This is a genomic window from Hyphobacterium marinum, assembly GCF_036330325.1.
GTDB lineage: Bacteria > Pseudomonadota > Alphaproteobacteria > Caulobacterales > Maricaulaceae > Hyphobacterium > Hyphobacterium marinum.
On sequence record NZ_JAZDRO010000007.1, the window covers coordinates 1 to 56,180 of the forward strand.

Genomic DNA, 56,180 nt, shown 5'->3' on the forward strand with positions numbered 1-56,180 from the left:
CCCCTCACCTCGATCCTCTCCCCCAAGGGGGAGAGGAAGTGCGCACGCTCCTGACTAGGCGGCAAGCGCATCAGCATTCTGTTCACGTCCGCGCGCTAGTTTTCCCGGGAGCCATCGCTTCCGGGAGCGCGCCATGCGTCTTCAGATCTTGATCTCGATTTTCGCCGGACTGGTCTTCAGCGCGGCCGCGCATGCGCAAAACCCGGTCATAGTCGTCGATGCCGGGCATGGCGGCGAGGATGACGGGTATTATTCCTGGACCGGGCACCCCGAAGCCGAGCTGGTGCTGCGGATCGCGCAGCGTATCGAGGAACGGCTAACCGCTAGCGGCGGTCTTGATGTCCGCATGACGCGATCGGGCGAGGGCGGGCCGAGTGACGAGACGCGCCTGGCCATCGCCAATGCCGCCGGTGCCGATCTGATGCTGTCGATCCACGCCGATGTCGCGAGTGAACGGGCGTCTGCGCGCGGGCTGATCATCTACCGGGCGTCAGATCTCGCCCGGCGTCAGGTCCTGGCGCGGACAATTGCGCTGGGGTTTGCCGCGAACGAGGCCGAAGCGGGCGCGGCGCTGGCCGACCGGCTGGGCCGCGAAGAGGCTTTCATCGGCACACTGCGCGCCAGCCTGCCCGCTGATCTGCCGCTGGTCGTGGACGAGGGACGGGGCGCGCTGTTCGACGTGTTGATGGACGCGAATACGCCCGCGCTCTTCGTCGAGTTTCCGTTTCTGAGCAATTCGGGGGAGGCGGTATCACCGCCGCTGGATGACAGCCAGATTGCCGTCGTCAACGCCTTTGCGGACGCAGTGATCGCCCACCACGCGGTGCCAACACCCGGCTAGTCAAACGGGTTGTCCGGCTCAAGCCGGAAGCTCTGTCGTGAGACGACTTCCCAGCCATTCTCGGTCAGCTCCTCGGTCACGCTCTCATAGCCGTCTTCGGTGATATTCGAGTAGCGGCCGCGGAAGCGCCGGGTGACACCGTCATTGCCGGTATAGGTTTCGTCGCCAAAGACGATGCCGTCCTCGGCCGCCTCTCCGGTACCGTCCGACACGCCGTTGATGGAATTGAAATAGCGAAAGTGAAGCTGTCCGCTCGCGTCGGTGTGGAAGAGCGTCTCGCCGGTATAGTCGGTCGGACCGGGGACAATGTGCCGGTCGCGGACGTGCACGCCGAAAACCGTAGAAAAGCAATGGATATCGAGGGATTCACTGCCCTCGAAGACGGCAGTCCAGCACTGGCCGATCAAGGGGCCAAAGGCTTCAATCGTACTGCCGCGCGGATAGTCGCCGCCTGCTCCCGGATCAAAGTCCGATACCGGTCCGGCGCGTGTGAACGAGCGCGGTTCTTCAGTGTTCCAGCCACCATAGTCCTCGCCAAGAAACTGCTCGCGCACGAAGACGGCCTCATCCCCGCTGACCGCGCCCCAGTGGATGCGAAGCTGCAGCCCGCCGTCCCAGTCATTGTAGCTGTAGAGAACCGGCGCACCGTCGATAATGGCCCCGTCGCTGTCCACCACACCGCCCGTGTTGTTGAGATAGCGCGAGATGATGCGCTCCTCGGCGGCGTTCCAGTGCAGGATTTCTTCGCCATAATGCATGCCGTGCGGGCCCGCGACCGAATGGAGGATGCGCACAGACCCGGTCTCCAGCTCGTCGAAACAATAGGTTTCCGGTTCCGGTAGCTCATTGAGCGGGGCCGACCAGCAGGATCCCAGATAGGGCGCGAATGCGTCGGTCAGGGGTGAGTCCGCTTCGGCGGCCACCGCTGTGAGGCCTGCGGCCAGTGCTGCGCCTGCGATTGTCGCCTTCATGCCGCGTCTCCCGAATCGCCCAACTCGCTCATCAGGTGCCGGACCGCCGTGCTTGCATCGGTCTCAATCAGGACCTCTCCGGAGAAGCCGGGCGGGGTGAAGCCCTCCTGTTCGGTGCGCTGAAGCAGGCTGAAAACCGGATCCCAGAAACCGCCGACATTCAGGAACGCCACGGGTTTTTTCTGCAGACCGAGCCGGTTGCGCGAGAGCACGTCGAAGATTTCCTCCAGCGTGCCGACGCCTCCGGGCAGAATCAGAAACGCATCCGATTCGTTGATCAGGATGTTTTTCCGCGTCGACATCGTGGTGACGATACGGGTCTCGGCTTTTTCAAGAAGGCCTTCGTGCTTGATCATGAATTCCGGAATCACGCCGAGGACGGGCCCGTCGAGATCGAGCGCGGATTGGGCGGCGATCCCCATCAGGCCGACATCCCCGCCGCCATAGACAAGGCGGGCACCGGCGCGGGCGATGGCTTCACCCGCGGCCTTGGCCCCGTCGGCATAGGTCTGGCTTGCCCCCTTCGCCGAACCGCAAAAGACGCCGATTGACCAAAGTTTCGCCATGTCCTGGATGCCTTCTCATGTTGACGTGAGTGTCAGGTTATTGCGTGAATCGGCGCGGCGCGAGTTTTGCGAGCGGCTTTTTGCGCAGTCTGCGTTGCGCCAGATCGGGAGGTCCCCCATGACCGCCATGCGGTCCCTTATCATTGCCGGCATTCTTGCCGCTGCGGCCATCATTGCCGCAATCATCTACATCACCACGAGAACCGGTGGTGACGATGCGGCCGTGGACCCGGCAAGCACGGCGCAAAATGCGCCCGGGCCTCTCATTGATGACGCGGTCACGACCACTGCCCCGCCCAGTTTTGACATTGTCCGGGTCGATCCGCGCGGCACCGCGGTCATTGCGGGCCGTGGCGCACCCGGAGCCGTCGTGGCTGTCCTGGGTGACAATGAGGAAATTGCACGCGCGGACGTCGATGATCGCGGCGAGTGGGTAATCATTCTCGATGAGCCGCTTCCGGCCGGCTCTCTGGAACTCGGCCTGCTGATGACGATGCCGGACGGTCGCGAGGTTCGCTCCGAACAGGTTGTCATTGTCTCCATCCCTGAAAGCCGGGATGAGACGCCGCTGGTGGTGCTTGGCCGTCCCGGCGAGGCGAGCCGCGTGCTGCAGGGGCCAGTCGACGGTATCGAGATGGGACCACTGGCGCTGGAAACCGTCGATTATGACGAGGCCGGCGGCGTGATTTTTTCGGGTCGGGCAGACCCCGACATGCGCGTTCGCGTGATTGCCAATGGCTCGACGATCGGCGAAACGACGGTCGGTTCGGACGGGCGCTGGACCGTGCGGGCGGGCGATACGCTGGCACCGGGGCTTTACGACCTGCAAATCGACATGCTCGGCCCGGACGGGCGGGTCCTGGCTGTCATCGCCTTGCCCTTCGAGCGGGCGGCACCGGGCGCAGTCAATCTCGGGCCGGACAGCGTGGTGGTTCAACCGGGCAACAGCCTGTGGCGGATTGCGCGCCGCCTCTACGGATCGGGCGTGCAATACACGGTGATCTATCAGGCCAATCGCGACCAGATCCGCGACCCCGACATGATTTATCCCGGCCAGGTCTTCACCACGCCCTCGCAGGGTGATGACTATCCGGCCGAGGACTTGACTGACGACGGCTAGGCACTGGCGTGTCGCGTCAGCCCACCCTATGTGAGGGCGGATGAGCGACACCCCTGCCGATCCGAACACCGACACCCCGCCATCGGTGGGGCTCGCCTCTGCTTTCGGGCGGCTGATCGCGCTGCTTGCATCCCCCGACATGCGCAAATGGCGGCCGCGCATGGTGCTGGCGCTGGTCCTGACCATTGCGGCCAAGGGATTCGCCGTTGCCGCACCGGTCTTCTTCGGTGAGGGCGTGAATGCCATTACCGAACGCACGGCAGACGTCGCGGTGTGGAGCTTCATCGCCGCCTTCCTGATCTATGCCGGCGCGCGTTTCATGAGTGTCGGTGCCCCGCAATTGCGCGACGCCATGTTCGCACCAGTCAGCCAGGACGTGCAGCGCCTGATCGCGGTCCGCGCCTTCGGCCATGTCCAGCGCCTGTCGCTGAATTTCCACCAGACCAAGCGCACCGGCGCGCTCAACCGGATCATCGATCGCGGCGCGCGGGCGGTCGACTTCCTGTTGCGCTTTCTGGTTTTCAATATCGGGCCGACCGTGTTCGAACTGTTACTCGCCGCGGGCGTGATGGGCGTCGCCTATGGCTGGGAATTCCCCGTCATCGCGGTGGTCACGGTCGCGGCGTATGCACTGGCGACGTTCTCGGTCACCGAATGGCGGGTGAAGCTGCGCCGGGTGATGAACGAAGCCGACAACGAGGCCAATGCCCGCGCGGTTGATGCGCTGATCAATTTCGAGACGGTGAAAGCCTTCGCCGCCGAAGCGCGCGAAACCGACCGCTATGACGGCGCGCTGCGGCGCTATGCCGATGCGGCGGCGCGCTCGCAATCCTCGCTGGCGCTCCTCAACGGGCTGCAGGCGCTCGTGATGAATGCCGGCTTGTTGGCGATGGCGCTCGTCGCGGGTCTCAAAGCCTGGAACGGGACTCTGCAAGCGGGTGATGTGGCGGCAGTGACGCTGATCCTGATGAATATCTATCAGCCGCTGAATATTCTCGGCTGGGCCTATCGCGAGATCAAGCAGGCGACGGTCGATCTTGAACGCGTGTTCCAGACCCTTGCCCTGAAACCTGACGTCGCCGACGCCGCAGATGCGATGGATGCCGCTATCCCGCACGGCGCGATCCGGTTCGAGGACGTGCGCTTTGCCCATGAAGGCCGAGAGCGCTCGGTTGACGGAGTCAGTTTTGATATCCCGGCTGGCAGTTTCGTCGGCGTGTGCGGCCCGTCGGGCGCCGGCAAATCGACCCTGCTGAAACTGCTCTTCCGCTTCTATGATCCGTCAGGCGGGCGTATCGAAATCGACGGGCAGGATCTGCGCCATGTCCGGCAGGACAGTCTGCGCGCCAATCTGGGCCTGGTGCCCCAGGACGTGGTCCTCTTCAATGACACGCTGCGCGCCAACATCCTCTACAGCGCGCCACACGCGGACGACGCGGCAGTCATGGAGGCCGCTGACCGGGCGCGGCTGGGCGACTTCATCCGCAAGCTGCCGAACGGTCTCGATACGCAGGTCGGAGAACGTGGCCTGAAACTCTCCGGCGGCGAGAAACAGCGCGTCGGTGTCGCCCGCGCGATCCTGAAAGATCCGAAAATCCTGGTGCTCGACGAAGCAACGTCCGCGCTCGACTCCGAGACCGAACGCGAGGTTCAGGCTGCGCTGAAGGAAGCCGCGAAGGGGCGCACGACCGTCGCGGTCGCGCACCGCCTGTCCACGATTGCCGGTGCCGATACCATTCTCGTCCTCGAGGACGGGCATATCGCCGAGACCGGCACGCATGACGAACTCATCGCGCGCGGCGGTCTCTATGCCACGATGTGGAAACGCCAGGCCGAGGCGGGGGAGGTGTCTGCATCGCGAATGCCGCAGGACCGGCGTCCTCTCAACACCAGAGCAGAGAGCTAGCATTCCAATGTTGCCATCCCGGATGCGTAGCGGTCCGGGACCTGAAACCAGGAGCCTGACGTTCGAGGTCCCGGCTCAGCGCCGCTGACGCGGCTTGGCCGGGATGACACACTGAATAACCAACGGGTATCGTGGCGCGCGTCTCCTACCCCCACATCAATCCTCGAAGAAGCCGACCGTGGTGACTTCTTCGGAAATGATGGTCGCGGCGACCTCGCCGCCGGCTGTTACGACGCGGTAGTCGCCCGGAGCGAGCACGACCGGGTCACCACCTGTGAGGCCCGACGCGACGGTCTCACCGTCCTCATCGACCACCTCAAAACGGGTGGCAACCGCACGGGTCATGGCCTCGGCAAGTCCGTCCGCATCGGCGGCACTGAAATACTCGCCGCCACCTGCCGCCGCCCAGCTTTCAAACGTGCGGGCAAGGTCAGCATCATCAATGGCAAAGCCAACGATATTGACGCGGATATCCCAGCCGAGTTCGCGCAGGGCCTGGATCTGGACCTCCGCATCACCATCGCAGGTCTCCTCGCCATCGGTCAGAACCACGAGGACGCGCTGGCCCGGAACATCGGCGAGATCGCTGCGGACATGGCCGATCGACGCTCCAATGGGTGTGCGGGCAAGGTTCATCGCATTGACACCGGCTATCGTTGACGTCACCGCGCCCGCGTCGAGCGGACCGAGCGGAATCTCCAGGTCGGTCCGGCAGGAATCGGCTTCGCGGTGCCCGAAGACGCGCAGCGCAAAGCCGGTGCCTTCCGGAATGGTGTCGGTGACGAGTTCGGTCAGGGTCGCCTTGGCGATCTCGATCCGGCGGTCTCCACCGATACGTTGCAGCATGGACCCAGATGCATCGAGAATGATCTCGACCGCATCCCCTTCACCCAGCGCAGCGCGGCCTTGTGTGACGATGAGTTCGCCCGGCGGGTTGGGTGCCGGAATGACTGTCAGGGCTTCGCGGTCCATCTCCTGCCCGCCGCGCGTGCGGTAAACTAGGTCGTAGCCGCCCAGGACTTCGGGCGCGACCAATTCGACGGCCGGCTCGTTCGGATCGACATAGCTGTAGTCGTATTCATTCCCGTCCACGTCAGCGATGAAAATCATGTCGCCGGCATTGCCGGCCCCCTCCCACGCGACTGTGAAAGGCGACCGCGCCCAAGCCTCGCCCGGACCGTCGATGTCGACGCTGGCTTCGACGATGGTGATGGGCGAACGCCCAATGACCCGGTTGTTCGAGACATAGACGACATCGAAATCGCCAAGCGTCTCGCCCACCCGAAGTGTGACAGCATTGTCCGTGGCGTTCGTGACATAGGTGTAGCTGCCGATCCCCCGGCGGACGTCACCATCGCGGTCTGCAAAAGTGATCAGGTCACCATTGTTGTCCGGTCCGTCGAAGGTCACGGGAATGCGCCCTCCGGCATGGATCTGCGCGGGTGCCTCGACGGAAGCGGAAATGGTCCCGACAGAAATCGGATGGCGGGCGAGAATGGTTTCGCCCGAACGGTAGATCAGGTCGTACTCGCCCGCATCAGCTGGTGCGCGCAGGCTGCGCGAGCCTTCAGTATTGTCCTGCACGTAACCGTAGGACGTACCGCGGATATAGGCACCGTTGCGTTCCGCCCAGGTGATCGAATCGCTGCGGCTGGCCGGACCCGTCCAGCTGACCTCGAAGGTTTCGCCTGCGCCGACCGAATCGGGGCCCGACACGGTCGCTTCGGCCATGATGACCGTTAGCGGTCGCGACGCGTGAACAGCACCCTCAAAGACATAGACCAGCACGTAGTCGCCGGGGGCTTCTGGCACCTCGATCCGTTCCGGATTGTTGCGGACATAAGCGTAGGCGGCACGCCGCGCGCCTTCCTCGGTCGGACGGATTTCCAGCATTCCGCCTGTGTCCTGCGGTGCGGTCCAGTTCACCTCGATGGCCTGGCGGATATGCGCCTGGGATGGTGCATCGAGTGTGTAGTCCTGTGCTGACGCCAGAGGCGCCAGGCCGAGCGTGATGATAAGTGCAATGAACCGCATTGTCCGTCCCCGTATGTGAGCTTACCGAAAGGTTAACGCGGCGGGCTTCTGGCGGGAAGTAGAAAGGGGCCGGGAAAGAATACCCGCCTTCCTCCCCCATAACCGAGTGGAAGGCACAGATTCTGAAATCCCGGACGGCGCAGCCGAACCGGGACCTCGAAATGAATAAGGAGGCCCCGGCTCTGCGCCGCAAAAACGGCTTGGCCGGGGTTTCACCGCGTCTCGTGTATCTTCTCCATCACAGCTAGGTTGGCCCGTGATTCAGGACAGGGACGCAGCGATGGACGAACCGAAAACCAGCCGGAACGAGGAGGGCGCGTTCGAGCCCTTCGCCTGCAGTGACGTGCCCTGGACAGAGTTTTCGAAGGGATCGAAATTCGGACTGCGCTACAAGCATTTGTCGAGCTTTGGCGGGGGTAGCAAGGTCGGTGTGGCGCTCGAGGAAATCGAACCCGGCAAACAGGGCGCGCCATTTCATTATCACCTGCGGGAGGAAGAGCACCTCTTCATCCTGTCCGGAGAGCTGACGCTTCGGCTCGGATCGAAACGGTACCGGATGAAGGCGGGGGACTTTGTCTGCTTCCCCGCGGGGCAGCAGGTCGGCCATGCCATCATCAACGAGAGCGAAAAGACCTGCCGCTATCTCATCATCGGCGAGAATGACCCGGACGAGGTCTGCGTCTATCCCGACAGCGGACGGGTCAGTGTCCGGCGCCTGGGCGAAGGCTACCGGAAGTCGGAAACGATGGACTACTGGGAGGGCGAGGACATCGGATGATTGCCGAGATTGCCCGCTGGGTCGTTATCGCTTTCGGTCTCTGGATTGCGGCTGTCGGCGTGCTGATGGCGTCCGCGCCCCACACAGCCCGGTCCGGCCTGGCGCGTATGGGTAGTACGCCCATCATCAATGTGACCGAACTCGGTTTGCGGCTGGTTGCCGGGCTCGCCATCTGGCTCGCGGCTGATCTGTCGCGCTGGCCGGACGGCTTCCGCGTCGCCGGCAGTTTTGTCGTGATCACGTCTGTCTTGCTGCTGGCGATTCCGCGCCGCTGGCATCATGGCTATGCCCTCTGGTGGGCCAACCGGCTAAAGCCGCTCTGGGTCCGGTTGCTGGCCCCGGCCGCCCTGATTGCAGGCGCAGTCGTGGTGTGGTCTGTCGCCTAGGCGATCGTGTTTACAGGTCTGCGGGGAAGGGGATGGCTCCTCGGGACGGGCTCGAACCGCCGACCCGGTGATTAACAGTCACCTGCTCTACCAACTGAGCTACCGAGGAACATCGCGTCGAAGCGAGGAGGGCTTGTATCAGACGTTTCTCCGAACAGGCAAGCGCCGGGCTGCGACACATTGCACATCAGCCCAAAGAAAAATCGGGAGCCCTTGAAAAGGGCCCCCGAAAAGGCATTGGGTGGATGGTGGGGTGTCTCCACGAGGAAGACATCTGTAAACTGCGCGTTAAGGGTAAATATTGCGTTAATGGCATGGGCGGACTCGCTAAAAGGATTCACCAGCCTTGACGGAAGGTTAGCAAAAGGGGCTTCGAAACATGCGCGAATACACGACGTTTTCCGCGTTCTGGCCGCATTACCTGCGGGAACACGCCAAGCCCTCGACACGGGCCTGGCACTATGTCGGGTCCGCGCTAGCGATCGGTGTCCTGATCACGGCACTGGTCACGCGCAACTGGTGGCTTCTGCTCGCCGTCCCGGTGTCGGGCTATTTCTTCGCCTGGGTCAGTCATGCCTTCGTCGAGCGCAACAAGCCGGCGACCTTCACCTATCCGCTCTGGTCTCTGATCAGCGACTACAGGATGTTCGGCCTGTTTCTTACCGGGCGGCTTGATCCTGAGCTCGACGCGGCCGGTGTTGCGACCGGCCGCCAGAAACCGGCGCAGTAAGGCGTTAGAGGCCAGTCTGACTGTCTGGAAGGTGGAGGTCCCGCCCGGAATCGAACCGGGGTGCAAGGATTTGCAGTCCTCTGCGTAACCACTCCGCCACGGGACCATCCGATGCGGGAAGGCGATATCTAGCGAAGCCTTGGCGGCTCGGCAATGCGTGCGCGCATTTGACCGTCACCCATGCTTGCCGCGCGCGAAACTCGCGCGATATAAGCGGCACGAAAGCAGGCTGGCCGGAAGGATAATCCCCGTGAGTGAATTCGACAGCGAACGCCGCATCATGGTCGATGGCCAGATCCGCACCGCCGACGTGACCGACCGTCGGCTGCAATCCGCGCTTCTGGCTGTTCCGCGCGAACGGTTCATGCCCAAGGCCAAAGCGCCGCAGGCCTATGCCGACACGGAAGTCGAGGTCGGGACGGGGCGGTGGATGATGCGCCCGCGCGATTTCGCCAAGCTGGCCCAGGCCGCTGCGATCCGCTCGACGGATATCGTCCTCGATCTGGCGATCGGGCGGGGATATTCCTCGGCTGTTCTCAGCCGGGTTGCAGAAACCGTCGTTGGTGTCGAATCGGACGAGAGCCTGCTCGAGCGCGCCGAGCGCAATCTGGCTGCGACCGGTTCGGACAACGCCGTGGTCATCAAGGGCGATCTGAAAGTGGGCGCGCCGGATCAGGGTCCGTTTGACGTGATCTTCGTCAATGGTGCGGTCGACGAGCCGGCGCGGGCCTGGTTTGACCAGCTGGCCGATGGTGGCCGCCTCGCGGTGGTCGTGCGCAAGGGGCCGGTCGGCAAGGCGACCATCTTCACACGATCTGGCGCGAGTGTCGGTGAGCGGGTCGTGTTCGACGCGACGCCGCACAGGCTTCCGGAATTCGTTCGCGAGCCGGGCTTCGTATTCTAGGACGGCTTGCGCAGTCCGACGCGACGGAATTGCGGGCACCCGCCCGTATGGGACATGAGGCCGGCAACCGGAAAACTGACCAATTCGGCGCGAAAGTGAACGCTGTTCACTTTTTCGGTTTTAGCTTACGGTGCCGTAAAGTCTCCCCCATAGTGGAGACAGAAAATTGCTATAGGATGCGTCGCGAGATTACGGACAGGTGGATGGCATGATCAAAACTCTCGGTTGCGCTCTGGCGCTGGCAGTCACGGCAGCGGGCGCGTCATGGTCGCAGACGCTCGAAGATTCGCTGGCGCTGACCTACACCTCCAATCCAACGCTACAGGCCGAGCGGGCGCGGGTTCGTGCGGTCGCAGAAGGTGTCGCCCAGGCGCGTGCCGGTTATCTGCCGTCCGTTTCGGCGAGTGCCGGCATTTCCCGGTCCCGGACGGAAAGCTCTGGCGGTTTCTTCAACCAGGCCAACACGGTGACGCCGAAGAATTATTCCATCAACGCCAGCCAGGCGATCTGGCGCGGCGGGCGGATCACCGGTGCCATTGACCAGGCCGAAGCGAACTTCCTGGCCGCCGAGGAAAACCTCCGTGCTGTTGAACAGTCGGTCCTTCTCGATGCAGCGACTGCCTTTCTGAATGTCCAGCGCGATACCGAGATCGCCGAAATCCGCCGCAATAACGTGGAAGTCCTCGGTGCCCAGTTGCAGGCCGCTGAGGACCGGTTCGAAGTTGGCGAGATCACCCGTACGGACGTGGCCCAGGCCGAAGCCCGCCAGTCTGCGGCGCGCGCGCAATTCGCTGCGGCTCTGGCCCAGCTGGCATCCAGCCGGGCGGCCTATACCCGCATTGTCGGCCAGGCCCCGGGCACACTTGCCGAAGCTCCGCCGCTACCAACCCTGCCGGACTCGCTGCAGGAGGCCGTCGACATTGCTGCGGACTACAGCCCGGTCCTGCGCGGAGCCGCCTTTTCCGAAGAAGCTGCACGGGCCGGGATCCAGGTCGCGCGCGGAGCACTGCTCCCGGACGTGTCACTTTCCGGCAGTGCCGGAACGCGGCGCGATTCGTCCTTTTCGGGTGATCAGTCGGACAGCTATTCCATCGGGGCGCAGGTCTCGATCCCGATCTTCACCGGCGGTCTGAACCGGTCGCGTTTGCGGGCGGCGAACCACATCGCTGACCAGGCGCGCCTGCAGGTGTCGGCTGCTCGCCGTCAGGTGGAAGAAAACACCACCAATGCCTTCAACAACCATATCGCGGCCCAGTCGGTTATCGAGTCGAGTTCGCAGGCCGTTCGCGCCAACGAGATTGCGCTGGATGGCGTGCAGCAGGAAGCCTTCGTCGGGCTTCGCACGACGCTGGACGTGCTCAATGCCGAGCAGGAATTGCTCGATTCGCGCCTGACGCTCGTGACCGCGGAACGCGACGCCTATGTCGCCGGTCTGGTGCTGCTCCAGTCCATGGGTCTGCTGACGGCCGAGACACTCGCTCTCGATGTCGAAATCTATGATGCCGACCTGCGCCAGCCCGAGTGGGGTAATATCGACTTAACGCCCTGGAACTAGCATTTTAGAGAATAAGCGAATCGCACACTGGACAGGCGAGACTTGCGCCGGTTTATTCGCGTATCAGGGGAAGCGACCACTCGGAAGGACGCGCGCGCTCATGGCTCAGGAAGCAACCGACAACGAACCGACGATGGAGGAGATTCTCGCCTCCATCAAACGGATCATCAACGAGGACGAAGAGCCGGAAGCCAGCGAGGCCGCCGCCGAACCCGAGCCGGAACCCGCTCCCGAGCCCGAGGCCGAAAGCGATGTCCTCGAACTGACCGAGAAGGTCGAAGAAGACGGTATCGGCACCGATCCGCTCGCGATCGAGGACGATCTGATGATTGTCGACCGCGAGGAAGAGGCCGCCGCACCCGAGCCGGAACCCGAGCCCGAGCCGGAACCGGTCGCCGAGGAACCGGAGCCCGAGCCCGAGCCCGAGCCAGAACCCGAACCGGTTGCCGAAGCCCCGCCGCCGCGCCGCGAGCCGGTGCGCGAGGAAATTGTCGTCGAGGATGACGAGGATTCGCTGCTCGACCAGACTGCCGCGAGCGCAGCAGCCGGGGCCTTTGGTGCGCTCAGCAACAATCTGCGCATTGCCGGGACGGACGGTCAGACGCTCGAAGCGATCGTGCGCGAGCTGATGCGCCCGATGCTGAAGGAATGGCTCGACGCCAACCTGCCGCGCATTGTCGAGGAAAAGGTCGAAGCCGAAATCGAGCGCGTCGCCCGGCGCCGCTGATCGCCAACAACTGTCAGAAGATGAAAGACGGGCGTTGGCGGAACCGCCAGCGCCCGTTACCTATGCGCTATTATGCTGGACAAGACATTCACCCCGAAAGATGCCGAGCCGCGCCTCTACGCGGCCTGGGAGGATTCCGGTCACTTCAAGCCGAAGGATGACCCGGATGCGGAAACCTATTCCATCGTCATTCCGCCGCCCAACGTCACCGGCAGCCTGCATATCGGCCACGCGCTGAACAACACGCTCCAGGATGTGCTGATCCGCTATCACCGCATGCAGGGCAAGGCCGTGCTGTGGCAGCCGGGGACCGACCATGCCGGCATCGCGACCCAGATGGTGGTCGAACGCCAGCTGGCCGCTGAAGGCAATATCTCGCGCCGCGACATGGGCCGCGACGCTTTCGTCGAACGCGTCTGGGAGTGGAAGGAAAAATCCGGCGGGACGATCCTCAATCAGCTGCGCCGCCTCGGGGCCTCCTGCGACTGGAGCCGGGAACGCTTCACCATGGACGAGGGCCTCTCCAAGGCCGTCATCAAGGTGTTCGTGGAACTCCATCAGCAGGGCCTCATCTACCGCGACAAGCGGCTGGTGAACTGGGACCCGCATTTCCAGACGGCTATCTCGGATCTCGAAGTGGAAAACCGCGAGATCGACGGTCATTACTGGCGCTTCCGCTATCCGTTGGCCGACGGCTCGACCTATCGCTTCCCCATCGCCCATGATGAGGACGGCAATCCGACCGAGTGGGAGGAGCGCGACTATATTGTTGTCGCGACGACGCGGCCCGAAACCATGCTGGGCGATACCGCCGTGGCGGTGCATCCGGATGATGCGCGCTATGCCGGCTTCGTTGGCAAGAGCGTGCGCCTGCCCATCGCCGACGTCGAAATCCCGATCATCGCTGACGAGCATGCCGACCCGGAAACGGGGTCAGGCGCGGTGAAGATCACCCCGGCGCACGACTTCAACGACTTCATGGTCGGCGAGCGCCACAACCTGCCGCGCGTCAACCTGTTCGACCGTCAGGCGAGCCTGCTGACCGAAGACGATGGCATGGGCGGGCTGGACCGCATCCCGCCGGAATTGCGCGGGATGGACCGGTTCGAGGCGCGCAAGACAATCGTCGCGATGATGGACGACCTGGGCCTGCTCGACGGCATCGATGACAAGAAGGTGATGCAGCCCTTTGGCGACCGCTCCGGCGTCGTGGTCGAGCCCTACATGACCGACCAGTGGTTCGTTAAGGCCGATGTGCTGGCCAGGGACGCGCTCGCTGCCGTCGAGGACGGGCGCACCACCTTCCACCCCAAAAGCTGGGAAAAGACCTATTTTGAATGGATGCGCAACATCCAGCCCTGGTGCATTTCCCGCCAGCTCTGGTGGGGGCACCGGATTCCTGCGTGGTATGGTCCAAGTATAGTCTTGCTGGAAAATCGAGGCGATCACCACCTAATCGAGCTGGACTATAACGAACCGATCCCATTCGTCGCACAAACCTTTGAAGAAGCAAGGAAAGTTGCGTTTCGGCATTACGAGAAGACTGACGGGATTCCGAATGTCATCAAGTCGTCAGGTGAACACATCTACGATGGCAGTTTTGACCTGGTCGCCGACAGGCAAGCGGCGATGTCCGACGACACTCTGGAAATTGCACTCTGGCAGGACGAAGACGTCCTCGACACCTGGTTCTCCTCCGCGCTGTGGCCGTTTTCCACGCTCGGCTGGCCGGAAGAGACCGAGGAGCTGAAACGCTTCTACCCGACGAGCGTTCTGGTCACCGCGTTCGACATCATCTTCTTCTGGGTCGCCCGGATGATGATGCAGGGCCTTCATTTCATGGAGGAAGTGCCGTTCCCGGACATCTACATCCACGCCCTCGTGCGCGACGAGCACGGCGCGAAGATGTCGAAATCCAAGGGCAACGTCATCGACCCGCTCGAACTGATCGACGAGTACGGGGCCGACGCGGTGCGATTCACGCTTGCCGCGCTCGCCGCGCAGGGCCGCGACATCCGCATGTCGAAGGACCGCGTCGAGGGCTACCGGAATTTCGGCACCAAGCTGTGGAATGCCGCGCGCTTCTGTCAGATGAATGACTGCCGCCCGCATCCGGATTTCGATCCGAAAACCGTCAAGGCGACCGTCAATCGCTGGATTTTGAGCGAGGCGGAAGCCGCGGCCAAGGCCGTCTCGGCCGGACTCGACACCTACCGCTTCAACGAGGCGGCAGGCGCGGCTTATCGCTTCGTCTGGAACGTGTTCTGCGACTGGCATCTCGAATTCGCCAAGCCGCTCCTCTCCGGTAAGGACGAGGCGGCCAAGGCCGAAACGCGTGCGACGACGGCCTATGTGCTCGACATCGCGATGAAGCTGCTGCATCCCTTCATGCCCTTCGTGACCGAGGAACTCTGGTCGCAAACGGCGGGCGAGGGCGGACGCGACACACAGCTGATCGTCGCCGACTGGCCGCGTCTCGACGGTCTGGTCGATGCGGGCGCGCAGGCGGAAATGAACTGGCTCGTCGATCTCACCACCGACATCCGCCGCCTGCGCTCGGAGTCCAACATTCCGGCGGGTGCGAAGCTGAACGCCGTCATCGTCGGGGCGTCGGCCGAGACGAAGGCGCGGCTCGACCGCAATGGCGATCTCCTCAAACGCCTGGCGCGTCTCGATGCCGTGACGCTCGGCGATACGATCCCGGACGGCTCACTCCAGACTGTGATCGGCGAGGCGACCATCGCCCTGCCGCTCGAAGGCGTCATCGACACCGGCGCGGAGAAGGACAGGCTCGCGAAGGAAATCGCCAAGGTCGAGGGCGAGATTGCCCGGCTCGACAAGAAGCTCGGCAATGAGCGCTTCGTCGCCAATGCACCGGCCGAGGTCGTCGAGGGCGAGCGCGCCAAGCGCGCCGACTATGCCGCGCAAAAGGACAAGCTCTCCGAAGCGCTGGCCCGTTTGGGGTAGGGGAATCCCCATAACCCCAAGAACTGGCAAGGGTGAATCCTGCGCGGTACTTGTTCGCGTGTAGGGCGAGTGCTATCGTTTGGGACCTGTGCGGAACCAATGACGAGGTCGTTCATGCGCCGGGTCGTATTACCAATCTTTTGTGTGGGTTCGCTTCTGGTTTTGCCAACAGGAGCATCGGCTGCTGCGCAAAGCGTGGAAACCGTGACATTCCGGGTGCCGGTGGAAGTTACCGATATTCGTTATCTGTCCAGCGTGAATGTGCGCTGTGCAATACAGGATGGGACACGAACCGAGCCGCTCGATCTCGAAGACTGGTCGAACTCGCATATGATTTCCAATCTGGTGCGGTGGCGGCTCTGGTCGCCGGATTTTGGGCGGTGCGTTTCTGACCCAACCAGCGAAGAAGCGACGCGGCGCTGTATGACAGAGGGTGAAGGCGGCGGTTATTCGTGGAGCGGTGTCATTGAAGTACCGATCCATGATTTCCAGGGCGGACGCATCCGGGTCGCCGAGGCCGAGAACTACAGTTGCAAGGCCGTGGTTCATTACGACACCGAGCCGGATGTTGCTGGTGAAGCAGGACTGGAAGACGGATTGTGCGCAGGATTTTTTGAGAACCCGTTCTCGATTGATGCCCGCGAGCGCTATCAGGTCTTTACCGGTGGCGACATTGCCGAAGCCGAGCTTTGTTCGGAAGGGCGATTTGATCCCTCCGCCGGGGTTATCACGGTAGAGCGCCAGTTTATTCGCGATGGCGAATACGACGGTGAACCGGGCGCGGGCAGTTCCGGCAGTGGGGCTTCGACACCGGCGACGATTAATCCCGCTCTCGCCGAGCGGCTGCCCGACAACGCGACCCTTTCAAGTCGCGTCGGCCAGGTAGCCCGGACACAAGTCACGGCACCGCTGCTGACCCAGTCGGCAGGGGCAAGTGGTGACCGCACCTGCCATGATGCGGTTCAGGGGCGTATTGCCTGGAACCAGTCAGGCAATACGCAATGGGCAGACGCGAATGTGAATGCGCTTTGCGAAGGCGCGGAAAGCAGTGATCAGCCCGCGGCCTGTTTTGATCGCGTGATGCATCAGGGTGTGGAACGCGCTGGTGGCGGCCAGTGGAGATGGCAGGAGGTCCGCGATCTTTGCAGGGGAAGCCGGAACGCTGGCGATCGTATTGCCTGTTATGAAAGCAGGGTTGCATCCGGCGCGTCGCTGAGCGATGCGATATCATCCTGCAACTGACAATGCAGCGATTACAATTGCGGGCCGGATGAGACCGGCTAGCCTTCGGGCATGACTGATTCCCTCTCCCCCGAAATGGAAACCATCTGGCGCGAGGAACTCTCGCCCTTCCTCGCCGAACGGGAGGAGACGCGGAAAGCCGCTATCAAACAGCTCGTTCTCGGCACGGCAATCGGATTTGGTATTGGCGTGGTTGCGGCCATCTGGCTGACCAGTATCGGGGCGTGGAATTTCGGTATTTTCGCGCTGATCCTGCTGACGGCTATCGGTGGCGGCATCGGTTCGGCCAAGCTCAACGGGCTGCGCAAGGAAGTGAAGCTCGGTCTCCTCAACCGGCTCGCCGAAGCGCTGGGCATCCAGTACGCAATCAAGCCGGCCGCACCGGCGCGTTTTGACGTGTTCTGCGAGCATGGCCTTCTGCCGTCCCACAACCGGCGCAGTTTCGAAGACCATTTCTGGGGCGAGCTGCACGGTGCGCCGTTCGAACTCTACGAGGCCAAGCTGGTCCAGCGCCGCAAGTCGGGCAAGAACACCACCTATGTCACAGTCTTCCAGGGCGCGCTGATCCGGATCGAGTTTCCGCGCACGGTCGAGGGCGTCACTGTTGTCACCCGCGATGCGGGCTGGTTCAACGGGCTCGCGGCGCTCGGGCAGAAACGCCATGGCGGCAAGAAGATGGAGCGCGTGCGCCTCGTTGATCCGACATTCGAGAAAATTTTCGAGGTCTATTCGACCGACCAGGTGATGAGCCGCTACCTCCTGACGCCCTCCTTCATGGAGCGGCTTCTGTCACTGGAGACCGCGATGAAGGGCAAGAAGGTCCGCGCCGCCTTCGACGAACGCCATGGTGGCGGCGAGTTGCTGATCGCGATCGAGACCGGAAATCTGTTTGAACCCGGCACGATGTTCAAACCGCTGGACGATGATGGCCGGGTGCGCAACCTGATCGACGAGATCGACACTGTCACCGGCATTGTCGACCGGCTGGTCAAACCTGCCGAAGTCGGCGAGGCGTCGGCGGTCGCGGAGTAGAGGAGCTATTCACCGACGTTTTCGTCTCTCCCCCTCACCCTGACGGCTAACGCCGCCTTCCCTCTCCTTCTAGGGAAAGGGAGGGGACCCGGCCTGAAGCGATAGCGAAGGCTGGGGAGGGTGAGGGGAGACTACCCCTCAAACGTCCCCACCACAGGCACGTGGTCGGAGGCTTTTGGTTTGCCGCGCGTGGCCTTGTGAATCTCGATGGATTTGAGAATGTCAGCGGCCTGCGGCGAGCAAAGCAAATGGTCGATGCGGATGCCGTGATCCTTCTGCCAGGCCCCGGCCTGATAGTCCCAGAATGTGTACTGGTGCGCGCGCCCGTCGAGCTGTTCAAAGGCGCTGGTAAAGCCGAGCCACAAGAGCGACCGAAAGGCCTCTCTTGATTGCGGCAGGGTCAGCGCATCGCCTTCCCAGGCGGCCGGATCGTGAACGTCGGCATCGCGCGGAATGACGTTGTAGTCGCCGGCCATTACGAGGCGTTCTTCATAGGTCAGGAGCTCTGTCGCATGGGTTCGCAGGCGCTCCATCCAGGCGAGCTTGTAATCGTATTTCGGACCCGGTGCGGGGTTGCCGTTGGGCAGGTAGATCGAGGCGACCCGCACCGGCGCGTCCGGAGCGGAGACCACGCATTCGATATAGCGGGCCTGATCGTCCTCTGCATCGCCGGGCAGGCCGCGCACGGTTTCCTCGATGGGAAATTTCGAGAGCAGGGCAACGCCGTTGTAGGATTTCTGACCGTGGGTCTCGACATTGTAGCCCAGGCTTTCAATGTCCTCGCGCGGGAAGTTCTCGTCGATGCACTTGATTTCCTGCAGGCAGACAATGTCCGGCGACGCCTCGCGCAGCCAGTCGGTGACATTGGCCAGGCGCGCCTTGACCGAATTGACGTTCCAGGTGGCGATAGTGAAGGACATGGGCGCGCTCGCTCGGCGGTGACGAATACCAGCCAAGGTATCGCGCCGTTTGCCCGACCTGCCAACCGCGCAGACCGCACTCAGGTCAGAACGAGGGCATCACTGCGGCGGCGAATGTCCGATGTTTCCAGCCGGAAGGGGATGAGGGGGCGTTTGGTCGCCGGCGCAATCCTCGGCCCGACCAGGAAGCGGACACCGGCGTCCAGCGCCTGGCTGATGGCGGGCCAGGAGGGAGGCCGGCTGAGATAGGCCGACGCCCCCATGCGGACAGCCTGTTTGGAAAACTGCCCCAACGCGGCCGTTTGACGGGCGTCGAAGCGGAAATCACGCGCCGCTGGCGGGCTATCCCAGCCAAACAGGGCAATGCCCAGGCCTTCGAAGGCGGTCAGGTCGGTGTGGCCGAAGGGCAATTTGGCCAGCAGATAACCGGCATGCGGGCGCAAGGATTGAAAGGCATCCTGGATGGCGCATTGCGGCGTTCCGGTCTCGATGCCGTCCACACGGACAAAGGTGAAATCCCGCAGGGGCGGCGGAACCTCGCCCAAGGCGGCGAAGTAGCGTTGGCGTGTATCGCGCGTACTCAGCGTCTTGAGATGAACCTGCACGCAAATGGCAATGCGGCGACCGGCATCCGCGGCGTCGCGCATGGCGCGGGATGCGGCATCGCAGACGGCAAGGTCGAACGCGGCGTGGTCGCGCGGCTCGTCGTGACCGTGTAGCGCTGCCCGGCCATAGAGGAGATCTCCGGTGGCGTGCTCGTGGGTTTTCAGCGTGCAGAACTGGGTTGTGACAGCCTGTTTGCGGGAATCCCAGACCGGAACGAACACCGCTTCACTGTCACTGCGGAAATCGATCCGTTGCAGTTTCATCGCCTTGGGCCGGGCTGGCTTTTGCGGGGTAGCCGGGCCGGCGGCCTGGCGGGTCGCCTCACTGTTGGCAACACCTTCGGCCTGGAGCAGGGTGGCAAGATTGTCGAGATCAAGCCGCCGGGAGAGCGACTTGATCTGGAGTTTCTTGAGAATCTCGTCGCCCAGGAAGAACAGGTTGAGCGCGTCGGAAATTTCTTTTGTCTTGCGTTCCGATGCTGCGGGGTCGTCATCGGCAAAGAGCAGCATGAAGCCATCCTCGCACCGGATCAGGACATCATCGGGATCGATCCGCTTTTCGATGAAATGAGTGGATGCGTCGAAAACCTTGTGGCGAAGCTTGTCCCAGCGTTCGCCGGCACCGGTTTTAACCAGGTCGAGATTGATCAGCTGAAGCTGGCCGATATCGATATCGTGCCGCCCGGCGAGGACGCCTTTGAGCTGATTGATGATCGCGAATGGCATGGTTGCACCCTTTCAACCTGCCCCGCGTCTCGACACCTCCCGTATTCGCGCGGGTTGCCACAGTAACGCCAAAGGCCGCCTAGGGGTGCCGGAATCTCGATTTATGGTTTCCCGAATCCTTCGAATTTTGCGAATTCATCGACGTCCGCGCGCTCGCTGCGCCACTGATTGATGGGCGCGTCCGTATCGGCAAAGCCGAGCGCCATGCCGCAATAGACGATGCGGTCTTCGGGCAGTTTCAGCGCGACGCGCAGCGTCTCGCTGAACCGCGTCCAGGCTTCCTGCATGCAGGTGGCGAGACCGCGGTCCTGCGCCGCCAGCGATACCGCCAGCATGAACATGCCGAGATGGGCCCACTGGTTCGGGTTCATCTTGCGGTCGAGTGAGAAAATGAGTCCCATCGGCGCACCAAAGAAATCGAGATTGCGCATCAGGTGGGCGAGGCGCGCCGGCTTGTTCTCACGCGGAATGCCGATGGCGGCATACATCTGCTCGCCGAGGTCAAAGCGCCGGGAGCGGTAAGGCTCCCACAGTTTTTCCGGATAAACCGGGAAAGGATGTTCATCGCCAAACGGATCAGCGGCGATCTTTGCCTGCACGGCGTCGATGACAGCCCTGCGGGCCTTGCCCGTCACGACATTGACCAACCAGGGCTGGAGATTGCCGCCCGACGGCGCGCGGGCCGCATCGGCGAGGATGGCGCGGATCGTTTCCTCGCTGACGGGTGTATCGAGAAAGGCGCGGGCCGAGTAGCGCGCACGCAGCGCGTCGCGCACTTCCATCAAATCGTGAAGCTGACGCCACAGCCGCAGGCGGCGACCGCATTGGGATTGTCGATCTTGAAGGCTGCACCCAGAAGCTCGTCGACATAGTCGATCTTCGAGCCATCAAGGAAGGGCACCGAATCCGGGTCGATGGCGACGCGCGCGCCGTCTCGCTCCAGGATCAGATCGTCCTCGGCCGTTTGGCTTTCGAGATCGAATTTGTAGGAAAAGCCCGAACAGCCGCCGCCAATGACCGATACGCGCAAGAGTCTGGCTTCGGTCTGGGCCGCGATGATCGCCTTGATCTGGCGTGCGGCGTCTTCGGTGAGGGCGATGGTCGGTTCGCTCATGGGCAGTATCGGTTCCGTATCGTGGCGACAGGGGATATATGGACGCCCATGGCCGTCACGAAAAGACCCCCCGCATGAGTATCGGCGCGACCGACCGCAACCGTGCGCCCTATGCCAACCACCCGTCGCGTTCGCGCGGGCGATTCTATCCTCAGGCCGAAAGCGCGACCCGCAATGCGTTCCAGCGCGACCGCGACCGCATCATCCACGCAACCGCCTTCCGGCGTTTGAAGGAGAAGACGCAGGTTTTCGTCGCCCATGAAGGCGACCACTACCGCACGCGGCTGACCCATTCGCTTGAGGTTTCACAAATCGCCCGGACCATCGCCCGCGTCCTTGATGTCGACGAGGACCTCGCCGAGGCGCTGGCGCTGGCGCACGATCTCGGTCATCCGCCCTTCGGTCACGCCGGTGAGCGTGCGCTGGCGGAATGCATGACTCTGTTCGGAGGGTTCGATCACAACGCCCATACGCTGCGCGTCATTACCGATATCGAGCGCCGCTACGCGGCCTTCCCGGGACTCAATCTGACCTGGGAGACGCTGGAAGGCGTGGTCAAGCACAACGGTCCGCTGATCAATGCGGCGACCAGCGAAGACGATCTGCCCTGGGCGATCCGGGCCTATGAGGACTGGCGCTCGCTGGACCTCAACACCTTTGCCGGGGTGGAGGCGCAAATCGCCGCGCTGGCCGACGATATTGCCTACAACAATCACGATATCGACGACGGGCTGCGCGCCGGCCTGCTCGATATCGATGCACTCGCCGAATTGCCGGTGGTGGGGCCGATCATCCGTGACTGCCGCGCGCGCTTCCCCGAGGCGAGTGAGGCCATCGTGACGCTTGAGGCTGTCCGTGACCTGATCGGCGTGATGGTCGAGGACGTGCTGGCCGAGACGCGCAAGCGGCTTGATGCGGCACGTCCTGAGAGTGCCGAGGCTGTGCGGCAGGCCGGCCTTGAGATGGTGGCCTTCTCAGCTGACATGGTCGGGGCGCTAGCGGCCCTGCGCAGCCATCTCTTCGAGAACATGTACCGGCACTACAAGGTCAACCGGATGATGGCCCAGGCCGAGCGGGTCATTCGGGAACTGTTTGCACTTTTCCTGGAAGATCCAAAACTGCTGCCGACCAGCTACCGGCTGCGGGCCGGTGAGCCGGGATCGCAGGAACTGGCCCGGCTGGTCTGCGACTACATTGCGGGGATGACAGACCGGTACGCTCTGGAGGAACATCGCCGCCTGTTTACCGTACAGGGCTATTTCTAAGCAGCCCGTTTTCGGTGCCAAGGAATGCTATCGTTAAAGGAACGCGCCGCGATTCGCGGCCAGCGACGGGACTGACACCACGCCATGACGGAACGCGACACCGAACGCCGCCGCGGAGCCTATGTTCCGCCCGCCGACGAGGACGACACGTTCGACGCCCGCGACGACTCCCGGCGCGGCCCGCTGCTGCTGACGGCGGCCGCCGCCGTCTTCGTGTTGTTCGTCGGTGTCGTGTGGAGCGCCTATCGGCAAGGCATCCGGGAAGGCGGACGCGAAGCCGCCCCGCGCATCCTGGCCGATGCCGAACCCTATCGCGAACGCCCGGCCGATCCGGGCGGCGAGGAAACGCCCGATCTCGACATCAGCGCCTATGACCTTCTCGAAGGCGAGGGCGACGATACCGGCGATGCGACGCCGCGCCCGGGCCCGGAAGAGCCGATGGACGGCGCGACCCGTCCCGGCCTGCAGGTCGAGACCATGTCGCCCGATGAAGTCGATGATCCGATCGACGATTCGGCCGGTGCCGAGGTGGATGATACGCCGGTCCGGCTCGATCCGCCGGTTGACGACACCCCAATACGGACGCCCGAGGTCCAATCCCGGCCCGAAACAACGACTCCAGATACGTCCACGCCTACGCCCCAACCGGTCGAGACGGATGACCCGCCACCGGTCCGGACCGCGTCCATCGCAGCGGTGGAAGGCGGAGACTGGGTTGTCCAGATCGGCTCCTTCCGCAGCGAGGGTGAGGCCGAAGAGGCGTGGGTCAATTTCATTTCCCGCCATTCCGGTGTCGCCAGCGGGGTCAGCCCGGACATCCAGTCCGCCGAGATCGAGGGGCGCGGAACCTATCACCGCCTGCGCATTGCGGCCTTTGGCTCGCGCGATGACGCCTCGGCCTATTGTTCCAGCCTGCAGGATCGCGGGCAGGACTGTTTCGTCGCGCGCCGATGAGTGTCAGCGCGGCGATCTACGGCCTCTCCGGTCCGGAGCTGGACGCGAACGAGAAGGCCTTCTTCCGTGACGCCGCGCCCTGGGGCTTTATCCTCTTCGCGCGCAATGTCGAAAGCCCCAAACAGCTCGCTCGCCTGTGTGTTGCTCTGCGCGATGCGGTCGGACGTGACGCGCCGGTCTTCATCGACCAGGAAGGCGGACGCGTTCAGCGCCTGAAACCCCCGACCTGGCGGCAGGCCCCGCCAGCCGGTGAATTCGGCGCGCTCTACGCCAGGGATAGAGAGGCGGGGCTTGAAGCGGTCCGGCTCAATCACCGCCTTATCGCTCACGAACTCCGTGCCAGCGGGATCGATGCCGACTGCGCACCCTGTCTAGATCTCCAGATCGACGGGGCGGATGCGATCATCGGTGACCGCTCTTACGGGACTGACCCGGACGTGATCGCCGCGCTGGGCCGCGCTGCGATGGACGGCTTGCATGCAGGCGGCGTCGCCTCGGTCATCAAGCACATTCCCGGCCATGGCCGCGCCGACGCGGACAGTCATCTCGCGCTGCCGCGCGTCGACACGCCGCGCGAGACGCTGGAAGCGACCGATTTTGCGCCCTTCCGGGCCCTCAACGACGCGCCGATGGCGATGACGGCCCATGTCGTCTATGCCGACATCGACCCCGATGATCCGGCGACGCTGTCATCGGAAATGATCGCTTCGGTTATTCGCGGGTCGATCGGTTATGATGGCCTGGTGATGACCGACGATCTCTCGATGAAGGCGCTCTCCGGCACGTTGTCGAGCCGGGCCGAACGCGCACTCGGAGCGGGCTGCGACATGGTCCTGCACTGCAATGGTGTGCGCCGGGAAATGATCGAACTGGCCGACATTATCCCAACCCTGTCGGGTGACCCGCTACGCCGGGCCGATGCTGCGGCTGCGGTGCGGCGAACGCCGGAGACTTTTGATGCCAAGGCGGGGCTGGCTCGTCTCGAAGAGCTGATGAGTGCGGTGTCGTGACCGAGGAGTTCGAGGAGGACCTGCCGTTCAAGGCCGCCGAAGATGCCGACGACGAGGCGCTGATTGTCGATGTCGACGGCTATGAAGGCCCGCTTCACCTGCTTCTGGCGCTGGCCCGCAAGAAGAAGGTGGACCTGGCGAAAATCTCGATCCTCGAGCTCGCCGAGCAGTATCTAACCTTCGTTGCCGAGGCGCGGCGCAAGCGGCTCGACCTGGCGGCGGAATATCTCGTCATGGCGAGCTGGCTCGCCTATCTGAAATCCCGCCTCCTGCTGCCCAAGCCGGTCAAGGACGACGAGCCGGAACCCGAAGCGCTCGCCGCGTCTCTGGCGTTTCGCCTGCGCCGCCTTGAAGCCATGCGGCTGGCGGCCGAAGGCCTGTTCCAGCGCGATCTCTTGAAACGCGACCTGTTCGTTCGCGGTGCGCCAGAAGGCGTGCGCACGCTGCGGGCGGCGAAATACGAGGCCGATCTGCACGATCTTCTGCGTGCCTATGCCACACGGCGGCAATCGCGGATGCGCCACGATTACAAGCCGAACCTGCCCAAGGTTTACGGGCTGGAGACAGCGCGCGAGCGGCTGGAAACACTGCTGCCGGAAATACGCGATTGGCGCAATCTGGAAGACATTCTGCCCGAGGCCCGCGAGCTGGGTTCCGATCCGCCTCCGCGCCGGTCGGTGCTGGCAAGCTCGACGCTTGCCGCCCTGGAAGTGACCAAGGAGGGTCGCGCCGAACTGCGCCAGGACAAGGCCTTTGCGCCGATCAAGGTGCGTGGCCGCGACGAGAAGAAACCACAATGACTGACACGCCCGATCCGATCACTGAAGCCATCGCGAAGTTGCGCGCCCGCGCCGAACACCAGGGCGCGACCGAGACCGGCAGTGACGAGGCGGGGCCGCGGCTTGCCGTCGATGCCGAGCGCCAGCGTTTGCGCCGGCTGGAAGCGCTGCTGTTTGCAGCCTCCGAACCGCTCGACGTTGAAACCCTGCAATCACGCCTGCCCGCCGAGACGGATATCGAGGCGCTGCTGGCGACCCTGGCCGGGGAGTATGAAAACCGGGGCGTCCGGCTCTCGGAGGTCGGTGGCCGCTGGCGGTTCGAGACCGCTCCGGACCTGGCCGGCCTGCTGGCAGAAATCCGGGAAGAACCGCGCCGGTTGTCCGATGCGGCGCTGGAGACGCTTGCCATCATCGCCTACCACCAGCCCGTGACGCGCGCCGAGATCGAGGAAATCCGGGGCGTTGCGGTGTCCAAGGGCACGCTCGACCTGCTGTTCGAGTTACGCTGGATCCGCCCGCGCGGCCGTCGCCGTACGCCGGGCCGGCCGGTCACCTATGGCACGACGGAAGCTTTCCTTGATTATTTCGGCCTCGCCTCGATCGGCGATTTGCCGGGCGTCTCGGACCTGAAAGCCGCGGGCCTGCTCGATTCGCGCTTGCCGCCGGGCTTTTCCATCCCCGACCCGGCCCGGCCGGGCGGCGAGGAGGAAGACCCGCTCGACCCGGAAGCGGATGGCCACCTTTTCCATGTCGATTATCTCGATGGGGACGAAGGTGAGGAGAACTAAATCCGCCCCGCGCGTGAGTGTCGCGTTGGACGCGCGCGCCGGGATGGATTAAGCGTCAGGCAAGGGAAAAGCGGAGACCAAAATGGCACCGGGCATCTGGCAGATTCTTCTCGTCCTCGTGATCGTGCTGATCCTGTTTGGCGGGCGCGGCAAGATTTCCGCCATCATGGGCGATTTCGCGCGCGGCATTACCAGCTTCCGCAAGGGCCTGAAGGACAACGAGGAAAACGAGGGCGAGGGGGATAGCGGCAGTGCATCTTCCAGTGGCGAGATCCCGTCCTCTGACAGCGCGTCCACCGGATCTGCGGCGCGTGAGGAAGAAACCCGCAGGAGCTAGTTGAAACCATGAATATCGGTTTCGGCGGCGGCGAACTCTTCGTACTCGCCATCCTGGCGATCATCATCGTGGGTCCCAAGGACCTTCCGAAAATGATGCGTACGGTCGGCCGCCTGGTCGGCCAGGCGCGCAACATGGCCAAGGACTTCCAGCGCAGTTTCGACGAGATGGGCCGCGAGTCCGAACTCGAAGACCTACGCAAGGAAATCAATGCCCTGAAGGAGGCCAACCCGGTTGCGGACGTGCGCAAGGAATTGCGCGACATGGAACGCGATCTGCGGTCTCCCGCCGAGGTGAAGGCCGACAAGATCAAGGCCGCGGCCGATCTCGCGGCAGACGAGGCGTCTGCCAATTCCATCGCTCCGCCGCGCCCGGAAGCCGAACAGCCGGACAAAAAGATCAAGACCGGGGCCCCGGAAGATGAGTGAGACGTCCAAGCCCCATTCAAAGCCTTTGGCGAAACCGATTTCGAAGCCGGAGGCCGAGGGCGACGAGGTCGAGGCCTCGCGCGCGCCGCTGCTCGATCACCTGAAGGAATTGCGGCGCCGGCTAATCTGGGCGGTCGCGTCGATCCTCGTCGGCTTCATCATCTGCTTCATATTCGCCGAGCAGATCTACAATTTCCTGCTGGTTCCGTTCGAGAACGCCGCTGCGCGGGTCCGGACCGGCGATCTGCAGCTGGAGCTGATCTACACCGCGCCGCTCGAATTTTTCTTCGTGAAGGTCAAGCTGGCCCTTTTCGGCGGGATTATCCTTGCCTTCCCGATGATCGTTTTTCAGCTCTACGCCTTTGTGGCTCCGGGGCTTTACCGAAATGAGCGGGGCGCGTTCGCGCCATTCCTGGTCGCTGCACCGGTCCTGTTCGCGGCGGGGGCGTCCTTTGTCTACTACTTCGTCCTGCCTTTCGTGATGCGCTTCGCGCTGAACCAGGAGCAGACCGGCGGGGACGGGGTGGCGACCATCCAGCTGCTGACCCGTGTGTCCGATTATCTCAATCTTGTCACGACGATGATCCTCGCCTTCGGGATCAGCTTCCAGCTGCCTGTCCTTCTGATGCTTCTCGCCAAGGCCGGCATCGTGAGGGCGAAACAGCTCATCGGGTTCTGGAAATATGCGCTCGTGGGCATTTTTGCCTTCGCGGCCTTCGTCACACCGCCCGACCCGATCAGCCAGATCATTCTCGGTTCGGCGCTGATGGGTCTTTATGGCCTCTCGATCTGGGGCGTGATGCTGGTCCAGCGCAAACCCGAAGAAGAGAGCGAAGATACGGGCAAGGCCTGACCCCGTTGTCATGCGCGCTGCGCGCCGCTATCACCCGGCCAACACATCACGACAGGCCAGACCCATGCATGACATCCGCGCCATCCGCGACAACCCGGCCGCATTCGACGCCGGGCTGAAGACGCGTTTCCTTCCGGCCCAGGCCGACGATCTGATCGACCTCGATGCGAAGCGCCGCGATGCGCTCTCCCGCCAGCAGGAGGCCGAGACGGGCCGCAATGCGTTGTCAAAGCAGATTGGCGCGGCGAAGGCCAAGGGCGACGAGGCGGAATTCGAACGCCTGCGCGCCGAGGTCGACCGGCTGAAAACCGTCCTCGAAGAGTCGGGCGAAGAAGCGCGCCACTTCACCGAGGCGCTGAACCAGCATCTTGCCGGCATCCCGAACCTGCCCGAAGACGGTGTGCCCCTGGGTGAAGACGAAGCGGCCAATGAAGAAGTCCGCCGCTGGGGCGAGCCGCGCGATCTGGGCTTTACGGCCAGGGACCATGTCGATCTGGGTGAAGGGCTGGGGCAGCTCGATTTCGAACGCGCCGCCGCCATGTCGGGTGCGCGCTTTGCAGTTCTGCAGGGCGGTCTAGCGCGCCTTGAACGCGCGCTCGCGCAATTCATGCTCGACCTGCACACGGGTGAGCACGGCTATACCGAGGTCAGCCCGCCCTATCTGGTGCGCAGCGACGCCCTCTTCGGGACCGGCCAGTTGCCGAAATTCGCCGAGGACCAGTTCCGGACCACGGATGATCGCTGGCTGATCCCGACGGCCGAAGTGCCGCTGACCAATCTGGTACGCGAGGCGATCCAGAGCGAAGCGGAGTTGCCGCTGCGCATGACGGCCTTCACGCCCTGTTTTCGGGCTGAAGCCGGCTCGGCGGGCCGCGATACGCGCGGTCTCATCCGCATGCACCAGTTCCACAAGGTGGAGATGGTCTCGATCGTGCGGCCCGAGGACTCGGCTGAAGAGCTCGACCGGATGACGGGCTGCGCCGAGGAAGTCCTCAAACGTCTTGAACTGCCGTACCGCACCATGCTGCTGTCGACAGGCGATATGGGCTTCTCGGCCAAGCGCACCTACGATCTCGAAGTCTGGCTGCCGAGCCAGGACACGTATCGCGAGATTTCGTCCTGTTCGAACTGCGGAGACTTCCAGGCCCGCCGCATGAATGCGCGCTTCCGCCGCGAGGGTGAGAAGAAACCCGAATTCCTGCACACGCTGAACGGATCAGGCGTTGCGGTCGGTCGGGCCATGCTGGCCGTCATGGAAAACCACCAGAATGCCGACGGCTCGATCAGCATCCCCGACGCGCTGCGCCCCTATATGGGCGGGCAGGAGCGGCTGGCGAAATGAGCTTTCCTGACAATCCCCGCATCCTCCTGACCAATGACGATGGAGTGCGCGCGCGCGGCTTGAAGTCGCTGCAGCGGATTGCCGCCGCCCTGTCCGATGATGTGTGGACCTGTGTGCCGGCCGAAGAACAGTCCGGGGCCGGGCGGTCGCTGACGCTTCATGATCCGCTGCGCGTACGGCAGACCGGCGAGCGCGAATTTGCCGTCACCGGCACGCCGACCGACGCGGTGCTGATGGGCATTCAGGACCTCATTCCTGGCAAAAAGCCCGATCTCGTCCTGTCCGGTGTGAACCGCGGCGCGAACATCGCCGAGGACGTCACTTTCTCGGGCACAGTCGCGGGCGCGATGCAGGGCATGCAGCTCGGCATTCCCTCCATTGCGCTCAGTCAGGCCTATTCCTGGCAGGCCGGTGCGACGTTGAAATGGGAAACCGCCGAGACGTTCGGCGCGCCCATCGTGCGCAAGCTGATGAAGGCGGGTTGGCCGGAGGATGTGCTGATCAACATCAACTTCCCTGACCGCCCACCGGAAGAGGTGCGTGAGGTGGAAGTCACGCGTCAGGGCCGGCGCAACCAGGATATCGTCCATGCCGAGAAGCGGACCGATCCGCGCGGCGTCGATTATTACTGGATCGGCTTTCGAGGCCTGCCGCAAAGCCCCGAAGCCGGTGATGATTTGCACGCGGTCATGGAAGGGCGGATATCGGTCACGCCGCTGCATGTCGATCTGACCCACATGGAAACCCACCACGAATTGCGCGGCCTTCTGGGCGGCGCGCCGCCCCGGGAATAGCCGCCATGGCCGGTCCCGATCCCCGCATGATCCAGCTCGTCATGGCGCTGCGCGGCGGCGGGATCAGCGATGCAAAGACGTTGGGTGCGATCGAGCGTACGCCGCGCGACCTGTTCGTGCCGCAGGGCTTTGCCGAACATGCCTATGACGACCGGGCGCTGCCCATCGACTGCGGGCAGACGATCAGCCAGCCCCATGTTGTCGGTCACATGACCCAGGCCCTGAAGCTCGATGACCGCTGTAAAGTGCTCGAGATCGGCACCGGGTCGGGTTACCAGGCCGCGATCCTCGCCCGGCTGGCGCGCCGCGTTTACACGGTGGAACGCTACCGCACGCTGGCGCGCGAGGCCGAGGCGCGCTTTGCGGCGCTGAAGCTGACCAACATTGTCACCCGCGTCGGGGACGGCTCGCTCGGCTGGCCGGAACAGGCGCCGTTCGACCGGATCATCGTCACCGCCGCCGCACCGGAACGGCCCGACGGACTGTTGGACCAGTTGAAAGCCGGTGGTCTCGCCGTCGTCCCGGTGGACCGTGAAGGCGGCGGGCAGACGCTCTATCGCTACGAGAAGACTGCGAATGGCGTGACCGAGACCGCGCTCTTCGATGTGCGCTTCGTGCCGCTGGTCAAGGGGCAGGCCCGCTCGCTTTAATTTCGCCAAGGCCGAAGATGGCTAACCGACGGTTAAGCCTTGTTGAGGTTTCCTGTGTCGCTGTAAGTCGGGCAATGGCCTGGAGGACCGGCCATGCGCGAAATGGCGCGCATCTCCATTCTGGTGTTAGCAGCCGTGCTGCTGAGCGCGTGCGCCAACCGCGCGCCGAGTTCGCTTGCGCGTATTGATCACCGCGATCTGACGCGCGCGCCGCAGCAATCCTATCAGCCGACCTGTGCGCCGGGATCGGAATACCGCGTCCAGCCCGGCGACACGGCATCCGAAATCGCGGAAGCCTGTGATGTTTCGCTGCGCGACCTCGCGGCGGCGAACGGCCTCAGCGCCCCCTATACGCTACGCGCCGGCCAGGTGCTGCGCATGCCGCGCCCGCCGGTTCATGTCGTTCAGCGCGGAGAGAATCTCTACCGGATAGGACTTCGCTACGGGCTCGATTTCCGCGAGCTCGCAGCCCACAACGGGCTTCGCGCGCCCTATGAGATCGAGATCGGACAGGAGCTCCGCCTTCCGAACGGGGCACAGCCTGTGCGTACGGCATCGAATGACACACCGCGAACATCGCGCCCGTCGACTTCGCGGCCCTCAACGACGACAACGCCGCCGCCACGGCAGGCACCGGCACGGTCGGGACCGCCGACGCTGCCGGACAATGATCCGCCCCCGCGCGCCAGTTCCGGTCCGGTCACATTCGCCTGGCCGCTGCGTGGTGAGGTCATCTCCGAATTTGGGCCCAAGCCGGACGGCCGCCGCAATGACGGCGTGAATATTCGTGCCAATGAAGGTGACTCCATCCGGGCCTCGGCCGCCGGGCAGGTCGTCTATGCCGGCAATGAGCTGGCCGGTTATGGCGAACTGGTCCTCATTCGCCATGAGGGCGGCTGGGTGACGGCCTACGCCCATAACTCCCGGCTTCGCGTCAGCGAGGGCGAGCAGGTCACCGCGGGGCAGATCATCGCGGAAGCCGGATCGACCGGGACGGTGGACTCACCCCAGCTGCATTTCGAGATCCGGCGCAACACGACCCCGGAAGACCCGATGCGGCACCTGCCGGGCAGCTAGGCCAGGCCGAACTCCACCGTGACGGCGCGGGCAATTTCCGCATGAAAGGCGTCGGTTGTCCGTTCCGTCGGGCCTGGGACATTCAGATAGCTGACAATCAGAAGCGGGCCACGCTCTTCCGGCGAGACCGGATAGGCGAAGGCGGCGTCATTGCTCTGATCGTTTGAACTGGTGCCAGTTTTGTCGCCGGCAATCCAGCCGTCAGGGAGTCCCGCGCGAAGCCGCCGCATGCCGGTGGACGCAGCGATCATCCAGCCGCGCAACAGCTCCCGCGACTCCGTACTCAGAACATCACCGAAGAGAAGCCTGTTCATCGTCTCCAGCATCGCCCGGGGTGTTGAGGTATCACGCGGATCGCCGGGAAGATTCTCGTTCATCTCCGGCTCGTAGCGGTCGAGTCGTGTTTCCGTATCGCCGAATTCTCGAACGATAGCGGTGAAGCCGTCCGGCCCGCCCATCGTGTCGAGCAGCAGGTTCGCGGCGGTGTTGTCACTGGTGCGCACGGTTGCGGAACACAGCGCCTCCACCGTCATGCCGGTATCGGTGTGGTCCTCGGTCACTGGCGAATAGAAGACGAGATCGTCAGCCGTATAGGTGATAAGGCGGTCGAGACGTTCGTCCCCGCTCTCAACGCGTCGCAGGACAGCGGCAGCGAGCAGCCATTTGAAGGTCGAGCACACGGCGAAGCGCTCGTCGGCGCGGTGGCCTGCGCTGCGTCCGGTGTCGGTGTCGAGCACGGCGACGCCGATGCGGCCACCGCTCCGGTTCTCGATATCCTCGAAAATCAGGCTGAGCGCGGAGTGGCTCTCAACGGTGGCGGTGGCGTTCTCACGCGTACAGCCTGCCAGCGGAACAAGGCAAATTGCCGTCACCACGGTGCGCCGTGACGGTCCGGTCGAATGTTTCAAGATCGGGTCTCCCTCTTCCCCGGTGTGAAATATTCGCCCCCAAATTCCCCGTCCTGCATGAGAAAACGGGAAGATGGCCGAAGCGGGGCATACCGCTTCCCCTTGTTGCAACGCGGGCGCGCCCCGATATAGTCCCGCGACTCTTTTCAAAGCCCGCCTGGAACACACGAGGGATGGACCATGTTTGAAGCTACCGCGTACGCCGCATCGGGCGGAGCCGCCGCCGGTGGAGGGATGGAAGGCCTGCTGCTGCAGCTGCCGATGTTCGCCCTCATCATCGCGGTCTTTTACTTTCTCCTGATCCGCCCGCAGCAAAAGCGGATGAAGGAACACCGGGCGATGGTCGAAGCCGTCACACGTGGCGACGAAGTCGTTACCCAGGGTGGTATGATCGGCAAGGTGACCAAGGTCACCGATACCGAAGTGACGCTGGAAATCGCCAAGGACATCAAGGTCCAGGTGCTGAAAGCCACGCTCGCCGACGTGCGGTCCCGCACCGCGCCGAAGGCGGCCAACGACACCAAGACGACCGTCACCAAATCCTGATCCTCTAACCGCAGGACGGCCCCGTCATGCTGTATTTCGCGCGCTGGAAACTGCTTTTCATTTTCGCGGTCATCGCGATCGGGCTGCTGTATGCGGTGCCGAACCTGGTGCCGGAAAGCCAGCGCTTTGAAATGCGCAATGGAGAGGTGACCGAGGAGGCGCAGGGCGTGTGGCGATTCCTGCCCCATGACTCCGTCCGCCTGGGTCTCGACCTGCGCGGCGGTTCGCACCTCGTCTTCGAGGTCGACATGGAAGAGGTGCGTGCCAACCGCCTGGAAGGCCTGCTGGAAGAGGCGCGCGTCGCCTTGCGCCAGGACCCGGCGATCATCACGCCGCGTCCGGCCATTGTCGGTGGCGAGGTCGTGGTCCGCGTCAATGATGCGGCCGATCTTGACCCGGCTTACGAACGCCTGCAGCGCCTGTCCCAGCCAATCGGCAACCCGGCGACGGGCGGCGGCACGGCGCGGACCGCTGATATCCGCCGGGATGGGGCGGAAAACACGATCCGGATTGCCATCACCGATGCTGCGCTCGACGACGTCCAGCGCCGCACCGTGCAGCAGTCGGTCGAAGTCATCCGGCGCCGGATCGACGCCACCGGGACCACTGAGCCGACCATCGCACCGCAGGGCGATCAGCGCGTGCTGGTCCAGGTGCCGGGCGAAAATGATCCGCAGCGCATCATCGATCTGGTCGGCCAGACTGCAGCGATGAGCTTCCACATGGTCGATCCGACCGTGTCCATCGGGCCGGACGGACAGGGCCGCACGCCGCCGGGCGTGGAAATCCTGCCGCAGGACAACCCGGCCGAACCCTTCCTCGCGGTTCAACGCCGTGCGCTGGTCTCCGGCGAAAACCTGACCAATGCGGTATCGACCACCAATCAATCCGGTCAACCGGCAGTGTCTTTTACTTTCGACACGACCGGCGCGCAGGCCTTTGGCCGCGCCACCCAGCAGAATGTCGGCCAGCGCTTCGCCATCGTTCTGGACGGCGTGATCATTTCCGCGCCGGTCATCCGCAGCCCGATCATTGGTGGCTCGGGTATTATCGAGGGGAATTTCACCTTCGAGACTGCCAACGACCTCGCCATCCTGTTGCAAGCCGGTGCGCTTCCGGCCTCGCTGACACCGGTTGAGCAACGCACGGTCGGTCCGGGCCTGGGGCAGGACTCCATCGAGAAGGGCGAGATCGCCATTCTCGTCGGCTTTGTTGCTGTCATCATCTTCATGCTGCTGGCCTATGGCATGTTCGGGGCATTCTCGACTGCCGCCCTTCTGGTCAACGTCATCCTGATCCTCGGCGCGCTGACCGGGCTCGGTGCGACGCTGACCCTGCCGGGGATTGCGGGCATCATCCTGACCATCGGTATGGCGGTGGATGCCAACGTACTGATTTTCGAACGGATACGGGAAGAAAGCCGCGCCGGGAGAAGTCCGGCCAACGCGGTCGAGACCGGCTATTCGAAAGCCCTGTCGGCCATTCTTGATGCCAACATCACGACCTTCATTGCCGCAGCCGTGCTTTACATGCTCGGTGCCGGACCGGTGCGCGGCTTCGCCGTGACGCTCGGGATCGGGATCATCACCTCGGTCTTTACTGCCTTCCTCCTGTCGCGCCTCTTCGTTGCGATGTGGATCAAGGGCGTGAAACCCAAAACCCTGCCGATCTGAGGACGGACCCATGTCACTGGCTCTCGTACAGCACATTCCGCACGCGGCAGGCATTCCCTTCGTCAAGGGCCGCATTGCCGCCTTCGTCCTGTCGACCGTCCTGATGATCGGCTCGATCGGCGCGTATTTCGTCAACGGGCTGAACTTTGGTATCGACTTCACCGGCGGGATTTCCATTGAAATCCAGACCGAGGAAGCAGCCGATCTCGGTCTGATCCGCGAACTGGCGGGCGGGCTCGATCTGGGTGCCGTCGAGGTCCAGAATTTCGGCTCCGACACCGAGGTCCTGATCCGTGTTCAGGCCCAGGAAGGCGAGGGGCTGGAGGCCGAGGAGGCGCAGCAGGCCGCTCGCGAGCGGCTGCAGACCGCGCTCGATGACAACTATCCCGGCGGAGTCGAGTACCGCTCCGTCGAGGTGCTCGGGGCAAAGGTGTCCGGCGAATTGCAGCGCGCCGGGGCACTCGCGGTCGGTGTCGCCCTGTTGTTGATGCTGATCTATATCTGGTTCCGGTTCGAGTGGCAGTATTCGGTCGGCGCGATCCTGGCGCTCGTGCACGACGTCATCCTGACCATCGGCATGTTCGCGGTCACCCAGCTGGAATTCAACCTGTCGACCATCGCGGCGATCCTGACCATTGTCGGCTACTCGATGAATGATACCGTCGTCGTCTATGACCGGATCCGCGAGAACATCCGCAAGTTCCGCAAGATGGAACTGGCTGAGCTGTTGAACCTCTCGATCAATGACACGCTGTCGCGCACCATCCTGACCTCCATGACCACGCTCGTGGCGCTGTTCGCGCTGTGGGCCATTGGCGGTGCAGCGCTGCAGGGCTTTGCTTTTGCCATGATCTTCGGCGTCGCGGTGGGGACGTATTCATCCATCTTCGTGGCCGCGCCGATCCTGATGGTCACCAAGGTGGCGCGGGAATCGTCGGACTGATCTTCACGGCACGGCTGGATTTGATAGTCTCCCCCGGCCTTTATTGAGTCGGGGAGGGCTTCATGGCTGGAATACTCACCAATCTTCGCATGACCGTGATTGTGTCGCTGGCACTCGCGGCGATCTTCCTGTTCGGATACGCCTTTGCCTATCCCGATATCGGGTTCAATGGCGCGTTCTGGATGGCCTTGGCGCGCTGGTCGCACGTGGTGGCCGGCATCATGTGGATCGGCCTGCTCTGGTATTTCAACTTCGTCCAGATCCCGACCATGCCGTCCATTCCCGACGAGCTGAAACCGGCTATCGGCAAGCATATCGCGCCGGCCGCCCTTTGGTGGTTCCGCTGGGGCGCGGCCTTCACCGTGCTGACCGGCCTGCTTGTCGCCTATCTGCGGGGCTATCTCGTCGAAGCGCTTAGCTTCGGTCTCGCGGCCGGTAATTATTCGCCGAACTATTCCTTCATCGGGATCGGCATGTGGCTCGCTCTGATCATGGCGTTCAATGTCTGGTTCATCATCTGGCCGAACCAGAAGATCGCGTTGGGCCTGGTCGAGGCCGAGGCTGACGCCAAGCCGAAGGCGGCGCGGACCGCGATGCTGTTCTCGCGGACCAACACGCTCCTGTCCCTGCCCATGCTGATAGCCATGGCCGGGGCCCAGACCCTGTTCGGGTAGGGCCAACACATTTCTCCTTCCCCTTGATGGGGAAGGTGGTCGAGCATCAGCGAGACCGGAATGGGTGGGTGACTCCGAACGTCTGAGTTTCCCACCCTCTCCGCCTCGCATTCGCTCGGCACCTCTCCCTTCAAGGGAGAGGAGGGCTACGGCCTCCCTCTACCCCGCCGCAGCGAAGTTGTCGGCGGCGAAGTCCCAGTTGGCGAGTTCGTTCAGCCAGGTCTCGATGAAGTTAGGGCGGGCATTCTGGAAATCGAGATAATAGGCGTGCTCCCACACATCGAGCGTGAGGAGCGGGGTGACGCCTTCTTCGCTGACCGGGGTTTCGGCGTTCGGGGTCGTGGTAATGACGAGCTTGCCGTCCTTCGCGACCAGCCAGGCCCAGCCCGAACCGAACTGCCCGGCGGCGGCCTTCGAGAATTTTTCCTTGAAGCCGTCAAAGCTGCCGAAGCTGGCGGCAATGGCCTCGGCGAGCGCGCCTGTCGGTTCACCTCCGCCATCCGGGCTCATCGAATTCCAGAAGAAAGTATGGTTCCAGGTCTGGGCAGCGTTATTGAAAATGCCTGACTGGCCTTCATCTCCGGCGGTCTCGCGAATGATGTCCTTCAGGGACATGTCGTCAAACTTGGTCCCCGCGATGGCGTCATTGAGTTTCTTCACATAGCCGGCATGGTGTTTTCCGTGGTGGAATTCCAGCGTCCGGGCGGACATATGCGGTTCCAGCGCGTCGCGGGAATAGGGAAGATCGGGGAGGGTGAAGGCCATGGTGGATAACTCTCTTTGTCTTGTCGCCACATCCCGGAGACCGTGCGCCCCGGGCCTGTTTGCCATATGGTTGGTCAGGTGCGAATTGCCAGTAAAAACGGGCTGATGACTGACACAACGTTCCATGATGGCAGCAGTTCCGGTTCCGACGGCCAGCTGGCAGCGCTGTTCGCGCGCGAGCCGCAGCGCACGGCGCTGACCGCCCTGCATGCCTGGCACGCGGAGATTTCCGGCCTGCCGTTGCGTATTTCAGAGCCGGCCATCGGCGCAATGCGTATGGCCTGGCATCGTGAGGCCGTCGATGACGCCTTCGCCGATCCGCCCGCAGTGCGCCGCAATCCGGTGATCGAGGGCGTGGCAGCCATGCGCGACATGCCGGGATCGCCCGGCGCCACCGCGCTGACCGGCATCATTGACGCCCATGACCGTGACTTCGAGGGCCGCAGCTTTTCCGGACTGGATGCGATGGCGGAATTCGCCGGGGCGGGATGGGGAAAGGTCATGTCCATTGCGGCGGGCCTGCTCGACCCGGAAGTCAATGAAGCCGAGCCGATCGCCGCCGCAGGTGAGGCCTGGGGACTGACTGAAATCCTCCGCAGTTTTCCCTACCGGGCGGGGCGGGGGCTGGCGACCATCCCCGATGACGTCATGGCCGAGCACGGTCTGACCCTTGCGCGGATCGCGACCGGACGGGAACCGGAACTTGTCCGGAAGGCGCTCCAACCCGTGATCAGTCTGGCCCGAGAGCGGCTGGAGGTGGCCCGCACCCAAGTCCGCCAGCTTCCGCCCGTGCTTTTCCCTGCCTGGGCTCCGGTTGCACTATCGGGGGCCTATCTGAACAAGCTGGAACGCGCAGACGATCCCTACCGGGCTGATCTCGCGCTGTCACCGCTGACCCGGCGGCTCACCCTGATGAAGGCCTCGCTGACCGGGCGGTTCTAGGCGCTATTCGGCGGCTTTGGCTTCCGGGCCCAGCCAGGTGCGAAGATCGGCGAGGGCGCGGGCGCTCATCGCGCGCTTGCGGGCGACGGATTTTTCCTTGCCGCGATATCGTTTGCCCGGTTCGGGATTGGGCGGGGTGTCGATCTCCGGGAAGAGACCGAAATTGACATTCATGGGCTGGAAGCCGCCCTTCGAACCGGTCAGGTGACCCCCGGTGACGTGCTCAACCAATGCGCCGAGCGCGGTCGTGGCGGGCGGCGCGGGCTGGGTCTGACCGAGGCGCTCGGCCGCCGCGAAACGTCCGGCGAGCAGGCCCATGGCGGCGGATTCCACATAGCCCTCCACGCCGATGACCTGGCCGGCGAATCGCCATTCGGGGCGCAGCTTCAGGCGCAGGGACTTGTCGAGCAGTTTCGGTGAATTCAGGAAGGTGTTGCGGTGGATACCGCCGAGGCGCGCGAACTCGGCCTTTTCCAGCCCCGGTATCATGCGGAAAATGTCGGTCTGCGCGCCGTATTTCAGTTTGGTCTGAAAGCCGACCATGTTGAACAGCGTGCCGAGCGCATTGTCCTGGCGCAGCTGGACGACGGCCCAGGGTTTGACATCCGGATTGTGGGCATTGGTCAGGCCGCGCGGTTTCATCGGCCCGTGGCGCAGGGTTTCACGTCCGCGTTCAGCCATGACCTCGATGGGCAGGCAGGCCTCGAAATAGGGCGTGTCCTTTTCCCACTCCTTGAATTCGGTCTTAGGTCCGTCAATGAGCGCATCGACGAAGGCCTCGTACTGCTCCTTCGTCATCGGACAGTTGAGATAGGCGGCGCGGTCAGCCTCGGTCTCGCCCTTGTCGTAGCGCGACTGCATCCAGGCGACATCCATGTCCACGCTATCGCGATAGACAATGGGGGCGATGGCGTCGAAGAAGGCCAGCGAATCCTCGCCGGTCAGATCCAGCGCGGCTTTCGAGAGTGCCGGCGAAGTAAGCGGACCGGTGGCGATGATGACGCTCGACCAGTCGGCCGGCGGAAGACCGGCGATCTCACCGCGTTCGATCGTCACCAGCGGATGCTCGGTCAGCGTTTTCGTGACGGCATCAGAGAACGCCACACGGTCGACTGCGAGCGCTCCGCCAGCGGGCAGCTGATGGCGGTCGCCCATCGCCATGATCAGCGAGTCGCAGCGGCGCATTTCCTCGTGTAGCAGGCCGACGGCGTTGGTCTGCGCATCGTCTGACCGAAAGGAATTCGAACAGACGAGTTCGGCCAGACCATCGGTCTGGTGGGCCTCGGTGCCGCGAACCGGGCGCATCTCGTGCAGGATGACGGGCACGCCCTGGCGGGCGATCTGCCAGGCGGCTTCGGAACCGGCCATGCCGCCGCCGATAATGTGTACGGGTTCGCTCATGGCCGCTCCTATAGCGCTCCGCGCGCGCCGACCCAAGCGGGCTATGCCAGTCGGCGAGGTTGAGTCATCATGCCGGTACAAGGGGAGGGGGAGTTCCCATGAGATCGGTGTCTTTTCTTGGCATCGCCGGAATCCTCTAGAAACCAGCCTGTCACCGTCTGTCTTCCGGGTCATTCTCCGGGCCGTGCGGGCCCGGACGGCGAGGACGGCTAGCGGCCTGCCCAAATTGAAGTTTCGAGCCAACAAACTTGTGATTATGCGGACGAATTTCTCCGCCCTAGGGTGGCGCGTGATGACATGGGAGGGGGGCATGAAATCACTTTCGGCCTTGCTGTTGGGACTGGTCCTTCTGACCGGGCCTGCGGCAGCGCAACTCACCGACATGGAGCCCGATGACCGAGCTGCAATGGCTGCGGCTGTCGATGCTGCCGAAGCGGGCGAGCGCGCCGGCCTGCCGCCCGCAGAGCAGGCGCAGCTTTGGCTGGATGCGGCCAATACGGCCCTCAATGGTCGCGAACTGGTTGGCACGGCCGGGCGCCGCGCGGCGCAGCGCCATGTCGAACGGGCAGAGCGGATCCTGGATCGGGCCGGGATCGACGCGCCCCTGATGCGCGGACGTATCGCCCTGGCCCACGCCAATTACTGGCGCTGGCGCGAACGGTTCGAGCGCGCTCGCGACTTTGCCGATGATGGCATTGCACTGCTCGAGACCGGCGGCGCGGATCGCCGGGAACTCGCGGACGCCTATTATGCGGCCGGTTTCATTACCTATCGCGCGCTGGATGTCCCGGGCGCGGGCCGACGCTTTCGTGCTGCGCTCGATCTTTACCAGGAGCTGCTACCGGTACTGCACCACCGGCGTTTGCGGACCAATGGCTGGACCACGATGACCGAGGCCCTTGCCGAGCGGATCGCCGCTGCGGACCGCCAGCTTTTCGTCATGGTTGCCAACGCGCCGCCGGCCGATACCGAACTGGGCGAGCGCCATGGCGGCGACTGGGCGGTCACCGAAGCACCGGGCTTTGACACGACGGCGTGGCATGGACGCCTGGACGGGTTCGCGGTCATCCTGCTCGATGTCGATGCGCAGGGTGTGCCGACCAATATACGGCTGGAGGAGACCTATCCGGGCGATTTGTGGGACCGGGAAATCCTGCACGGTCTGACAGCCTGGCGGCTGGATCCGGATGCCCTGGCCGACCCCGATGCGCGGACAACGGATATCGCGCTGACCTTCATCTATGGGGTTCAGCGGTATCACCGGTGACGGAATGCGCCATTGCGCGGGGCCAAGGGTGTGGGTATCCCGCCACCATGCGCAACCAAGACCGACCCTCCAGCATCACCCTCGTCATGATCTCGCTGCGCGACATGGGCCGTTTTCTGCCCAAGGCCGGCCTGCAGGCCGCGATCCTGTCGCTGCCGCTGGCGGCTGCGCTGTCCTGGCTGGCGTTGCTTGCGACGCAGATCGCCGGAGATGAGTCCAAGCCATTCGGGACCTACATTCTGGTCATCGTCGCGGCGATCCTCGTGGCCATCCCTGCCCAGAGCGCGCTGCTGCGCCGCGCGCTCCGGGGCAGGTCCGGCCCGCTCCTGGGTCTGGAACTCGGCGGCGACGAAGTCCGCTTGGCTATCGTCGCCCTGCTCATCGGGATTTTGGGGTTTACCGTTCTGGGCGCCGCAGGACTGGGGCTGGTCGCCATCCTGGCCGCGCTCGATCTCGCGGCCCGTTCGCGCGCGGGCGCACCGGCCATCGATTCGGAGTCGCCGGAGACCGCCTTGCCGGTCCTGGGCGAGTATTTCGGGAACGGAGACTGGGGTGTTGCGGTGGCCGTGATTGCGCTGTTTACGGTGTTCGCAATCTGGTTCTGCGCGCGTCTGTCGCTGGCCTATGCAGCCACGATCGCACGCCAGAAAGTCCAGGCATTGTCGAGTTTCTCGCTCACGCGGGGGCGCTGGATCGCGACGGCGCTGGTCATGGCGCTGGCTTTGCTGCCGGGGCTGGGGCTCAGGTATTTGGCGCTGGAATTGGCGCGCGGCGAGGGCGCGGCGTCACTGGGAATCCTGTTTGCCCTGGAATGGCTCGCGGCGGCGGTCACCCTGCTCCTGACCTGCGCGGCGGGGATGTCCCTTTACCGCCAGCTGGGCGGGGACGATCAGGAGCCGGTTCCCTCCTGACGGTACAGTCGAAGCTGGTATAGTCCGCCTGTCTGAACGGGACTGCCGTTCGCCGCGTGGGAGGGGACACGCCATGCAGACACCGGCTTTCGATTTCGGCGAGGCCATTGGCCATTTCTTCAAGACGCTGGGCCGCAGGCCCGGTGCGGTCTTCTGGGTCGCGTTCTGCAACGCCATCCTGTTTTCGGTTTTCACCGGCCTGATCCTGTGGCTGATCGCGCCGGGCTATCTGAACATGCTGGACGTGGCCATGTCGGGCGGCGACCCGACACCGGACGATGTCTGGGAACTGGTCGGCCCCGTCTTCGCTGTCGTGCCCCTGTCCTTCATCGGCGGCATCCTGGTTGCCCTGATGGCCCAGGGCGCCTGGCTGCGCCTTCTGGTTCGTGACGAAGTGGCCCCGGGCATTCCCTTCCGCCTGGGGGGTGATGAATTCCGCCTGCTGGCTGTGAATATCGTCTTCATCGTGATTGCCATCGCCCTCTACATCCTGACGCTGGGAATCGGGATCGGACTGGCCGTCGCCGTGGGCGTCAGCGAAGGCGGAGCCGGTGCGGGCGCACTGGCCGGTCTGGGCGGCGGCCTTTTGGTGATCGGTGCCATTGTGCTGGCGGTCTTCCTGGCTGTTCGCCTGTCGGCGGCCCCGGCGCTGACCGTGCTGGACCGGCGCGTGCGCGTGTTTGATGCCATGCCGGCCACGCGCGGCATCTTCTGGTGGCTGGTGCTGACCTATATCGTGATGGTTATCATCATCTTCGCAGCCCAGTCGGTTCTCGGCACGATGATACAGTTTCTTTTCCTTGGGGCCTTCATGCCGATGATGTTCGAATTCGCCATGATGGCTGAAAGTACCAATCCGGAGCCAACCGCGATTCTGGACATGCTGCGTGAGCAGTTGAGCGAGCCAGGAACGATGGTCATGCTCGGGGCCGGCCTGTTCCTGTCGCTCTTTCTGCAGACGCTGACCGAAGGGGCCTGGCACAGCGTCGGTGCCTATACGGCTCGCCGTCATCGCGCTTCGGCGGCTGACGTTCCGCCGCCGGTTGATGCCGCCGACACGCCGCCACCGGCCACTGCAACCGAGCCGGAATAGGGAACCGCTGTTACCCATCAGGCGTTTGCCGAGGCGAGATTGAACCCGCCGGGACAAATGCCTGATGGAGTCAGCGCCGGACCATCCCCGCAAGCTGGAAACCCTGTTCGACGGGGTCGCGCCGTGTGGCAGGAGCCGGTCGGACATCACGGTTGGCGAGCTGATCGACCGGCTGGCCCACCGCTCCTTCGGTCCGCTTCTTCTCCTCCCGGCGCTGGTCTCGGTTCTCCCGGTCATCGGGGCGCTTCCCGGCGTAACCTGGACAACATCGGCCATCTGCCTGGTCGTCTCGCTTCACTTCCTGTTTCAGCGGCACCGGGTGTGGCTGCCGGGGTTCCTTCGCGGTCTCTCGGTGCCGGAGAAAAGCTTCTGCAAGGGGCTGGCTGCGGCCAAGCCCTGGCTGCGCCGGCTCGATGGCGTCACATACAAGCGCTTCCACCTGCTCCTGCTGCCGCCAGCCCCGATTCTGGTCGCTTTGCTGTGCGTCGTCCTGTCGGTCGCCATGTTCGTGTTCTCGGTCATCCCCGGCGGCGTCGTCATCCCGGCCGCCGGGATCATCCTGCTGGCCATCGCGCTGACCACGCATGACGGGCTTCTGCTCGCCCTGGGTGTGCTTGTCGGCGCGGGTGCCGTCGCGGGCGCGATCTGGCTCCTGTTCCGTTTTGTCATTTGAAACCGGCTCTACGGGCCGGTTAGAGTGACGGTTAGGGCTGGATGCGATTCCATCCAAGGGGCAGGGGACAATCATGACCACACGTTTCGATTCCGCCGGCGCGCTCGGTTTTTTCTGGGCGGTCTTCACGGCCCGGCCGATCGTTTTTATCGGGCTGGCAATCTGGACGATTGTCTACACGGCCGGGCTGGGCGCGCTGCAATATGCGCCGACCGCGGCGTATATGGACGCGCTGAACAACCTGTCGAATACCGATGACCCGGCTGTCGTTTTCGCCACGGTCGGCAGCTTCTATGCAGCCTCCGGCCCGATCTGGCTGCTCGGGATTGCGGGATACATTCTTCTGGAAACGGCGTGGTTGCGGCTGTTCGTGCGCGGCGAGGGCAACCCGGTCTTTCCGTTCAAGCTGAGCAAGGACGAAGGCATGTTCACGCTGACCGGCCTGGCGCTGGTCGGCATCATGATCGGTGCCTATATCGGCTGGATCGTGGTCGCCATGATTGCCGCGACCGTCATCGCCCTGGCTTTGGCACCGATTTCGGCGACCGTGGCAACGGCGGCCGTTTTCATCGCCATGTTTGCACTGGCCTTGCCCTTTTTCTGGGTGATGATCCGGTTTTCGCCCGCGCTGGCCATGGCCGTGGACCGCCGCGCCTTTGTCCTGGGCGAGGCCTGGTCGGGAACCAAGGGCTGGTTCTGGTCGATGCTGGGCAGCTATCTGATCGCCTTCCTCGTCATGCTGGTCATCGGTCTTGTCGGCCTCGCCGTGCTGTTTGTCATGGGATACAACCTCATCGGCATCAGTGCCGGGGTCACCTTCCCGCCATTCGAGGTGATGCTGGCCTTCTACATCGTCCAGGCCGTGATCGCGCTCATCCCGCAAGCGATGTTCCGCGGCATTGCCGTCCGCGCCGCCCAGCAAATCGGCGAGGCTGGCAGTCCGCCCGCGACACCGGCCGATGGCGGTGGAGGCTGATCGGGTGGCGGTCACAGAAACGCGCCACAGCGAACCGGACAGTCTCAATGCGTCGGCCGCCTTTGCCCATGCCACTGCGGTAATACGCAAGGCACCGGAGCGGGCCCTGGCCATCGCGCTTTGGGAATATGGACTGTTCTGCGCGCTCAATCTCGCGGCGATCCTCGCATTCCCGGTTCTGGTACAGGTCCAGGTCAGCGGGCCGGAAGCCATGAACCCGGCCATGATGCCGGCCATCATGGCGGCTCAGGGACTTCTGGCCTTGGGGTCACTGATCGTCGTGGTCCTGGTCGAGCCAGCCTGGCAGCGGCTTTATGCGCGCGGGGAAACCGGGGACCGCTTTCTGTTCCGTATCGGTCCGGATGAAGGTCGCTTTGGCCTCGCCATCCTGACCCAACTCGGCCTCGGGGTCGGTTTCTGGATCGTCGCCGCGATTGCCGGAGGGCTGGTCTATGGAGCGGTGGCGCTGACACAGGATGCCGGGCCGATCCTGTCTGTCCTGGTGCCGACCATCGCGGCGATCCTGGCCGTGCCACCGGCGTTGGCCGTCCTGTTGTTTGTCATCTGCCTCAGCCTGCCCCTGTTCGCCGGCATGGTCGCGCGGCAGGACTTCAATCCGTTCGGCCATGCGCGCGCAGCGCTCAAGGCCCTGCTGCCAACGGGCCGGATCGTTGGTTATTTCATCCTGACCTGTATCGCCGTCCTTGTCGGTGTTGGCCTGATCACGCTGCCGTTCCGGCTGTTATTCATGCTGTTCAGCGGTGAGGAAACGAACCGCGTCATCGCCGCCCTGTCGATGTTGCTGACTTTTGTCTCGAGCCTGTTCATCCACTTTGTGGTGGCAAACCTGTCGCGCGGGATCGGGGCCTATCTGGCGCTACATTTCTCCGGCCGGACCAATCCGCTTCTGGCGGACGCCTCCGGCCCCGAAACAGCACCGGGTGCCGCGCCAACCGTGGCGCGAAATGATGGCTGAAACACGGTTCCATATCGCCGCGGCAGCGTTCCGCTTCTTTATTGTCGCTAAGCGGAATCCGCTCGGATTTCTCTGGCTAACCATATGGTCAGTGGTGCCGGTGATCGTCCTTTATGGCGGCCTTTTAATTCTGATGGTGCCGCTGGCGGCGCAGGATTCGGCCGAACACACTCAGACGATGATACGGGTGTTCACCTGGGTGCCACTCATCGTCATTGGAAGCATAATCTTCTTTCTCAGTTTGGCGACGGCCTGGATCCGGTTTCTGCTCCACGGCCGTAACAAGCCGGTCATCCCGATCCGGCTCGGCGCAGACGAAGGCCGCGTCTTCGTCACCGGCCTCGTCGTGACCGTCGTGATGTGGGCGGTTCAGTTCGCGCTGATCATTCCGGTGATGATTGTCGCCGCTTCAGTTGGCCTGTTCACGGACCAGGCCGGCCAAGCGGCGTCGGATGCCGCCATGATCGTGCTGATAATGGCCATGTATGGGCCGATGATCGCCGTAACCCTTTATTTCTCGGTCCGGCTCTACCCCGCGTTCGGGCTTTCCGTGCTTGAGCGGCGGATATTCACTTTTGACGCCTGGCCCGCGTCGAAGGGCGTGTACTGGCCGGCCCTGGGGGCGGTCATCCTGTCCTGGATCGTCGTGCTCGTGATCTATGTCGCATTACTTGGGCTGGCCTTCCTGCCCCTGGCCGTGGACGGCTATGCGGACTCTCAGGCGGAGGCGCTGTCGAGTGGTTCCCTGATCGGGTTTATCGGCGTCTTCGAAGCGATCATGATCGTGGTCGGATGCATTATGATGGTCTGGATGAGTGCTATCCCCTTTGGCCCGATTGCCTATATCGCGGAACGACATCATCAATTGAAGGCTATGGCGGACGTGATGCCTGCTGCCACGCCCAGCGATGGCTGAGCCCCGTTTCGATATCGTCGCGGCGGCATTTCACATCGTGACACTGGCCCGGCGGTATCCTCGGGAAATGCGAAAGCTCGGATTGTCCGCCGCTCTATTCTTTTCTGTCTTTGTTATTCTGGTTTTCGCCGTCGAGATGGCACCGGGCGTTGAGCCTGGACCGATGACCGAGTTGTTCAAATTGCCGGGAACGCTGGCGCTTTGGATCTTGATCTGGCTCGTTCCGGTCGCGGTGATGCGCCTCGGGATGACCGGTGAAACGACTGGCGTGGCGGGGCTTGGATTCGGCGGGGACGAGTTTCGGGTCGGCTTTGGATTTTGGCTGATGGGGTTCCCGGCCTCGCTGGCATCAATACCGACCATGATGATTGCAATTCCACTTATCGGACTGGCGCAAGCGACGGAAAATCTCGCAGTGGTAATTCCGGTAATCTTCGCAGGGCTGACTTTCGGTTTTTCCGGGTATGCCTATGTCATGGCGCGGCTGGGTCCGGGACTGGCTCTGTCAATCCGGAACAAAGAATTCTACGTCACCCGTACATGGCGTGCGACACATCCGATCCGTTGGCGGCTTCTTCTGGTCTGGCTGCCCTGGTGGCTGCTCTATTTCAGTCTGACATTTTTCGGCTTGTTGGCATTTCCGCGCGGCTTGGCCATCGCGGGTGGATATACCGCCGCGATTGTTCAGACCCTCTTTGGGGCCGGTGTCGTGATTTTGTTCTCGATGGCGGCTGCCACGCAGACCTATGTCATGGACTATCTATTGCGGCGCTATCCAGCTGCAGCCTCGAAGATCGGGGCTTCTCCCGCGCCCTAACCCGCCTTCTTCCGCAGCGCCGCGCCGCGCTTCAGAAGCGGTTTGAGATAGCGTCCGGTCCAGCTGGCTTTCACCTTCGCAACGTCCTCGGGTGTCCCGGCCGCGACGATCTCGCCACCGCCATCCCCGCCTTCGGGACCGAGATCAATCAACCAGTCGGCGGTCTTGATGACATCGAGATTGTGCTCGATCACGACGACCGTATTGCCGGTGTCGACAAGCTCATGGAGGACTTCGAGGAGCTTGCGGACATCCTCGAAATGCAGACCCGTGGTCGGTTCATCGAGAATGTAGAGCGTCTTGCCGGTCGCGCGCTTGGAGAGCTCCTTGGAGAGTTTCACGCGCTGGGCCTCGCCGCCGGAAAGCTGGGTGGCGGGCTGGCCGATCTTCACATAGCCGAGACCGACGCGTTTGAGCGTTTCCATCTTGTCGCGCACCGCCGGGACGGCCTTGAAGAAGTCCGCGCCTTCCTCGACCGTCATGTCGAGCACGTCGGCGATGGACTTGCCCTTGAAGGTGACTTCCAGCGTTTCGCGATTGAAGCGCTTGCCGTGACAGACATCGCACGGGACGAAGACGTCGGGTAGGAAGTGCATCTCGATCTTCACGACGCCGTCGCCCTGGCAGGCCTCGCAGCGCCCGCCCTTCACATTGAAGCTGAAGCGGCCCGGCTTGTAGCCGCGCGCCTTTGACTCCGGCAGGCCGGCGAACCAGTCGCGGATCGGGGTGAAGGCCCCGGTATAGGTCGCGGGATTTGACCGCGGCGTGCGTCCGATGGGGGACTGGTCGATGTCGATAATCTTGTCGAGATGGTCGAGCCCGTCGATCTTGTCATAGGGCGCGGGCACGATCTGCGCCTTGTTGAGACGGCGCGCGGCGGCCTTGTAAAGCGTCTCGATCGTCAGAGTCGACTTGCCGCCGCCCGATACGCCGGTGACACAGACGAAGACGCCAAGCGGGAACTCAGCCGTCACGTTTTTCAAATTGTTGCCCGTGGCCCCGGCGACGGTGAGGCTGCGCCCCTTCTTCGGCTTGCGCCGGGTTTCGGGAACCTCGATCCGTCTCTTGCCGGACATGTACTGGCCGGTGAGGCTGTTCGGATTGGCCTCGATTTCCTTTGGTGTGCCTTCGGCAACGATCTCACCGCCATGGACACCGGCGGCGGGCCCCAGATCGACCACATAGTCTGCCGTCGCGATGGCTTCCTCGTCATGTTCGACGACGATGACAGTGTTGCCGAGGTCGCGCAGGCCGCAGAGCGAATCCAGCAGGCGGGTATTGTCGCGCTGGTGCAGGCCGATGGAGGGTTCGTCGAGCACGTAGAGGACGCCGGTCAGTCCCGAACCGATCTGCGAGGCGAGACGGATACGCTGGCTTTCTCCGCCCGACAGCGTGCCGGAAGCGCGGTTGAGGGTGAGGTATTCCAGACCCACATCGACGAGGAATTTCAGACGCTCGCGTATTTCCTTCAGGATGCGTTCGGCGATCTGGCGGTCCTTGTCGGAAAAGTCCTTCTCGATGTCGGAAAACCAGTCCGAGGCCGAGCGGATGGCGACCTCGGTCGCCTGGGATATATCCTTGCCGGCGATCTTCACTGCCAGCGCTTCAGGCTTAAGCCGTTTGCCGTGACAGGTTTCGCAGGGCTGAGAAGACTGGAAGCGGGAGAGGTCATCACGCACCCAGCTGGAATCGGTTTCGCGCCAGCGGCGTTCCAGATTGGGGATGACGCCCTCGAATGTCTTGGTCGTCTCGAAGGTGCGCAGCCCGTCCTCGTACTTGAACTTGATCTTGTCCTTTGAGCCGAACAGCACCGTCTTGCGGAATTCCTCCGGCAGATCGCGCCAGGCCTCGTACATGGACGCGCCGAAATGCTCGGCCAGCGCCTGCAGCGTCTGCTGGTAGAGTTTGGACGTTGCCCGGTTCCAGGGTGCGACCGCGCCGTCATAGAGCGTTTTCGACCGGTCGGGGATGACGAGGCCTTCGTCGAATTTCAGGCTCTGGCCCAGCCCATCACAGGCCGGGCAGGCCCCGAACGGGTTGTTGAACGAGAACAGGCGCGGTTCGATCTCGGCAATGGTAAAGCCCGAGACCGGGCAAGCGAACTTCTCCGAGAATATCAGGCGTTCGCCGGTTTTGTATTCGCGGACTTCCCCCCACCCCGACCCTCCCCCGGTGGGGGAGGGAGAAGGCGCTTTGGAGACTCCCTCCCCTTGAGGGGAGGGTTGGGGTGAGGTGTCTGATCCGACGTCGCGGGAATCCGCTGCGAATTCCGCCACCGCGATGCCGTCGGCGAGGCGCAGCGCGGTTTCGAGACTGTCCGCGAGGCGCTGTTCAAGGCCCTCCCGGATGACGACCCGGTCCACGACGACATCGATGTCGTGTTTGAATTTCTTGTCGAGCGTGGGGGCCTCCTCCAGCGCGTGGAACTCACCATTGACCTTGACCCGCTGGAAGCCGGATTTCAGCCATTCGGCGAATTCCTTGCGGTACTCGCCCTTGCGGCCACGCACGACGGGGGCGAGCAGGTAGAGGCGGGTGCCTTCCTCCAGTGCCATCAGGCGGTCAACCATCTGGCTAACTGTCTGGCTCTCGATGGGCAGGCCGGTAGCCGGCGAATAGGGGACACCGACGCGCGCCCACAACAGGCGCATATAGTCGTAGATCTCGGTGACCGTGCCGACGGTCGAGCGCGGGTTCTTCGATGTGGTCTTCTGCTCGATGGAAATCGCCGGGGAGAGGCCCTCGATCGAGTCCATGTCCGGCTTGCTCATCAGTTCGAGGAACTGACGCGCATAGGCCGAGAGACTTTCCACGTATCGGCGCTGGCCCTCGGCATAGATCGTGTCGAAGGCGAGCGAGGACTTGCCGGAACCGGACAGGCCGGTGAACACGATCAGCTTGTCGCGCGGCAGGTCGACCGAGACGTTTTTCAGATTGTGTTCGCGCGCGCCGCGCACGGAAATGGTCTTTAGCGGTTCAGGCATGGACTTGGGGACCTCGTTGCGGTCAACTCGCGCGCGACTCGCCGGACATTTGACCGGCGGAACATTATGTGAACAAATAGCCCGCGTCCACACGCGGGCCACAGCAATTCTGATGGAGAAGATGGGGATATGGCGGGCAGCGTCAACAAAGTCATTCTGGTGGGTAATCTCGGACGCGATCCGGAAATCCGCCGGCTGAACTCCGGCGACCCGGTCGCCAATCTGCGCATCGCGACGAGCGAGACCTGGCGCGACAAGTCTTCGGGCGAGCGCAAGGAAAAGACCGAATGGCACAACGTCGTGATTTTCAACGAAAATCTGTGCAAGGTCGCTGAGAACTACCTGCGCAAGGGCTCCAAGGTCTATATCGAGGGATCGCTGCAGACCCGGAAGTGGCAGGACCAGTCCGGTCAGGACAAATACACGACTGAAGTCGTGCTGCAGAAATTCCGCGGTGAGCTGCAAATGCTCGATTCGCGTGGTGAAGGCGGCGGTGGTGGCGGGGGCTATGACTCCGGCGACAGCTATTCGGGCGGCGGCGGCCGTTCGCAAGGCGGCAGCGGGCCGAAGGAAAACTTCCGCAATGACGATCTCGACGACGAGATTCCCTTCTAGTCATCCGGATGGTTTTTAAGTCTGGTCTGCATCCGCCGGGCGACGGCGGGTGCAGTCCGGGCTAGTCTTGGCCCCGCGCCTGCAAGGCGGGCGCGGTAGCCACCGGAGTGACTGTCCATGATACGCGCCCTGATTCCCGTCCTTGCCCTGACGCTGGCCGCGCCAGCCATCGCGCAGGACGCTATCATCCTTTCTCAGCAGGGCGACGGAACGCACCGTCCGCAACTGCGCGAAGTGCAGGGCGCGAACAATGTCACCACCTATTACGTAATCGGGGACGGGGCGTTCGGCGACGTATTCGGCGCATTGGCCGAACTGATACAGCGGCCCGATACCGCCAATCGCGAAGTCGCCGACTTCCTGTGGGAAAACCGGGACGTCAATCCGCCCGCCTTCCTGATGGAAGCGGCACGGCGGTATGCGTCAATTGATCCGGACCGGTCGGCGCAGGCCTACTTCCTCGGCCGCGCGCGGATCGTCTATGACGCGATGCGTTGTTCGGACTCTACCGCGCTACAGGCCATTCCCATCATCAACGAGTTTGCCGGTCCGGAAATGGCCACCGTGCTGTCGGACCCCGCGCGCATCCATGCCCAGCTCAGCGCGGTCTATTCCTCGGGGGAGGCGTTCACCAGTCCAGCCTCGCCCTGGTGGATCTGCTCTTCGGCGGATTCGGTGTTTTTCGCCGCCGTCAACAATCAGCCAATCACCCGTAATGAATGGCTGAAACAGCAGACCGAATGGAGCGTGGTACGTGACGGTGTGAACCGGAACATGCTGACGAATATCCGGCTCGCTGAAACGGCGATGAATGGACAATAAGGGCTATCAGGACGCTTTTTTCGTGGCGTCCTGACAGGATTCCGATTGAAGTCCGGCGCGGCGATGGCCGTGGTCGCGGCGGGGAAATGACCGATGCCGAGTTTACAGGCCGCTATGTCGCCCTGAAGCATGCCAGCTTCGTCGCGCTGGACCGTGATGCGAATTCCCATGTTACGCCGAGGAGCTGGCCAATGCTCTGGGCGGAATCGCGTACGACGCGGCGTCGGTCGAGCGCAATTCGCGCCCGCCTGACGTCATGGCCCGCGAGCGGATCGCCGACTTTGACACGAATGGCGATGGCCGGCTCAGCGTCGCCGAGTTCGCCGCCAGTTAAACCAGCGCCATTTCAACGGGATACGGCCACCGGTTCTGCCGGTGGCCATTTCCGTATCCGGTCTTTTCCAAGCTGCGTCCGGAGCGCCCCGCGCGTTTGCCCCGCAGGGCGCGGATTGGTAGGCTGCAAGCCAGTTTTTCCGGCGCGATTCCCGTCGCGCGACAGGCCGTGACGCAACCCGGTCCACCGGTGCGGCCAGACCCGAGACCAGACCCGAAAGACGAGGGGCTTCCTTGAGCGACGAAACCGACGAAATCACTGGCGGCCCCGGTCAACCGGATCGCCCGGACGGCCCGACGATCTCCATCGAGGAGGAGATGCGCTCCTCCTATCTTGATTACGCGATGAGCGTGATCGTCAGCCGCGCCATTCCCGATGCGCGGGACGGTCTGAAGCCTGTGCACCGGCGCATTCTCTACGCGATGCACGAGGGCGGCTACACGCACGACAAGCCCTACCGCAAGTGCGCCAACGTCGTCGGTGACGTGATGGGTCGCTATCACCCGCACGGTGACAGCGCGATCTACGACGCCCTTGTGCGGATGGCTCAGCCTTTCTCGATGAGCCTGGAACTGATCGACGGGCAGGGCAATTTCGGCTCGGTCGACGGCGACCCGGCCGCGGCGATGCGCTATACCGAGTGCCGAATGGACCCGGCGGCCGAAGCGCTGCTCGCGGACATCGAGAAAAGCACGGTCGATTTCGAACCGACGTACGACTCCTCCCGCGAGGAGCCGCGTGTCTTGCCGGCGCGCTATCCCAACCTGCTCGTCAACGGGGCGGGTGGTATCGCGGTCGGCATGGCGACCAATATCCCGCCACACAATCTGGGCGAGATCGTCGATGCGACGCTCGCCATCATGGACAATCCGGAATTGACCGATGCCGAACTGCTCGACATCGTGCCGGGACCGGACTTCCCGACCGGCGCATTGATTGTTGGCCGCGCCGGTTCACGACAGGGCCTGTCAACCGGGCGCGGCTCGGTCATCATGCGCGCCAAGGCGACGGTCGAGACCATTCGCAAGGACCGCGAGGCGATCATCGTTCACGCCATTCCCTTCCAGGTGAACAAGGCGACGATGATCGAGAAGATCGCCGAACTGGTCCACGACAAGCGCGTGGAAGGCATTTCCGACCTGCGCGACGAATCTGACCGCTCGGGCATGCGCGTCGTCATCGAACTGAAGAAGGACGCCAATGCCGAGGTGATCCTCAACCAGCTTTACCGCTGGTCCCAGCTGCAGACGAGCTTTGGCATGAACATGCTGGCGCTGGTCGACGGCCGGCCCCAGCAGATGGGGCTGCGCGGCTTCCTCGACGTCTTCCTTCGCTTCCGCGAGGAAGTCGTGGCCCGGCGTGCCAAACACGAACTGATGAAGGCGCGCGACCGCGCTCACGTCATTGTCGGTCTGGCGCTGGCGGTCGCGAATATCGACGAGGTCATCGCACTGATCCGGGCTGCACCGAACCCGGCGACGGCACGCGAACAGCTGATGGCGCGCGACTGGCCGGCCAAGGATGTCGCGCCTCTGGTACGCCTCGTTGCCGACCCGCGCTCGATGCTGGATGACAATGGCAATCTGCGCCTGACCGAAGAGCAGGCGAAGGCCATTCTCGATCTGCGCCTGAACCGGTTGACCGGGCTGGGCCGGGACGAGCTCGGCAATGAGGCGCAAGGCCTGTCCGAGCAGATCCGCGACCTGCTGGACATTCTGCGGTCGCGCGCCCGCGTGCTCGACATCATCCGCGATGAGCTGCGTGAGGCGAAGGAAAAATTCGCTGTGCCGCGCCGCACCGAAATTCTCGACGTCGAACTGGAAGTCGAGGACGAGGACCTGATCGCGCGCGAAGACATGGTCGTGACCGTCACGCACGGTGGCTATGTCAAGCGCACCGCGCTTTCCGACTACCGGGCGCAGCGCCGGGGCGGCAAGGGCCGTTCGGGCATGTCGATGAAGGACGAGGATTTCGTTGCCTCGCTCTTCGTGGCCTCGACCCACGCGCCGCTTCTGTTCTTCTCGTCGGACGGCATGGTGTACAAGACCAAGACTTGGCGGCTGCCGCTTGGCGCGCCGAACACGCGGGGCAAGGCGCTGGTCAACATGCTGCCGCTCGCCGAGGGCGAAATCATCACCTCGGTGATGGCGCTGCCCGAGGACGAGAGCGAGTGGGACAAGCTGGACGTGATGTTCGCGACGACGGCGGGCACGATCAGGCGCAACAAGCTGTCCGACTTCGTTCAGGTCAATCGCAATGGCAAGATCGCGATGAAGCTTGAGGGCGAGGACCGCATCGTCGGTGTCCGCATGTGCACCGAGGATGATGACGTCCTGCTGACCACCCACAATGGCCGCGCGATCCGCTTCCGGGCCACCGATGTGCGCGTCTTTGCAGGCCGATCGTCGATTGGCGTGCGCGGTGTGAAACTGGGCAAGAAGGACCACGTTATCTCGATGGCGATCCTGCGCCATGTCGAGAATGATCCGGCCGAAGCCCGCGCCTATCTCAAACACGCCTCGGCCATGCGCCGGGCGGCGGGTGATGATGCCGCTGACGATGCGATTTCGATGGAAGAGGGCGATGAAGCAGCCTTGACGCCGGAACGGATCGCAGAGCTTGGTGCCGCCGAGGAGTTCGTTCTCACGGTGGCGGCCGACGGCATCGGCAAGCGGTCCTCGGCCTATGAATACCGCGTCATGAACCGGGGCGGGCAGGGCGTTGCCGCCCATGATCTCTCGCGCGGCGTACCGCTCTCGGCGAGTTTCCCGGTGGAAGACTCCGACCAGATCATGGCGGTCACCGATGGCGGGCAACTGATCCGCTTCCCGGTCGACACGGTGCGGATCGCGGGCCGGGCCACCAAGGGCGTCATGCTGCTGCGTATCGGCAAGGACGAGAATGTCGTCTCGGTCGTGCGTATCGAGGATTCCGGTGAGGAAGAGCCTGACGAGGCCGAGGGTGATACCAAAGTCGGCGAGGATCCGTCTGAATCATGAACGATCAGCCGGGGTCTGACATCGCCACGGGTGTCAAATCCCTGCCGTCATGGCATGGTGGACCTGTCGCCGCTTAATCCGTCGCGGCCTATCCCGAAGTTCCGCCTGGAGCAGTCATGACCCTCACCGCGCTTTATCCCGGCACGTTCGACCCGCTGACCAATGGGCATGTCGACATCATCAAGCGCGCTGTGAAAATCGTCGACCGGCTGGTCATCGGTGTCGCGATCAACCGCGACAAGGGACCGCTTTTTTCCATCGACGAGCGGGTGGCCATGGTCCAGGCCGAAATGGCATCGCTGTCCGACCGCGCACAGATCGAGGTGCGCCCGTTTGAGAGCCTGCTGATGCATTTCGCCGAGGAAGTCGGGGCGCAGGTGATCGTGCGCGGCCTGCGGGCGGTGTCGGACTTCGAGTATGAATTCCAGATGGTCGGGATGAATCAGCGTCTCAATCCCGACATAGAAACAGTCTTTCTGATGGCCGATCCGCGCCACCAGGCCATCGCCTCGCGGCTGGTCAAGGAAATCGCCCGGCTGGGCGGCAATATCGACGGTTTCGTGCCCGCGGCCGTGCGGGAACAGTTGAAGGAGAAGTTCCGGTGAAGAAATCCCTCTGGTTTGCGGGCGTCATGGCCCTGACCTTCGCGGCGACGGCGTGCGCCGACAATTCCGCGACTGAAGCCGAGACCACAAATGATGCGGCTCCGGCTGGCGAAGTGGCTGGTTCTGCGGCGTCGAGCGCAGCGGTCAATACCGCCGCTTCTGTCGTCCAGGAGGAAGCAAGTGAACCGGAAACCTCGGCTTTCGAATTCCCGGACGATGCCTGGCGGACGGTCGATCCGGAAGACATGCTGTATATCGAGACCGATCACGGCATGATCGTCATCGAGCTGGCTCCGGAATTCGCACCTCAGCACGTCGAGCGCATGACCACGCTGGCGCGGCAGAATTTCTATGACTACCTGGTCTGGCACCGCGTCATCGATGGCTTCGTCGCGCAGGGCGGCGGCAGCCGGTCCAATCCCAATCATGGCACCGATTTGCCGAATGTTCCCGGCGAATTCACTACGCGCCGTGGTCCGGACATGCCGATCACCGAGCTGCAGCAACGCACGGTCAATCCGCGTCAGGACCCGCGCGAAGCTCCGGCCGGCTTCTGGAACGGATTCCCGGCGGGAACCGGGCCGATCGTCCAGGCCAGCATCACGGGCGACGGCCGGGTGCAATCCTGGCTGCTGCACTGCACCGGAGCGGCCGCCATGGCACGGACGAACGATCCCAACAGCGCGGGCAGCCAGTTCTACATCACCCGCGGCAATGCCGAGCATCTCAATGCCCAGTATACGGTCTGGGGCCGGGTCCGGCACGGTCAGGACGCGGTCAACGCGATTGCCGTCGGAACGATGGGGCAGGATCTCGGCTTCTCGCCGGACACCATCGTTTCCATGCGGGTCGGCTCCGACCTGCCTGAAGACGAGCAAATGACGATTGAGGTCGCGGACACCAATTCGGATGCCTTCGCGGCCTATCTCGACACACTGC

General features: G+C 63.5%; 53 protein-coding genes and 2 tRNA genes (1 of these 55 running past the window's edge). 42 read left to right on the top strand and 13 right to left on the bottom strand.

What is annotated here, in order from left to right; translation table 11 throughout:
* Positions 1–133 precede the first annotated feature (133 nt).
* Positions 134–841 (top strand): N-acetylmuramoyl-L-alanine amidase, encoded by a 708-nt coding sequence (locus tag V0U35_RS13010; RefSeq protein WP_330197168.1) that lies wholly within the window; start codon positions 134–136, stop codon positions 839–841.
* On the opposite strand, the gene V0U35_RS13015 is transcribed toward V0U35_RS13010, so the two are convergent.
* Both V0U35_RS13015 and V0U35_RS13020 read right to left on the bottom strand, forming a co-directional pair.
* Complete coding sequence (locus tag V0U35_RS13015) at positions 838–1,812, bottom strand: hypothetical protein (protein WP_330197169.1); 975 nt, start codon at positions 1,810–1,812, stop codon at positions 838–840. The genes V0U35_RS13010 and V0U35_RS13015 overlap by 4 nt on opposite strands.
* A complete protein-coding gene (locus V0U35_RS13020) occupies positions 1,809–2,378 on the bottom strand; it encodes an LOG family protein (protein ID WP_330197170.1) in 570 nt (189 codons plus the stop codon). The genes V0U35_RS13015 and V0U35_RS13020 overlap by 4 nt, the downstream gene beginning before the upstream one ends.
* A gap of 118 nt (positions 2,379–2,496) precedes the next feature.
* On the opposite strand from V0U35_RS13020, the gene V0U35_RS13025 reads away from it, so the two are divergent.
* Together V0U35_RS13025 and V0U35_RS13030 are read left to right on the top strand one after the other, a co-directional pair.
* Positions 2,497–3,498, top strand: coding sequence for a LysM peptidoglycan-binding domain-containing protein (locus tag V0U35_RS13025; RefSeq protein ID WP_330197171.1), 1,002 nt, complete (start codon positions 2,497–2,499; stop codon positions 3,496–3,498).
* Positions 3,499–3,538: 40 nt separating this feature from the next.
* Positions 3,539–5,404, top strand: a complete 1,866-nt coding sequence (locus V0U35_RS13030; RefSeq protein ID WP_330197172.1) for an ABCB family ABC transporter ATP-binding protein/permease — start codon at positions 3,539–3,541, stop codon at positions 5,402–5,404.
* A 156-nt stretch (positions 5,405–5,560) separates the two neighbouring features.
* Here the strand turns inward: V0U35_RS13030 and V0U35_RS13035 are convergent, their stop codons facing one another.
* On the bottom strand, positions 5,561–7,438 hold the full coding sequence (locus tag V0U35_RS13035; RefSeq protein ID WP_330197173.1) for a vWA domain-containing protein: 1,878 nt from the start codon (positions 7,436–7,438) through the stop codon (positions 5,561–5,563).
* A 280-nt stretch (positions 7,439–7,718) separates the two neighbouring features.
* On the opposite strand from V0U35_RS13035, the gene V0U35_RS13040 reads away from it, so the two are divergent.
* Together V0U35_RS13040 and V0U35_RS13045 are read left to right on the top strand one after the other, a co-directional pair.
* Positions 7,719–8,216: a cupin domain-containing protein gene (locus tag V0U35_RS13040; protein ID WP_330197174.1), complete on the top strand. Its 498-nt coding sequence runs from the start codon at positions 7,719–7,721 to the stop codon at positions 8,214–8,216.
* Complete coding sequence (locus V0U35_RS13045; RefSeq protein WP_330197175.1) at positions 8,213–8,602, top strand: hypothetical protein; 390 nt, start codon at positions 8,213–8,215, stop codon at positions 8,600–8,602. The genes V0U35_RS13040 and V0U35_RS13045 overlap by 4 nt, the downstream gene beginning before the upstream one ends.
* 33 nt (positions 8,603–8,635) lie before the next feature.
* On the opposite strand, the gene V0U35_RS13050 is transcribed toward V0U35_RS13045, so the two are convergent.
* A tRNA-Asn gene (locus V0U35_RS13050) sits at positions 8,636–8,711 on the bottom strand.
* Between the two features lie 270 nt (positions 8,712–8,981).
* On the opposite strand from V0U35_RS13050, the gene V0U35_RS13055 reads away from it, so the two are divergent.
* Positions 8,982–9,332: an Mpo1-like protein gene (locus V0U35_RS13055; RefSeq protein ID WP_330197176.1), complete on the top strand. Its 351-nt coding sequence runs from the start codon at positions 8,982–8,984 to the stop codon at positions 9,330–9,332.
* A gap of 32 nt (positions 9,333–9,364) precedes the next feature.
* Here V0U35_RS13055 and V0U35_RS13060 read toward each other — a convergent pair.
* Positions 9,365–9,438, bottom strand: a tRNA-Cys gene (locus tag V0U35_RS13060).
* Between the two features lie 144 nt (positions 9,439–9,582).
* On the opposite strand from V0U35_RS13060, the gene V0U35_RS13065 reads away from it, so the two are divergent.
* The 6 genes from V0U35_RS13065 to V0U35_RS13090 all read left to right on the top strand — a co-directional run bounded on the left by V0U35_RS13065 (position 9,583) and on the right by V0U35_RS13090 (position 17,759).
* Positions 9,583–10,236 carry a protein-L-isoaspartate O-methyltransferase family protein gene (locus V0U35_RS13065; protein WP_330197177.1) on the top strand — a complete coding sequence of 218 codons (654 nt, stop codon included), beginning with the start codon at positions 9,583–9,585 and terminating at the stop codon, positions 10,234–10,236.
* Between the two features lie 208 nt (positions 10,237–10,444).
* Positions 10,445–11,791 (top strand): TolC family outer membrane protein, encoded by a 1,347-nt coding sequence (locus V0U35_RS13070; protein WP_330197178.1) that lies wholly within the window; start codon positions 10,445–10,447, stop codon positions 11,789–11,791.
* A gap of 100 nt (positions 11,792–11,891) precedes the next feature.
* Positions 11,892–12,518 carry a DUF2497 domain-containing protein gene (locus V0U35_RS13075; protein WP_330197179.1) on the top strand — a complete coding sequence of 209 codons (627 nt, stop codon included), beginning with the start codon at positions 11,892–11,894 and terminating at the stop codon, positions 12,516–12,518.
* Positions 12,519–12,590: 72 nt separating this feature from the next.
* Positions 12,591–15,485 carry a valine--tRNA ligase gene (locus V0U35_RS13080; protein WP_330197180.1) on the top strand — a complete coding sequence of 965 codons (2,895 nt, stop codon included), beginning with the start codon at positions 12,591–12,593 and terminating at the stop codon, positions 15,483–15,485.
* Positions 15,486–15,599: 114 nt separating this feature from the next.
* A complete protein-coding gene (locus tag V0U35_RS13085; RefSeq protein ID WP_330197181.1) occupies positions 15,600–16,727 on the top strand; it encodes a hypothetical protein in 1,128 nt (375 codons plus the stop codon).
* Between the two features lie 51 nt (positions 16,728–16,778).
* Complete coding sequence (locus tag V0U35_RS13090) at positions 16,779–17,759, top strand: DUF3137 domain-containing protein (RefSeq protein WP_330197182.1); 981 nt, start codon at positions 16,779–16,781, stop codon at positions 17,757–17,759.
* Between the two features lie 131 nt (positions 17,760–17,890).
* On the opposite strand, the gene V0U35_RS13095 is transcribed toward V0U35_RS13090, so the two are convergent.
* From V0U35_RS13095 to V0U35_RS13110, 4 genes are all read right to left on the bottom strand, one after another.
* Entirely contained in the window at positions 17,891–18,679 is a 789-nt protein-coding gene (locus V0U35_RS13095; RefSeq protein WP_330197183.1) for an exodeoxyribonuclease III, read from the bottom strand.
* A gap of 80 nt (positions 18,680–18,759) precedes the next feature.
* Positions 18,760–20,010, bottom strand: coding sequence for a hypothetical protein (locus V0U35_RS13100; RefSeq protein WP_330197184.1), 1,251 nt, complete (start codon positions 20,008–20,010; stop codon positions 18,760–18,762).
* Positions 20,011–20,111: 101 nt separating this feature from the next.
* Positions 20,112–20,792 (bottom strand): nitroreductase, encoded by a 681-nt coding sequence (locus V0U35_RS13105; protein WP_330197185.1) that lies wholly within the window; start codon positions 20,790–20,792, stop codon positions 20,112–20,114.
* Positions 20,792–21,124: a HesB/IscA family protein gene (locus V0U35_RS13110; RefSeq protein WP_330197186.1), complete on the bottom strand. Its 333-nt coding sequence runs from the start codon at positions 21,122–21,124 to the stop codon at positions 20,792–20,794. The genes V0U35_RS13105 and V0U35_RS13110 overlap by 1 nt, the downstream gene beginning before the upstream one ends.
* Before the next feature lie 74 nt (positions 21,125–21,198).
* Here V0U35_RS13110 and V0U35_RS13115 point away from each other — a divergent pair, with 74 nt between their 5' ends.
* From V0U35_RS13115 to V0U35_RS13170, 12 genes are all read left to right on the top strand, one after another.
* Complete coding sequence (locus V0U35_RS13115; RefSeq protein ID WP_330197187.1) at positions 21,199–22,389, top strand: deoxyguanosinetriphosphate triphosphohydrolase; 1,191 nt, start codon at positions 21,199–21,201, stop codon at positions 22,387–22,389.
* Positions 22,390–22,473: 84 nt separating this feature from the next.
* Complete coding sequence (locus V0U35_RS13120; RefSeq protein WP_330197188.1) at positions 22,474–23,343, top strand: SPOR domain-containing protein; 870 nt, start codon at positions 22,474–22,476, stop codon at positions 23,341–23,343.
* Complete coding sequence (gene nagZ / locus V0U35_RS13125) at positions 23,340–24,353, top strand: beta-N-acetylhexosaminidase (RefSeq protein ID WP_330197189.1); 1,014 nt, start codon at positions 23,340–23,342, stop codon at positions 24,351–24,353. The genes V0U35_RS13120 and nagZ overlap by 4 nt, the downstream gene beginning before the upstream one ends.
* Positions 24,350–25,153, top strand: coding sequence for a segregation and condensation protein A (locus V0U35_RS13130; RefSeq protein WP_330197190.1), 804 nt, complete (start codon positions 24,350–24,352; stop codon positions 25,151–25,153). The genes nagZ and V0U35_RS13130 overlap by 4 nt, the downstream gene beginning before the upstream one ends.
* The gene (scpB, locus tag V0U35_RS13135) at positions 25,150–25,920 is read left to right on the top strand and encodes an SMC-Scp complex subunit ScpB (protein WP_330197191.1); all 771 of its coding nucleotides are present in this window, start codon (positions 25,150–25,152) and stop codon (positions 25,918–25,920) included. The genes V0U35_RS13130 and scpB overlap by 4 nt, the downstream gene beginning before the upstream one ends.
* 82 nt (positions 25,921–26,002) lie before the next feature.
* Entirely contained in the window at positions 26,003–26,257 is a 255-nt protein-coding gene (locus V0U35_RS13140; protein ID WP_330197192.1) for a twin-arginine translocase TatA/TatE family subunit, read from the top strand.
* An 8-nt stretch (positions 26,258–26,265) separates the two neighbouring features.
* Positions 26,266–26,685 (top strand): Sec-independent protein translocase protein TatB, encoded by a 420-nt coding sequence (gene tatB / locus V0U35_RS13145; RefSeq protein WP_330197193.1) that lies wholly within the window; start codon positions 26,266–26,268, stop codon positions 26,683–26,685.
* Entirely contained in the window at positions 26,678–27,538 is an 861-nt protein-coding gene (tatC, locus tag V0U35_RS13150; protein ID WP_330197194.1) for a twin-arginine translocase subunit TatC, read from the top strand. Before tatB ends, tatC begins: the two co-directional genes overlap by 8 nt.
* Before the next feature lie 64 nt (positions 27,539–27,602).
* Entirely contained in the window at positions 27,603–28,880 is a 1,278-nt protein-coding gene (serS, locus tag V0U35_RS13155; RefSeq protein WP_330197234.1) for a serine--tRNA ligase, read from the top strand.
* Entirely contained in the window at positions 28,877–29,674 is a 798-nt protein-coding gene (gene surE, locus V0U35_RS13160) for a 5'/3'-nucleotidase SurE (protein ID WP_330197195.1), read from the top strand. Before serS ends, surE begins: the two co-directional genes overlap by 4 nt.
* A gap of 5 nt (positions 29,675–29,679) precedes the next feature.
* Positions 29,680–30,324, top strand: a complete 645-nt coding sequence (locus tag V0U35_RS13165) for a protein-L-isoaspartate(D-aspartate) O-methyltransferase (protein WP_330197196.1) — start codon at positions 29,680–29,682, stop codon at positions 30,322–30,324.
* Between the two features lie 93 nt (positions 30,325–30,417).
* A complete protein-coding gene (locus V0U35_RS13170) occupies positions 30,418–31,401 on the top strand; it encodes a peptidoglycan DD-metalloendopeptidase family protein (protein WP_330197197.1) in 984 nt (327 codons plus the stop codon).
* Here V0U35_RS13170 and bla read toward each other — a convergent pair.
* The gene (bla, locus tag V0U35_RS13175; RefSeq protein WP_330197198.1) at positions 31,398–32,309 is read right to left on the bottom strand and encodes a class A beta-lactamase; all 912 of its coding nucleotides are present in this window, start codon (positions 32,307–32,309) and stop codon (positions 31,398–31,400) included. The genes V0U35_RS13170 and bla overlap by 4 nt on opposite strands.
* Before the next feature lie 180 nt (positions 32,310–32,489).
* On the opposite strand from bla, the gene yajC reads away from it, so the two are divergent.
* The 4 genes from yajC (at position 32,490) to V0U35_RS13195 (ending at position 36,145) form a co-directional block, all read left to right on the top strand.
* Positions 32,490–32,855, top strand: a complete 366-nt coding sequence (gene yajC / locus V0U35_RS13180) for a preprotein translocase subunit YajC (RefSeq protein ID WP_330197199.1) — start codon at positions 32,490–32,492, stop codon at positions 32,853–32,855.
* 26 nt (positions 32,856–32,881) lie between these two features.
* Positions 32,882–34,528, top strand: a complete 1,647-nt coding sequence (gene secD / locus V0U35_RS13185; protein ID WP_330197200.1) for a protein translocase subunit SecD — start codon at positions 32,882–32,884, stop codon at positions 34,526–34,528.
* Positions 34,529–34,538: 10 nt separating this feature from the next.
* A complete protein-coding gene (gene secF / locus V0U35_RS13190) occupies positions 34,539–35,471 on the top strand; it encodes a protein translocase subunit SecF (protein WP_330197201.1) in 933 nt (310 codons plus the stop codon).
* A 62-nt stretch (positions 35,472–35,533) separates the two neighbouring features.
* Positions 35,534–36,145 carry a urate hydroxylase PuuD gene (locus V0U35_RS13195; RefSeq protein WP_330197202.1) on the top strand — a complete coding sequence of 204 codons (612 nt, stop codon included), beginning with the start codon at positions 35,534–35,536 and terminating at the stop codon, positions 36,143–36,145.
* 159 nt (positions 36,146–36,304) lie between these two features.
* Here the strand turns inward: V0U35_RS13195 and V0U35_RS13200 are convergent, their stop codons facing one another.
* Positions 36,305–36,910 carry a superoxide dismutase gene (locus tag V0U35_RS13200; RefSeq protein WP_330197203.1) on the bottom strand — a complete coding sequence of 202 codons (606 nt, stop codon included), beginning with the start codon at positions 36,908–36,910 and terminating at the stop codon, positions 36,305–36,307.
* Between the two features lie 105 nt (positions 36,911–37,015).
* Between V0U35_RS13200 and V0U35_RS13205 the strand changes: the two genes are divergently transcribed.
* Positions 37,016–37,852 carry a squalene/phytoene synthase family protein gene (locus V0U35_RS13205; RefSeq protein WP_330197204.1) on the top strand — a complete coding sequence of 279 codons (837 nt, stop codon included), beginning with the start codon at positions 37,016–37,018 and terminating at the stop codon, positions 37,850–37,852.
* A 3-nt stretch (positions 37,853–37,855) separates the two neighbouring features.
* Here the strand turns inward: V0U35_RS13205 and trmFO are convergent, their stop codons facing one another.
* Positions 37,856–39,253, bottom strand: a complete 1,398-nt coding sequence (gene trmFO, locus V0U35_RS13210; protein WP_330197205.1) for a methylenetetrahydrofolate--tRNA-(uracil(54)-C(5))-methyltransferase (FADH(2)-oxidizing) TrmFO — start codon at positions 39,251–39,253, stop codon at positions 37,856–37,858.
* Between the two features lie 310 nt (positions 39,254–39,563).
* On the opposite strand from trmFO, the gene V0U35_RS13215 reads away from it, so the two are divergent.
* The 8 genes from V0U35_RS13215 (at position 39,564) to V0U35_RS13250 (ending at position 46,882) form a co-directional block, all read left to right on the top strand.
* Positions 39,564–40,520: a hypothetical protein gene (locus V0U35_RS13215; RefSeq protein ID WP_330197206.1), complete on the top strand. Its 957-nt coding sequence runs from the start codon at positions 39,564–39,566 to the stop codon at positions 40,518–40,520.
* A gap of 47 nt (positions 40,521–40,567) precedes the next feature.
* Positions 40,568–41,431: a hypothetical protein gene (locus V0U35_RS13220; protein WP_330197207.1), complete on the top strand. Its 864-nt coding sequence runs from the start codon at positions 40,568–40,570 to the stop codon at positions 41,429–41,431.
* Positions 41,432–41,504: 73 nt separating this feature from the next.
* Entirely contained in the window at positions 41,505–42,524 is a 1,020-nt protein-coding gene (locus V0U35_RS13225) for a hypothetical protein (RefSeq protein ID WP_330197208.1), read from the top strand.
* 64 nt (positions 42,525–42,588) lie between these two features.
* Complete coding sequence (locus tag V0U35_RS13230) at positions 42,589–43,197, top strand: exopolysaccharide biosynthesis protein (protein ID WP_330197210.1); 609 nt, start codon at positions 42,589–42,591, stop codon at positions 43,195–43,197.
* A 73-nt stretch (positions 43,198–43,270) separates the two neighbouring features.
* Positions 43,271–44,173, top strand: coding sequence for a hypothetical protein (locus V0U35_RS13235; RefSeq protein ID WP_330197211.1), 903 nt, complete (start codon positions 43,271–43,273; stop codon positions 44,171–44,173).
* Positions 44,174–44,177: 4 nt separating this feature from the next.
* Positions 44,178–45,149, top strand: a complete 972-nt coding sequence (locus V0U35_RS13240) for a hypothetical protein (protein WP_330197212.1) — start codon at positions 44,178–44,180, stop codon at positions 45,147–45,149.
* Complete coding sequence (locus V0U35_RS13245) at positions 45,142–46,065, top strand: hypothetical protein (protein WP_330197213.1); 924 nt, start codon at positions 45,142–45,144, stop codon at positions 46,063–46,065. The genes V0U35_RS13240 and V0U35_RS13245 overlap by 8 nt, the downstream gene beginning before the upstream one ends.
* The gene (locus V0U35_RS13250; protein ID WP_330197214.1) at positions 46,058–46,882 is read left to right on the top strand and encodes a hypothetical protein; all 825 of its coding nucleotides are present in this window, start codon (positions 46,058–46,060) and stop codon (positions 46,880–46,882) included. Before V0U35_RS13245 ends, V0U35_RS13250 begins: the two co-directional genes overlap by 8 nt.
* Here the strand turns inward: V0U35_RS13250 and uvrA are convergent.
* The gene (uvrA, locus tag V0U35_RS13255) at positions 46,879–49,866 is read right to left on the bottom strand and encodes an excinuclease ABC subunit UvrA (protein WP_330197215.1); all 2,988 of its coding nucleotides are present in this window, start codon (positions 49,864–49,866) and stop codon (positions 46,879–46,881) included. The genes V0U35_RS13250 and uvrA overlap by 4 nt on opposite strands.
* A 129-nt stretch (positions 49,867–49,995) precedes the next feature.
* Here uvrA and V0U35_RS13260 point away from each other — a divergent pair, with 129 nt between their 5' ends.
* The 5 genes from V0U35_RS13260 to V0U35_RS13280 all read left to right on the top strand — a co-directional run.
* Positions 49,996–50,481: a single-stranded DNA-binding protein gene (locus V0U35_RS13260; RefSeq protein ID WP_330197216.1), complete on the top strand. Its 486-nt coding sequence runs from the start codon at positions 49,996–49,998 to the stop codon at positions 50,479–50,481.
* Positions 50,482–50,598: 117 nt separating this feature from the next.
* Positions 50,599–51,303, top strand: coding sequence for a hypothetical protein (locus tag V0U35_RS13265; protein ID WP_330197217.1), 705 nt, complete (start codon positions 50,599–50,601; stop codon positions 51,301–51,303).
* A 567-nt stretch (positions 51,304–51,870) separates the two neighbouring features.
* Positions 51,871–54,636: a DNA gyrase subunit A gene (gyrA, locus tag V0U35_RS13270; RefSeq protein ID WP_330197218.1), complete on the top strand. Its 2,766-nt coding sequence runs from the start codon at positions 51,871–51,873 to the stop codon at positions 54,634–54,636.
* A 116-nt stretch (positions 54,637–54,752) separates the two neighbouring features.
* Positions 54,753–55,241 carry a pantetheine-phosphate adenylyltransferase gene (gene coaD, locus V0U35_RS13275; RefSeq protein WP_330197219.1) on the top strand — a complete coding sequence of 163 codons (489 nt, stop codon included), beginning with the start codon at positions 54,753–54,755 and terminating at the stop codon, positions 55,239–55,241.
* A protein-coding gene (locus tag V0U35_RS13280; protein ID WP_330197220.1) for a peptidylprolyl isomerase crosses the window boundary here: on the top strand, positions 55,238–56,180 show its 5' portion. The gene runs 65 nt beyond the window's last position; the window shows 943 of its 1,008 coding nt (coding positions 1–943); it begins with the start codon at positions 55,238–55,240; its stop codon lies beyond the right edge, outside the window. Before coaD ends, V0U35_RS13280 begins: the two co-directional genes overlap by 4 nt.

What these genes read in the sequence shown, in the direction of transcription:
- secF (WP_330197201.1), top strand. Translation starts at nt 34,539, where the DNA reads ATGTCACTGGCTCTCGTACAGCACATTCCGCACGCGGCAGGCATTCCC.
- V0U35_RS13245 (WP_330197213.1), top strand. Translation starts at nt 45,142, where the DNA reads ATGGCTGAAACACGGTTCCATATCGCCGCGGCAGCGTTCCGCTTCTTT.
- V0U35_RS13085 (WP_330197181.1), top strand. Translation starts at nt 15,600, where the DNA reads ATGCGCCGGGTCGTATTACCAATCTTTTGTGTGGGTTCGCTTCTGGTT.
- V0U35_RS13020 (WP_330197170.1), bottom strand. Translation starts at nt 2,378, where the DNA reads ATGGCGAAACTTTGGTCAATCGGCGTCTTTTGCGGTTCGGCGAAGGGG.
- V0U35_RS13260 (WP_330197216.1), top strand. Translation starts at nt 49,996, where the DNA reads ATGGCGGGCAGCGTCAACAAAGTCATTCTGGTGGGTAATCTCGGACGC.
- V0U35_RS13010 (WP_330197168.1), top strand. Translation starts at nt 134, where the DNA reads ATGCGTCTTCAGATCTTGATCTCGATTTTCGCCGGACTGGTCTTCAGC.
- V0U35_RS13265 (WP_330197217.1), top strand. Translation starts at nt 50,599, where the DNA reads ATGATACGCGCCCTGATTCCCGTCCTTGCCCTGACGCTGGCCGCGCCA.
- V0U35_RS13220 (WP_330197207.1), top strand. Translation starts at nt 40,568, where the DNA reads ATGCGCAACCAAGACCGACCCTCCAGCATCACCCTCGTCATGATCTCG.
- serS (WP_330197234.1), top strand. Translation starts at nt 27,603, where the DNA reads ATGCATGACATCCGCGCCATCCGCGACAACCCGGCCGCATTCGACGCC.
- V0U35_RS13095 (WP_330197183.1), bottom strand. Translation starts at nt 18,679, where the DNA reads ATGTCCTTCACTATCGCCACCTGGAACGTCAATTCGGTCAAGGCGCGC.
- V0U35_RS13055 (WP_330197176.1), top strand. Translation starts at nt 8,982, where the DNA reads ATGCGCGAATACACGACGTTTTCCGCGTTCTGGCCGCATTACCTGCGG.
- V0U35_RS13040 (WP_330197174.1), top strand. Translation starts at nt 7,719, where the DNA reads ATGGACGAACCGAAAACCAGCCGGAACGAGGAGGGCGCGTTCGAGCCC.
- V0U35_RS13195 (WP_330197202.1), top strand. Translation starts at nt 35,534, where the DNA reads ATGGCTGGAATACTCACCAATCTTCGCATGACCGTGATTGTGTCGCTG.
- V0U35_RS13115 (WP_330197187.1), top strand. Translation starts at nt 21,199, where the DNA reads ATGAGTATCGGCGCGACCGACCGCAACCGTGCGCCCTATGCCAACCAC.
- V0U35_RS13070 (WP_330197178.1), top strand. Translation starts at nt 10,445, where the DNA reads ATGATCAAAACTCTCGGTTGCGCTCTGGCGCTGGCAGTCACGGCAGCG.
- V0U35_RS13205 (WP_330197204.1), top strand. Translation starts at nt 37,016, where the DNA reads ATGACTGACACAACGTTCCATGATGGCAGCAGTTCCGGTTCCGACGGC.
- V0U35_RS13090 (WP_330197182.1), top strand. Translation starts at nt 16,779, where the DNA reads ATGACTGATTCCCTCTCCCCCGAAATGGAAACCATCTGGCGCGAGGAA.
- V0U35_RS13100 (WP_330197184.1), bottom strand. Translation starts at nt 20,010, where the DNA reads ATGCCATTCGCGATCATCAATCAGCTCAAAGGCGTCCTCGCCGGGCGG.
- V0U35_RS13235 (WP_330197211.1), top strand. Translation starts at nt 43,271, where the DNA reads ATGACCACACGTTTCGATTCCGCCGGCGCGCTCGGTTTTTTCTGGGCG.
- V0U35_RS13075 (WP_330197179.1), top strand. Translation starts at nt 11,892, where the DNA reads ATGGCTCAGGAAGCAACCGACAACGAACCGACGATGGAGGAGATTCTC.
- V0U35_RS13035 (WP_330197173.1), bottom strand. Translation starts at nt 7,438, where the DNA reads ATGCGGTTCATTGCACTTATCATCACGCTCGGCCTGGCGCCTCTGGCG.
- tatB (WP_330197193.1), top strand. Translation starts at nt 26,266, where the DNA reads ATGAATATCGGTTTCGGCGGCGGCGAACTCTTCGTACTCGCCATCCTG.
- V0U35_RS13225 (WP_330197208.1), top strand. Translation starts at nt 41,505, where the DNA reads ATGCAGACACCGGCTTTCGATTTCGGCGAGGCCATTGGCCATTTCTTC.
- V0U35_RS13045 (WP_330197175.1), top strand. Translation starts at nt 8,213, where the DNA reads ATGATTGCCGAGATTGCCCGCTGGGTCGTTATCGCTTTCGGTCTCTGG.
- V0U35_RS13170 (WP_330197197.1), top strand. Translation starts at nt 30,418, where the DNA reads ATGCGCGAAATGGCGCGCATCTCCATTCTGGTGTTAGCAGCCGTGCTG.
- secD (WP_330197200.1), top strand. Translation starts at nt 32,882, where the DNA reads ATGCTGTATTTCGCGCGCTGGAAACTGCTTTTCATTTTCGCGGTCATC.
- trmFO (WP_330197205.1), bottom strand. Translation starts at nt 39,253, where the DNA reads ATGAGCGAACCCGTACACATTATCGGCGGCGGCATGGCCGGTTCCGAA.
- V0U35_RS13140 (WP_330197192.1), top strand. Translation starts at nt 26,003, where the DNA reads ATGGCACCGGGCATCTGGCAGATTCTTCTCGTCCTCGTGATCGTGCTG.
- V0U35_RS13120 (WP_330197188.1), top strand. Translation starts at nt 22,474, where the DNA reads ATGACGGAACGCGACACCGAACGCCGCCGCGGAGCCTATGTTCCGCCC.
- coaD (WP_330197219.1), top strand. Translation starts at nt 54,753, where the DNA reads ATGACCCTCACCGCGCTTTATCCCGGCACGTTCGACCCGCTGACCAAT.
- V0U35_RS13200 (WP_330197203.1), bottom strand. Translation starts at nt 36,910, where the DNA reads ATGGCCTTCACCCTCCCCGATCTTCCCTATTCCCGCGACGCGCTGGAA.
- yajC (WP_330197199.1), top strand. Translation starts at nt 32,490, where the DNA reads ATGTTTGAAGCTACCGCGTACGCCGCATCGGGCGGAGCCGCCGCCGGT.
- surE (WP_330197195.1), top strand. Translation starts at nt 28,877, where the DNA reads ATGAGCTTTCCTGACAATCCCCGCATCCTCCTGACCAATGACGATGGA.
- V0U35_RS13030 (WP_330197172.1), top strand. Translation starts at nt 3,539, where the DNA reads ATGAGCGACACCCCTGCCGATCCGAACACCGACACCCCGCCATCGGTG.
- V0U35_RS13015 (WP_330197169.1), bottom strand. Translation starts at nt 1,812, where the DNA reads ATGAAGGCGACAATCGCAGGCGCAGCACTGGCCGCAGGCCTCACAGCG.
- V0U35_RS13230 (WP_330197210.1), top strand. Translation starts at nt 42,589, where the DNA reads ATGGAGTCAGCGCCGGACCATCCCCGCAAGCTGGAAACCCTGTTCGAC.
- uvrA (WP_330197215.1), bottom strand. Translation starts at nt 49,866, where the DNA reads ATGCCTGAACCGCTAAAGACCATTTCCGTGCGCGGCGCGCGCGAACAC.
- V0U35_RS13215 (WP_330197206.1), top strand. Translation starts at nt 39,564, where the DNA reads ATGAAATCACTTTCGGCCTTGCTGTTGGGACTGGTCCTTCTGACCGGG.
- V0U35_RS13165 (WP_330197196.1), top strand. Translation starts at nt 29,680, where the DNA reads ATGGCCGGTCCCGATCCCCGCATGATCCAGCTCGTCATGGCGCTGCGC.
- V0U35_RS13105 (WP_330197185.1), bottom strand. Translation starts at nt 20,792, where the DNA reads ATGGAAGTGCGCGACGCGCTGCGTGCGCGCTACTCGGCCCGCGCCTTT.
- scpB (WP_330197191.1), top strand. Translation starts at nt 25,150, where the DNA reads ATGACTGACACGCCCGATCCGATCACTGAAGCCATCGCGAAGTTGCGC.
- V0U35_RS13110 (WP_330197186.1), bottom strand. Translation starts at nt 21,124, where the DNA reads ATGAGCGAACCGACCATCGCCCTCACCGAAGACGCCGCACGCCAGATC.
- V0U35_RS13025 (WP_330197171.1), top strand. Translation starts at nt 2,497, where the DNA reads ATGACCGCCATGCGGTCCCTTATCATTGCCGGCATTCTTGCCGCTGCG.
- V0U35_RS13080 (WP_330197180.1), top strand. Translation starts at nt 12,591, where the DNA reads ATGCTGGACAAGACATTCACCCCGAAAGATGCCGAGCCGCGCCTCTAC.
- nagZ (WP_330197189.1), top strand. Translation starts at nt 23,340, where the DNA reads ATGAGTGTCAGCGCGGCGATCTACGGCCTCTCCGGTCCGGAGCTGGAC.
- V0U35_RS13250 (WP_330197214.1), top strand. Translation starts at nt 46,058, where the DNA reads ATGGCTGAGCCCCGTTTCGATATCGTCGCGGCGGCATTTCACATCGTG.
- tatC (WP_330197194.1), top strand. Translation starts at nt 26,678, where the DNA reads ATGAGTGAGACGTCCAAGCCCCATTCAAAGCCTTTGGCGAAACCGATT.